Source organism: Komagataeibacter oboediens (assembly GCF_003207815.1).
Lineage (GTDB): Bacteria > Pseudomonadota > Alphaproteobacteria > Acetobacterales > Acetobacteraceae > Komagataeibacter > Komagataeibacter oboediens.
Map to the genome: position 1 here is coordinate 1 of NZ_NKTX01000007.1, position 57292 is coordinate 57292.

Below are 57292 nucleotides of genomic sequence, written 5' to 3' on the forward strand. Positions count from 1 at the left end.
TTCTTCCGCCAGCTGCTTCAGCTGCTCCACCGAAAGGTTGCGCATGTCATGCGGCATGCGAACCCGGTCAAGCTGTGGGTAGCGCCCAAGGGTCGGAATCGCGGGTTTGGTCTGATCCATGATGTTCGCGTCCATTATTCTGTGTTGGTCCTTGCCCCGTTCGTGGGGAGGAACCAACCCGGGTTTCGGTTTGGCCAGCCAGCCCCGGGATCGGGGCTGGTGCGGGCTGCTCCGGCGGCGATGAATGGCGGCTCATGGCACGAAAACCATGGCGACCGTAGCGTAATCGCGATGTGTTACTCCGGTTAAGCGTGTAAATACAGTCTCTAATTCTGTGACTGTTGTTAATTGGCCACACCAAAGCTGATAGCAATTGAATACAGGATGGTTTCTGTCCTATACCCTCGCGAAAGGCTTCATGTGTCGTACAAGTCCGCAACCTCGGCATGCTCTGAATGCACGGCTGGGTGATGTTGGACTTGTTTTCTCGTAGGTGGATGTGTCCATAGTCCGACCTACCAGACTTGAAATATGAGACCGGCGTTGGGCCGGTGCAGGAGCAGAGGTTTCATGGCCGTTCCTATTATGCAGGCAGTCCGCGTCGGTGCCTATGTTGTCAAGCAGCATGTCACGCGACGCAAACGTTATCCGCTCGTGCTTATGCTCGAGCCCTTGTTCCGCTGTAACCTGGCCTGTGCCGGTTGCGGCAAGATCGACTATCCCGCCCAGATCCTGAACCAGCGCATGACCCTGCAGGAATGCCTGGATGCGGATACCGAAGCGGGCGCGCCGGTCATCGCCGTGGCGGGTGGGGAACCGCTGCTGCACAAGGAAATGCCCGATATCATCCGTGCGCTGATCGCACGCAAGAAGTACGTATATCTGTGCACGAACGCCCTTCTTCTGGAAAAGAAGATGGACGATTACGAGCCGAATCCCTTCTTCTCGTGGGACGTACACCTTGATGGTGACCCGGCGATGCACGACGCGTCGGTGTGTCAGGACGGCGTGTACGAACGCGCGGTCGCCGCCATCAAGAAGGCGAAGGCCCGCGGATTCCGCGTGTCGATCAACTGCACCCTGTTCGATGGCGCCGATCCCAAGCGCGTTGCCGCCTTCTTCGACGAAGTGATGGCGATGGGCGTGGACGGCATCATGACCGCGCCGGGTTACGCTTACGAACGTGCGCCGGATCAGGAGCACTTCCTGAACCGTCACAAGACGAAGCAGCTGTTCCGTGACATCTTCCGTCTGGGCAAGGGCAAGAAGTGGCGCTTCACGCAGTCGCCGCTGTTCCTGAACTTCCTGGCCGGGAATGAGCAGTACCACTGCACCCCCTGGGGCAAGCCGCTGCGCAACGTCTTTGGTTGGCAGCGCCCGTGCTACCTGCTGGGTGAAGGTTATGCCAAGAGCTTTGAAGAGCTTATGACCGACACCGACTGGGATGCTTACGGCACCGGCAATTACGAAAAATGCGCCGACTGCATGGTCCATTCCGGCTACGAATCCACCGCCGTGATGGATGCCGTCCGCCGTCCCTGGCACATTGCCAAGGTCGCCCTGTTCGGGCCGGAGACGGAAAAGCCGATGGCGCCGGAAATCTCGCTGGCGAACCAGCGTCCGGCCGAATACGTGTTTACCCAGCACGTTGACGCCAAGATGGAAGAACTTGCCGCCCGCAAGAAGCCCGCGGCCCCGCCGCGCGTGAACAAGGTGGCGGCTGCCCCTGCTGCGGAAACGGCCGACGCGGCTGACTGATCGCGTTCATTCACGCGGTCATGCACGGTTTTGGAAAAGGCGGGACACAGGTCCCGCCTTTTTCTTTTGCATGCGTATTGTCCAGCCATGTCCGCGCGGTGTGCCCGCGCGCGTGATTATGCTGTAGGATCAGGGGATCATGGTTGTCTCATTGATTGTCATACTGGGTCTTGTCCTGCTCAACGGGCTTTTTGCCATGGGCGAACTGGCCCTGATTTCCGCTCGCCGGGCGCGGCTTGCCATTCTGGCGCGTGATGGTGTCAAGGGATCGGACCGCGCCCTGAAACTGGCGGGAGACCCGCAGAGCTTCCTGCCCACCGTCCAGATCGGCATGACCCTTGTCTCCATTCTGGAGGGCACCTTCGGCGGCAACAGTATCGAAGCAGGCGTCAGCCACTGGCTGTCCCATATCCCTGCCCTGCGCTCCATTGCGGATGAACTGGCCATGTTCCTAGTCGTCAGCAGCATTACCGCGGTCATGCTGGTGCTGGGGGAACTGGTGCCCAAGCAGATCGCGCTGCGGCAGCCCGAACTGATCGCAGCGCGCCTGTCGCTGCTGCTGGAATGGATGGCGTGGCTGACGCGGCCCATCGTGTGGCTGCTGGGGCGATCGTCGGAGCTGGTGCTGAAGCTTATGGGTATTGGCGGCGCGATCCGGCAGTCCGTCTCGGTCGAGGAACTGCGGGCCTACATTGCCGAAGGGGCGCAGGCTGGCGTGCTGGAGCAGGAAGAGCGCGACATGATCGAACGCCTGCTACGCCTGGCCGAACGTCCCGTGCGGGCCATCATGACCCCACGGAACGAACTGTGCTGGGTGGAACGGCATGTGCCCCGTGCGCAACTGCTGCAGGTCCTGCGTTCGACCACCTATTCCCGCATCGTGGTGTGTGAGGGAGGGGTGGATAACCCGGTGGGCGTGATACTGGCCAAGGACATGCTGGACCGGTTTCTGGATGGCAAAAGCCCATCAGTGGAAATCGGGCTGCGGCATCCCATTTCGGTGCCCGATACGCTGTCGGCCTTTGACATGCTGGAGCGTATGCGCGCGTCCCCGCTAGGCCTTGCGCTGGTGCTGGATGAATATGGGTCGTTCGAAGGGATTGTGACCTCGTCCGACCTGTTTGGCGCCATTGTGGGGGAACAGCATGAACCGGGGAACACGCCGCCCCAGCGGCTGGCGCATGATAATGTGCTGGTGCTTGACGGGTCCATGCCTGCGGATGAGGTGAAGGACCGGCTTGGCCTGTCCGACCTGCCAGCCGAAGGCAGCTATCACACCCTTGCGGGGCTGATATTGGCCCTGCTGCGGCGCGTGCCGGCCAGGGGGGACAAGGTTGTCTTTTCCGGCTGGCTGTTTGAGGTGCTGGAAATGGAAGGGCGCCGCGTGGTGCGCGTGCAGGCCAGCCGCCAGCTTCTGGCGGAAAACTGACTGCTGCGTCCTTCCGTATAAAAACAGGAGAAGTTTTCGGGTGCTGCCTTTTCAAAAAGGCGGCGTTCCCGGATGATTTCTGGAAAACGCTTTACCGGAAGCGTCCTTCAATGTTCGGGACGTTCCACAGGCAGGGTATTTCAGACGGCGTGCCATAAAAAAAGGGCGTCCCCCGACAATGGGACGCCCTTTTTTTACGGATATGCAGAACCCGTTAATGGATGGTGTGGCCGGTATGTCCCGCCATGGCCATTTCCGCGCCAAAACCGGGCCATTCATTGCGGGCCAGTGTTTCCAGCGAAGGCGCTGCAATTCCCAGCCTGTCGGCATAGATCCACAGATAGGTGAATGCCCGGCGGACATAATCACGTGTCTCGGTATTGGACAGGCTTTCGATATACAGCAGCGGATCCTCGCCTTCGTCCATGGTCGCGCTGCGGCGCGAAATGGCGGACGGACCGGCATTATAGCTGGCCAGCATGCGGATCATGTCGCCACCAGGCGGCACATGCCTGCCACCGGCCTGCGTGGAAAGCTGGGCCAGGTAAAGTACGTAGCGCTGCCCGATATCAAGATTGGTCGCAGGGTCATGCAGGTCCACGGGACGCCGGGTGAACCGGTCCTTGTCATGCATGACGAAACCGGCCGTGACCGGCATGACCTGCATGAGGCCATGCGCACCGGAGCCTGATACCGCATTGCTGTCGAAATTGGATTCCAGCCGCGTCAGCGCATAGACCAGTGCAGGGTCCATGCGGAACCCATGTTCAGGCTGCAGCGGCGGCAGCGGGAAGCGGGATGCGTGGGTACTGTGCTCGCTCTCGTTCGTGTCGATCAGCATGAGCATCTGGGCCGACAGGTCCTTCATGTTCATGGCGTCGGCCACCATCTGGGTGGAATGGCACAGTGCGGCGTCGTTCTGGATATCGGGCCACATGCGGCGCAGGGTGGCTTCTGCCCGGTCACGCTCACCCACCTGCAGCAGGGCGAAGGCCCGGCGTCCCGCCGGTGTGGCGGCCACGGCCTCGATATCGATTTCACCCAGCACGCGGCTGCCCGCATGGATGGTCTGCTGTTCGGCGGCCAGCGTCATGGCGGCGTTCGGGCCGATGGTACCGGATGGATGGACGGATCTGGAGGCCGGTGTACGCAGGCCAAGGATCTGTGAGGCCAGAAGGCCGTAGAACGTATGTGGTGCCGCGGCCGCGCGGTGCAGCCAGGGATGGTAGGCCGCCACGTCACCCGTCGCCTGATGGGCGCGTGCGGCCCAGTAAGCGGCACCGGCGCGGATGCCGCCCGGTGTCAGGCTGGCGCGTGATGCGGCTTCGAACAGGGGTTCAGCCATGTCCGGCCGTCCCTGCCGCCATGCGGCCAGACCAGCCACATAACCCGCAAGACCCAGCCGCTGGCCAGATCTGGCAAAGGCATCGCGCGCGATTGACATGGCCAGCCGGTTTTCACCGCTGCTGAACATGGTCATGGCGATTTCTGCCTGAAGATGGGCTGCATACAGGTCATTCATGCCCGGCGTCACCGCGATCAGGTGCAGGGCGCTGCGTGCCCCCTTTACCCCCTGCGCGGCACGTTCGCGCACCGTGTGGTCAAGCAGGCTGTTGCGGGTAAACACGCGGAGCGAGGGGTCATCCTCCTCCGGCAGGCGGATATGCTGCGGGGGGTGACTGCTGTCCAGCGCGTTATGGGCCGGCGCTGGCGGCAGGGGGCCGCCCCTGTTGGGCATGGAGGACAGCAGGGAATAGATCGCGGGCGAATCCGCAAGCCCCGAAAACGTCCGCAGCCATAACCTCAGCTGTCCGGGGCTGGCATGGTAGGCGGGGTTGAGATACCGCGCGGCCAGGATGTCCCCCAGCAGGGTATCATCATGGATCGCGGCCGTTTCATGGATTGCGGCATCGAACTTGCCATCCGCCTGCAGCCGGAACACCCGGCGGATACGGCTGACGTCATCGGGCGAGAGGGGACGCGGCAGCCCGGCACTGCCCTGCGTGGGCAGACGCGGAAGGGCGAGTGCCGTTTCCTCGTTATGGTCGCCGTGGCTGGCCGGATCCTGATCCGGCCTTCCGGCGTCCACCGTTTGGGCACGCAGCGGCGCGAACGCCGCTCCTGCCAGAAATGCGGCGCCAGCCAGAAAGGCTGCCACCGCGTGATGGGGGGTATTGAGTGTCCCTCGCATAGCGCAGCCGGATGTAAGCCCTGTGCGGGAGGAAAGCAATAGCTAACGCATTAAGGGGTGGTAAATAAGTTTTCAGAACAGATACGGGAACTATATGTAAACAGTAAAAAACATATACTCGAAACAGAACGAATATCTACCATTCCCAAGCTAATCGCCCGGAATGATTATGTTAATACCCTTTATGATTTTAAAGGATGTTTCCGATTGTTTCCCGGATCAGAAGCATGTCTTTCCATGCATCCCGGCGGGCCGTGGCGCTGGCGCGCAACTGTAGCGGATGGCGCATGGGCAACGCCTGGATCGTGGGCACGGTTGCACCGTCATCCGCACAGTCGGGGGGCAGGGGCAGGTCGCGCCACCGGCCCCGCATGCGCGCCGCCGTGGTGCGCTGGCCCAGCAGGACGGAGACCGGCAGGTTGCCCATGAGTACCACGCGCGCGGGCCGCGCCAGCACGATCGCGCGTTGAATGAAGGGCAGGCAGATCCGTGTTTCGGCAACCGAAGGGGGCCTGCCGCCCGGCGGCCGCCATGGAATGACCGGCGCGCGCAGCAGGGTCGCCTGGTTTATGCCGATACTGCTGAACATGGCGGTGACCAGCGCCCCGCTTTCCCCGGCAAAGGGCTGGCCGCCGCGATCCTCGTCCGCATCCGGGGCTTCGCCAACCAGCATGAGTGGTGCCCCCTCCGGTCCCGCGACAAAGACGCTGTGGGTGGCCGTTTCACGCAGGCTGCACCCTTCGAAGGCGCAGATGGCGGCATGCAGGTCCGCCAGCGTGCGCGCGCCACGTGCCGCCTCCCGCGCCGCTGCCACGGCCTGTTCCACCAGCGGGGCGGACCCGCGTGGGACAGGGGGGGGCGGGCGGTGATTTTTATGTGCATTCCCCGCGCCTGCCTGTATGGGGGGGGGCTGTGTCGTCCGGGGGTGGTCGTGTATCGTGGGGGCAGGCGCCAGCCGGTCATGCGGGTGGCTGTCCAGCGCGTCATCGGCGCCCCATTCGACATACAGGCGTAACAGGGACAGGGAATCAGTCATCGGATGGATATATCCCGCACAGGCAATGCAGGCATGCGCCGTTCCGTCCCCATGCGCAGGGTTTGGCAGCGGGCGCCGCACGCGGTAGATTCTGGCGTCATGCTCTTACCTCGTCTGTCACGCATGGTCGTGGCCGCCCTTGTTGTACCGCTCATCGCCGGGATTCCCAACCGGGAAATACACGCCGCAACTCCGGATGACACCATCATTCAGGCAGGACAGCACGATCTGGCCACCAACCTGCTGGTGGGCAGCGTTGCCGCCAGCGAGGGTGATAACGCCAGCGCCGCGCTGGCCTTCCGCAACGCAGCACAGCTTGCGCCGACGTTCCGCCTGTTCAGCGAACGGGCGTTTTATTACAGCATTCTGGCTGGCAGCCCGGAGGCCGCGACACTGGCCCGCTGCCAGACACCCGGCGTCATGTCCGCGCTGGTGCTGGGGAATGCCGCGGCTCTTGCCGGGAAATGGGACGAAGCCCTGACGCAGTACCAGGGCGCGCCCGCAGACCAGATCATGACCCTGCTGCGGCCGTTGCTGCGGGCCTGGGCGCTGCAGGGCGCGGGCCGCACGGATGAAGCGCTGGCCGCACTTGAGCCCGCGCGTCAGGATCGTGCGCTGGGGGGATATTATACCCTGCATGCCGCCCTTGTGGCCCAGCTGTCGGGCCAGCAGATGCGCGCGGATACGCTGTTCCGGCAGGCGGCCAGCATGACGGGCGGCGACCTGTTCACCTCGCTGGTCATGGCGCGGTGGCTGGTGACGCAGGGGCACGTGGCGGACGCGCAGGCCCTGATCAACCAGCGCATCACGGGCATGCCGGTGCTGGAGGCGGCGCGCGCCAACATCATGGCCATGATCCAGCGCCCGGTGGTGACCCGCGCGACGCAGGGACTGGCGCAGGCATACGGGCTGATTGCCCTGCTGATCGACCAGCAGTTCTATGCCCGCGATGGCGTGGATGATGATCACCAGCCCGTTGATGCGGCAATGGAGATCGGCACCCTGCGCGGAACCGAACAGATGATGCTGCGCATGGCGCTGATGCTGGACCCGGCGGATTCGGAAGCGCGGCTGCTGCTGTCCTCCACGCTTCATGCCCGCAAGCAGGACCGACAGGCGCGCGAGGCGCTGGACGGCGCGCCCGTCGATGACCCGCTGCTGCCGGTCTACCGGACCGAACAGGCCGATCTTGACGTGGTGATGGGACATAAGGAACAGGCGGCGCTGGAACTGCGCGACCTGCTGCGGCAGGCCCCCGATGACCGCATGCTGTGGTCCAGCCTTGGCGATGCGCTGCTGGACCAGCAGAAATGGGCGGAAGCACTGGATGCGTACCAGCATGCCATGGCGCTGACCCACCACCCGCTGGAAGGCGATGACTGGCGGCTGCTGTTCGGGCAGGCGATCGCACAGGAACGGCAGGACCACTGGCCGCAGGCGCGTGCGCTGCTGCAGCATGCCCTCCAGCTGTCCCCGAACGAGGCGGACCTGCTGAACTACCTCGGTTATTCCATGGTCGAACATGGCGGCGACCCCGCCCAGGCGGAAACCTACCTGCGGCGCGCGCTGGCGCTGGCACCATCCGACAACCAGATCCGTGACAGCGTGGGCTGGGTGCTCATGCGGCTTGGCCATGTGGCCGAAGGCCTGCCCCTGCTGGAACAGTCCGCCGAGCAGATGCCACAGGACCCGGCCATCAATTACCACCTTGGCGTTGCGTACTGGATGGCGGGGCGCAGGCTGGAAGCGGTGAATGAATGGCAGAACGCAATCCAGTTCCAGCCCGACCCCATGGACCGGCGCAAGATCACGGCGGCACTGACCTACGCCCGGGCATGGCAGGCCAATGCGGGGCATCCCGGCGTGGTGCTGCCTGCTGACCTCAGGCCTGCGGTTACCCCCGCCGCTCCTTCCCATTCACAGGCAAATGGAACCCATCACTGATGTCCCCACTACGTGAACTGGCTCATGCAAAGATCAACCTGTACCTGCATGTCACGGGGCGGCGTGATGATGGCTATCACCTGCTGGACAGCCTTGCGGTGTTCGCCGGGGCGGCGGATGAACTGCGACTGGACTGCGGGAATGGTCGTGGCGGCCATGTCCGCCTGCGGATCGAGGGGACATTCGCCCCCGGTCTGCTGGATGACAGCGCTGACAACCTGATCGTACGCGCGGGCGCGCTGCTGCGTGCGCATGTGGGGACGGATGTTGCCGCCCGCCTGCCGGATGTGGAGATCGTGCTTGGCAAGGAACTGCCCGTAGCGTCGGGAATCGGGGGTGGATCGGCGGATGCCGCGGCGGCGTTGCGCCTGCTGCTGAAGGCATGGGACCTGTCCGTCGATCGTGCCGACCTCATGGTGCTGGCGACCCGTCTGGGCGCGGACGTGCCGGTATGCCTGCACCAGCTGCCTGCCCGCATGGAAGGAATCGGGGAGGAACTGACCCCTGCACCCGACCTGCCCCCGTGTGGCATGATGCTGGTCAACTGCGGGCAGAGCGTATCCACCCCACAGGTGTTCCGTACGCGTGCACCGGGCTTTACGCCACGTGCGGACCTGCCCGCGCGGTGGAATACGCTGGCGGATATGGTGCGTGACCTGTCGGCACAGACCAATGACCTGCAGGATGCAGCCTGCGCCATCTGTCCCGAGATCACGGCCGTACTCGACTCCCTGCGTGCCGCACCCGGCTGCCGCCTTGCGCGGATGAGCGGGTCAGGCGCCACCTGCTTCGCCCTGTTTGACAGCCCGGAGGCGGCACGGGCGGCTGAACCTGCGGTGCGTCAGGGGAAATGGTGGGTCTGGGCGGGTGATCTGTACCGCACGGGTATGCGGCTGGATGCACGGGCCGATTCGCTGTCTGCCTGACCGGACATGGGCTGTCGCAGACGGTAGCCCATGAAATATGCCATGGATCAGGAAGCGCTTCTGGTGAAGGCCGTCTCCGGAAAGCGCCGGGGAATGCCACCTTTTTGAAAAATGGCGGCACCCGAAAACCTTCGTTAATTCCTGGCGGAACCCGTGGCGGAGTGTACGCCTAGTCCCGTCTGCGGCGCAGGGCCAGCATTATGATGCCCATAAGGCCCGTGACGGTGGCCAGCTGCGCATGGCGGCTGGTCAGCAGCAGGGGCATGCTCTTGCGGGTGACCATGTCAAATCGGCCATGGGCGGCATAGGCCCCCGGCACGGTTTCATACAGGTCATCGGGTTCGTTGCCTGCAACCGGCGTCTTTTCCATCTGCTTCGCATAGCCCTTGCCCGACAGCCAGCGGTCCGACAGGCCGGGCAGGAATGTGGCCAGTGCCCAGTTGCGCACGCCAGACAGGCCAACCCAGATGTCACGTTCACGCCCGAAGGCGGCGCGGCATATCGCCTCGGCGGCGATTTCGGGTTCGTAAACCGGCCCCATCGGCTTCAGGCGCTTGCCGGTGTGGTTGCGTGTCCATGAAAAGCGCGGCGTGTTGATGGACGGCAGATGGACCAGCACGATATTGATCCGGTCGCCGTCATGCAGGATTTCCGGGCGGATGCTTTCGGAAAAGGCGCGCACGGCAGCGCGGGCTCCGTTTTCCACGGCTTGCAGCGGCGGCGGACGCAGGCTGGCCAGACGGTCGAGGTTGACAATGGTGCCATGCCCGCGCCTGCGCATGCGCGCCAGCGCCGAGCGGGTGCCGTTGACGGTACCAAGGTAGGTCACTTCGGTCGCGCGCCGGATTTCATCGGCGTCAAGGGCGGCGACCTGCCCGGTCACGCTGGCGCCCGCGCAGTTGATCCACAGGGTGATGGCGCCAAGGGTTTCCTCGATTTCCTCGGCCGCCTGATCGACGGCCCTGGCGTCGGCCACGTCAACGCAGACGATATGGGTGCGCACGTTCAGTTCGCGCAGTTCGGCCGCCGCATCATTCAGCCGGTCGCGGTTACGGCCCAGCAGGGCGACATCGCACCCCGCGCGGCCCAGCGTGCGTGCTGTGGCGCGGCCGATACCTGCGCCCGCTCCGGTAATGACGGCAACCTGCTGCGGCATGAATGTGCTCCCCCACCCGTTGGAATATAGGCCCGCGAGGATGGTGCAGTCCGCGCGGGGATGAAATCATGACTGGTCCGTCATATCACGCCCCGCCAGACCCGAATACTGCCATGCGGACGGCCCCGGGGCGGCGGGTGGCCCGTCATATGTATTTCAGCGCCACGATGCCACCAACCAGCGCCAGCGCGAACAGGCCCGCCACCAGTGGCAGACGGCGTTCGATAAAGGCCTGGATCGGCGCGCCAAACCGGCGCAGCAGGGCGGCCAGCAGGAAGAAGCGCGCCCCACGCGTCACCGCGCAGGCCAGCAGGAAGGGCGCCAGCGGCAGGTGGGCGGCCCCGCTGGCGATGGTGACGAATTTGAACGGGATGGGGGTCAGCCCCTTGATGAGGATGATCCACACGCCCCATTCCCGGAAGCGCTCCTGCAGGATAAGCAATGTGTTCTGTGCATGATAGAACCGCACAATCGGCATCGCAATGTAGTCCAGCAGGAACGAACCGATGGTCCATCCCAGCACGGCCCCGCATACGCTGGCGGCCGTGCAGATGGCCGCAAGGCGGAAGGCGCGCGCCCGGCACGCCAGCACCATGGGCACCAGCATGATGTCGGGGGGCAGCGGAAAGACGCTGGCCTCGGCAAAGGCGATGACAGCCAGCCATATGATGGCATGTCGGCTGGCGGCCAGGGCAATGATGCGGGCATACAGGCGATCAAGCATTATCGGGCAATGCCATTACGTCTGTCCCACGGCAAGGCATTATTGCGCTCCGGTAACCCGCGGCTCACACAATACCGGGAAGCTGACCGAACGCGCGATGCAGCTGCGCATCGTGGCGTCCTGATGCAGGTCGATCACCTGCTGTATGTCATGGGGGGTGGAAATGGCGGCATGGGGCCGGAGGATGACCTGTGTGATGGAAAAGGAACCGTCCTCGTATTCATCAATCAGGGCTTCGGCGCTGTCGGAATAGGACAGGATACCGATTCCCATGGCGGTGCACAGGTGGATGAACCAGAGCTGGTGATCGGCGCACAGGGCGCCGAGCAGCAGTTTTTCGGGATTCCATTTCTGGGAATCGCCGCGGAAGGCAGGTGCGGCCGAGCCGTCGATAACCGGTCGGCCCACGCAGTGCAGTTCGTAATCACGATGATGGGCCTGCCGGGAAGCCCCGTCATTTCCGCCGTTTCCGGTCCATAAAAGCGAGACCTGATAGCGGTGTGTTCTGTCCGGCATTGAACGCTATATCCTGAATTGTCCGTACGGGAATCGGACCTTAGCAGACAAGTGTGACTGTCACACGCAATCCGTGTGGCTGTCGGTTGCCAAGACGGATATCACCGCCCAGCCCCCATATGATGTTACGCGAAATCGACAGCCCCAGCCCCGTGCCGCCGGTTTCGCGGTTGCGGCTCTGTTCGGCGCGGACGAAGGGATCGAACATGCGTTCAAGGTCTTCGGTAGGCAGGCCGGGGCCTTCATCCTCGATCAGGATGGTGACCTTGTATTCATCGGCGTCCTCGCCATTGCCCTTGTGGGGATGCAGCAGGGTGATCCTGGCGCCGCCGCCATATTTCACCGCATTGGTCACAAGGTTGCTCAGCGCGCGCTTGAGCGCCATGGGGCGTGCGCGCACCAGCACGTCAGGCATGTTTTCCGATACGAATACGATCTGATCCGCCGCATCGAGGTAGGTTTCGGCGGCTTCGTCGGTAATGGTCTGCAACATCGCGGTCAGGTTGACCTGTCCCATCGGCTCGCGCTGGGACGCATCCCGGCCGAAAGCCAGGGTGGCGGCGACCATGGCTTCGAGTTCATCAAGATCACTGAGCATCTTGATGCGCATTTCATCATCTTCAATGAATTCGGCCCGCAGCTTCAGCCGTGTAATCGGCGTGCGCAGGTCATGGCCGATCGCGGTCAGCATGAGCGTGCGGTCCGTCAGGTAACGGCGGATCCGGTGCGCCATGGTGTTGAACGCATGGGCGGCGCGGGCCACTTCGCGCGGGCCGTTTTCGGGCATGGGGGGCGCGTTCATGTTACGGCCCAGTTCCTCGGCGGCGGCGGCAAGGGTGCTGACCGGCGCGATCAGCCTGCGCACGCCCCACAGGATCAGCAGCCCCCCCGTGAACGTCATGATGAGGAAGGCAATGGGGAAGGTGGGGGACCGGAACGGGCTGGGTCGGGGCAGCACGTAATGGATGGTGACCCATCGGCGTTCATCGGGCAGCAGGAAGGCCACGGCCCGCCTGCGTCCGGTCGCGGGGGAAACCAGCACCTGTTCCGGGCGCATGGAAGGGGGCAGTGGCCCCATGCCCTGATCGTTTTCTGGACCAAAGCCATGCGGCCCGCCCGGGCTGTCGGGGCTGAAGGGACCGCCGCCATTATGTCGGCCGGGCCCATCGCCCCCACCATCCGGCCCACCCGGGCCAAAGGGGACAGGGGCCATGTCATCGGCTCTGGGGCCGTTCCATTCATGTGGCTGGTGCATGTGCGCAGCGAAGGGAGGGCGACCGGGCAGCGCGCGCGCATTGATCATGTCCGGCTCGGGGCCGGGGGTCAGGGTAATGGTAATGTTTTCGGGCAGATGCAGGGCGGCCAGTTCCCGGTCGCGGTCGGACGGCGCGGTTTCCACTATGGCGCGGTAGTACGTGAACATCTTGCTGCGCGCGCGTTCATAGATCATGCGCTGGTCAAAATCGAACCGGTCCATCGCGTGGATGGTCAGGCCGATGATCTGGATGATTCCCAGCCCGCCAATCAGCAGCAGCGTGGTGCGTGCCGCCAGCGACTGTGGCAGCAGTCGCTGGCGGATGCGCTGCATCCAGCCGGGGGCCGTGCTTTCATCGGTTTCGGGGGAAGACAGGAATGACGACCAGGATGAATTGGACATGGGCGTCGGTCAGTGACGCTCGACTTCTGATGCGAGGACATAGCCACCGCCCCGTACCGTTTTGATCAGCTGCGCGTTGCGTCCGTTATCTTCCAGCTTGCGGCGCAGGCGGCTTATGGCCACGTCGATCGCCCGGTCAAACGGGCCGGCCTGCCGGCCGCGCAGCAGGTCAAACAGCATGTCACGGGTCATGACCCTGTTGGCCCGTTCCAGCAGGGCCAGCAGCAGGTCATATTCCCCGCCGGTCAGCGGGACCTCCACCCCGTCGGGGTTGAGCAGCCGCCGTCGCCCGGTATCAAGCTGCCACCCTGCGAAGCGCAGCGTGTGCAGCACCGGCACACTGCGGGGGTCGGGGGTGTCGCTGGCCCGGCGCAGCACGGCGCGGATGCGGGCCAGCAGTTCACGCGGGTTGAAGGGCTTGGGCACGTAATCATCCGCCCCCAGTTCCAGGCCGATGATCCGGTCCGTATCATCGCCCATGGCGGTCAGCATGACGATGGGCACGTTGGCCTGCGTGCGCAGCCAGCGCGAAATGTCCAGCCCGCTCTCGCCGGGCAGCATGAGATCGAGGATCACAAGCTGGTAATGCCCCTCCGCCCACCGGCGGCGGGCTTCCTGCCCGTCGCGTGCGGTGGTGACGCGCAGTTCATTGCGTTCAAGAAACCGTGCCAGCAGGTCACGGATCTCGCGATCATCATCAATGATCAGGATATGGGGCAGCGGGCTCATGGTACCATCCTACATGACCATCGGGGCAGGAACATCAGATGTTTCAATCCGTTGCAATTGCCGCCCTGTCAGGGTCAGGCGCGCGGCCTCAGGCCAGCCAGCCAGGAACCGGCAGGTTCTTGGCGCGCAGGAATTCGGGGTTGAACAGCTTGGATTGGTACCGCGCGCCACCATCGCACAGGATGGTGGCAATGCGGTGTCCCGGCCCCATGGCGCGCGCGACCCGGATGGCGGCGGCGATGTTGATGCCGGCCGACCCGCCAACCGATAGCCCTTCATGGATCAGCAGGTCATAGATCTGCTCCAGCGCCTCAGGGTCGGGAATGCGTACGGCGTCGTCGAAGTGCAGGCCTTCCAGGTTGCCTGTCACCCGCGACTGGCCAATGCCTTCGGTTACCGATGATCCGCTGATCGACAGGTCGCCCGTCTTGACCCAGCCGTAAAGGCCCGACCCCTCCGGGTCGGCCAGGACGACACGCGGGCGGGCGACGCCAGCCTGTTTCGCGCAGTCCTCAAGCCCCAGCGTGACACCGGCCAGCGTGCCGCCCGTCCCGCACGAGCAGGTGAAGGCGTCGATCCTGCCCCCCATCTGGTCCCAGATTTCGGGGGCGGTGGTGTGGCGGTGGCCTTCGCGGTTGGCGGTGTTGTCGAACTGGTTGGCCCAGACGCCGCCGGTTTCCTCTGCCAGGCGGCGCGAAACATGGACGTAGTTGCCAGGATCACGGAACGGCTTGGCGGGGACCAGGCGCAGGTCGGCGCCGATCATGCTCAGGAACTCGATTTTCTCGCGGCTCTGGGTCTCGGGCATCACGATGACCGAGCGGTAGCCGCGCGCATTGGCCACCAGCGTCAGCCCGATGCCGGTATTGCCCGCCGTCCCTTCGACAATCGTGCCGCCGGGCTTGAGCGTGCCGCGGCGTTCGGCGTCGTTGATGATGGCAAGGGCCGCGCGGTCCTTGACCGAGCCACCGGGGTTCATGAATTCCGCCTTGCCGTAGATATCGCATCCCGTTGCCTCCGATGCCCGTCGCAGGCGGATCAGGGGCGTATGGCCGATGGCGGCCGGCATGTCCGGTGAGAGGGAGGGGGCGGGATTTGCACTTTCGGCCATAAGGCAGCACCTTCACTGGTCTGGATCATATCATGCGGCACGGCGGCCGGACATGGCGGCCATGCCGGGCGTGTTGCATTCCTTACTATCAGGAATGCGTGCGGCTTGGCATATCCCTAAACAGGTTTTCCCGATGAAAGGAAACAGCAATGATCGATGATATTTCCCCCACCGCTGCATGGGAGGCCGTGCGCAGCCGCCCCAACGCCTGGCTGGTTGACGTGCGTACCCCCATGGAATGGGAGCATATCGGCGTGCCCGACCTGTCGGGCGCGGGCAGGACACTGGTGCGTGACAGCTGGCAGCTGCCGCCTGCGGGGCAGGTCAACCCGGATTTCGTCACCACGCTGGAAAAGGCAGGGATCGGCAAAACGGATGAGGTCTATTTTATCTGCCGTTCCGGTGCGCGCAGCATGGCCGCAGCCCACGCGGCGTATGATGCGGGATACCACAACGTGCATAACGTGGCCGACGGGTTCGAGGGGCCGGAAGACGCAACCGGTCGCCGTGGCTGCGTTGCGGGCTGGCAGGCATCCGAACTGCCGTGGTCGCGTGGCTGATCACCCGGCAGGTAATGTCCGGCCCGGCGGAGATGATCCTGCCGGGCGGGGTGATTACTGGTCCGCCTGTGGTTCGCTATCGGCGTCGTAGCGGACCTGCAGCACGACACACCAGGGATAGCGGGGGTCAAGGCTTTGGCCCCGGTGGTCGAACAGCCGCCCGTCCTGTCCCACCGGGACATGGGTCAGGGCAACCGCGTCATCTATGTTGCCGCCGATGATGCTGATTTCATGGCCGAAGGGCGCATCATCGTGGGGACCAGCCACCACGATGCCGCAATGGGCGGGAAAGCCCTGTGGTGTGGGCAGGTCACGGAAGCGCACCGACTTGCTGGCCCCGCGCCCCACGCAGATCAGGTCCCCCGGTTTCGGTGCGTAACGGGCGGGGCTGCGGGCCTTCACGCCCTTTTCCTGTCCCGTTGCCGCGGCGTTGATGTAGGTGGCGTGGTTGGGGGAATAGGCAAAGCGGTCATTCGCCCCCGCCACCCGCATGACATACGAAATGAACGCCGCAGACCAGGCAAAGCGGCCATCATGCACGAAATCTGTTATGTGGCCGTCCGCGTCATGCTTGCCGTCCCATGCGATCTCGGTTTCCTGCGGGTCCTGGCCAATCCACCAGTATTCGCCCACGCGCTGCCACAGGCCGGGCGTGCGTTCGGGCTTGACCACGGGCGTGGTCGGCTCGGGGCGCAGCAGGGGATCGTCATCACTGACCGGTTCCCCGAACAGCCGCCATTCGCGCAGGGCGATGGCCACCACGTCCTGCCGGGCAAAGGGTTCGTAATTGCGGGTGGCGAAATCAGGCACATGGGTGTTGACCGCCAGCGGTCCGGCCCCGGTAGCGTATTGCGCAACCGGCGTGGTCGCCCGCCGGGTATGGTTGTCAGGACCATGGGCACAGGCGGCAAGGCAGGCCAGGGAAACGAAAAGGGCGATCTTGCGCAAAATCGGCACTCCATTGCAGGCGGCGTGCCCAATCCATACGGGGTGCACCGGTCCGGTGGAAGGGGGCAGCCCGTACATGGGGTGAAAATGCGCCATTCATTCCGACGAAAAAACATGGCAGGCGTTTTCAGGCAGACGGCATGTCCCGAAGTGCCTTGCCTGCGCGTGGATACGCCCGGGGCGGGTTAATTGCCGATCCGGTCACCAGTATTGTTGGCGGACTGTGTGCGCCACATGCCTTCGGCCACCATGCATTCCGAGAAAAAGCGGATATGGGTACTGCCCACCGTGGTGGTTGCGCTGCCTGAATTGTTGCTGGATAGCGCGCCCATCGAGGCTTTTGTCTCACATTTCTGTTCAGCGGCGACATAGCGGGGATCGTGTTCATCCATCGCGGGCATGTAGCCCCTGACATGACCATAGGGAGAATCCGCATGGACGCGGTGCTGGGGCACGCTGAAATGATGCGAGCGAGCCAGGGCACACGGCGCAAGGACAGCGGTCAGGCACGCGCCCGCGGACAGGGCGCGTAGGAGGGGCGGCATGGGCAGTTTCTCCAGTTTGCAGCTCTGTTGCGGGTATAGGGGCACCGCCCGGCCGTGTCAGTGGCTGACGGCGCTGGCCATGCGTGCATCGGTGGGCTGGGTTGTGGTTTCGTGGTTGTCCGCAGGCAGGCTGTCGGGACGGGGGAGGGAGCGCGCCTCGATCTGGAGTTCCTGTTCAATGAAGTCCAGTTCCTGGTTTATGGTCCATTCGGTTTCGTCATTGATGTGTTTCTGGACCACGCGCATGTGCAGGCGTTCGCGCATGTGCCGGATGATCCGGAAGCGCAGCGCCAGTTCGGCGCGTTTTTCCCGGATGGCGGTGGCGCGTATGCTGGCCTCCGCCGCGCGGGAATTGTCCAGCCTGTGCACCGTATCCTGATATTCATGCAGCAGGCGGCCAATGGCTTCCTGCTTCAGGTCCACCGATTCTTCATGGCCGGGCAGCCCGTCGATTTCGTGCTGTGCCAGCGCCGCCTGTTCGGCATGCAGGGTTTCGATGGCAGTCTGCGCCAGTTCGATGCGCATCATGTCCAGTTCATGCAGGGTGGGGTCTTCTTCATCGGTGCGCATGCCATGCAGCAGCGGCGGGATGGCCATGCTGGCCAGCAGCAGTGAACAGATGATTACCCCCGCCGCCAGCGTCACCAGCAGGTCACGGCCCGGAAATCCCGGTCCCGCCACCGACGCCACCGGCAGCGAGAGCACGGCCGCCAGCGTAATGGCCCCGCGTGTGCCCGCCACCGTCATCAGCATTACGGTGCGGGCGGAGGGGATGACCGTCTTGCGGTGGCGGAAATGGGCGAACAGCCGACGTGCGGAAATGGAAATCCAGATCCATGCGAAGCGGATCAGGCTCATCATCAGCTGGATGCCCACAATGGCCAGGATCAGGAACCATGGCGATACGCCACCCGCGCGCGCGATGGCGGCCCCCCCGCTGACAAGATCGGGCAACTGAAGGCCCAGCAGCAGGAAAATCACGGCGTTGAACGTGAAGTTCACCATGTCCCACACCGTGGTGGCTTTCAGCCGCGTCTCGGTCCGGGCTTCGTTCATCACGCCGGTGAACTTGACGGTCATGCCCCCGGCCACGGCGGCCAGGATGCCCGAACACTGCAGCGCGTCGGCAATCAGGTAAATGCCGAACGGCAGCATCATGGCCAGCGTGATATGGGTGGGCGGATCGTCATAGCCGCGTATCAGCAGCACGTGTTCCGCCCGGCACGCGGCCCATGCGCAGGCAATCCCGATCAGGATGCCGCCCGTGGACATGAAGATGAAGCTGCCCAGCGCCTGCTGGAAGGAAAACAGTCCCGTCATGGCCGCCGCCACCGCGAATTTGAAGCACACCAGCCCCGATGCGTCGTTCAGCAGCGCCTCCCCATGCAGGATATGCACCACGCGCGCGGGTGCCCGCCCGCCTTCGATCATGCTGCCGACCGAAACAGCATCGGTGGGGGACATGACGGCGGCCAGCGCAAAGGCCGCGGGCAGCATGATGGGCGGGATCAGCCAGTGGATGAAGTATCCGCATGCCAGCGTGGTAAAGACCACCAGCCCCAGCGCCATCATGATGATGATGTTCCGCAGTTCCCCGAATTCGCGCATCGGCATGCGATAGGCATCGGCGTACAGCAGCGGTGGGATGAACAGCAGCAGGAACATGTCGGGATCAAAACCGATATTCAGCCCCGCCAGGGCGGCAATCGCCCCTACCCCGATCTGGATCAGGGGCAGCGGCACGGGAATCCGTCCCACGCGTGAGATCAGGCTGCTGAGTCCGGTAACGGTCAGTAATGCAAGGGTGATGAAAACGGCATGCATCTGCGGGGGTCTTTTTTATATTTCTATTGTCATCGGCAAATACTTCATTTTCCATTTAATTAAAAATACAAAAAATGTTATTTCGAAGTTCCTGTTTTGTTATTTTCTTCTGCCTGCCATGCAGGAAATAAAGATTTCCCTCCGCTTTCATTGACCCTGTGCGCCCCAATTCCCATTATCGAGGTAAGAGTGACCGCAAGGTCGTATTCATGATGTTCGGGACGATAACGGGCGTGGCACAGGCCGGGCTGGCATGTTCCGACGGAGGATGATTTTTAAGTGAGCAAGGATCCATACGAAGTACTCGGCATAGCCCGCACGGCAAGCCAGGATGACATTCGCAAGGCCTATCGCAAGCTGGCCAAGAAGTACCATCCTGACCTCAATCCCGGTGACAAGGTGGCGGAAGAGAACTTCAAGGCCGTGGGCGCAGCCAATGCCCTGTTGTCGGATGAGGAACAGCGCGCCCGCTTCGACCGTGGCGAAATTGACGCCACGGGACAGGAAAAGGGCTTCGGCTTTGGCGGCGGACGCTATCGTGATCATGCCGAGGGGGCGCAGGGCTTCAATTATGGCGGCGGCCAGTTTTCGGAAGATGACCTGGGCGATATTTTCGGCACCATGTTCGGTCAGGGCGGGGGCGCGGGGTTTGGTGGTGGCTTCCGCCGCCGCCCGCAGGGACCGCAGAAAGGGGCCGATCGCCAGTATGCCCTGACCGTCAGCTTCCTTGATTCCGTCAATGGCGGTACGTCGCGCATTACCCTGCCCGGTGGCACGCAGCTGGATGTGAAGATCCCCGCCGGTATTACCGACGGTCAGGTGATGCGCCTGCGCGGCAAGGGCGATCCGGGCGTGCAGGGCGGTCCCGCCGGTGACGCGCTGATTACCATCACCGTCGCCCCCGACAGCACCTACACGCGCGATGGCAATGACATCCGCATGTCGCTGCCGGTGGATCTGAAGACGGCGGTGCTGGGGGGCAGCATCACCATTCCCACGCCTGCGGGATCGGTGAAGATGAATGTGCCCCCCCATTCCGACAGTGGCAGCGTGCTGCGGCTGCGCGGGCGTGGGGTCAAGGTACATGGCAAGCAGGAAGCCGGCAACCTGTATGTCAAGCTGGTCGTAACCATTGGCAAGGTCGATCCCGCGCTTGAGGCTTTCCTGAAGGGCACGACGGATCAGGCCGGGGAGCAGGGGAAGGATAAGGCATGATCACGCTCGAAACCCTGTGCGTGCGCATCGGCAACGTGCCGGCGGACGAGGTGCAGGGCTGGATCGACAGCGACTGGCTGCGCCCCGAAGGGGTGCGCGGGCATTACCTGTTCCGCGAGATTGACGAGGCCCGCGCCCGCCTGATTCTTGAACTGCGCGATGACATGGGCATCAACGATGAAGGGATGCCCGTCGTGCTGTCCCTGCTGGACCAGCTTTATGCCGCCCGACGGCAGATGCTGCGCCTGCGTGAGGCCATAAGCGTCCCGCGCGACGACGAACTGCGCAGCCGGGTGCGCGCCCTGCTGGCCAGTATGCACGACTGACTGCCATGCCCCCCATGCCTGGACCGGCATGGGGGTATTTTTTTACTTAATCCGCGCGGCTGAGTGGCAGGTCCAGCTTCTGCCCCGGCTTCGCGCCCTGCATCTGCAGGTCGGCGGCGTTGGGGGATGTCAGGCGGAAGACCGCGCGCGGGTTGTCATCAACCGACCGTAACGAGGTGTCGTCCTGCACCTTCATCTCGATGGTGCGTCCGGTCAGGCCGGTAATCTTGCCCAGCGAGTCCGGCAGCCGGAGGTACAGCCGCGCCGCCGGGCCAAGTGCCTTGTTGGCGCTGATGGTGACGGGCTTGAGGCCCAGCGCCGTCCAGTCCCCGGTATATGCGCCGGGGCCATAGGGGGGCTTGGGGTCCGTGCCGTCGGCGCGGGCGATGGTGCTGCTGCCGACAACGCCACCAAGGGCCAGCGCGGCAAGCGCCATGTGGAATGGTTTCATCAATCCAGTCTTCCTGATCGTGTTTCGGTCGCCACAATGGCAGGTGCGCGCGCCCCTAAGCAAGCGCGGGGGCTGCACGTCAGGCCCCACGAAGGGGAACGGATACGGCCTGTTCCATATTTTTTATATATGGAAAACGCCTTGAATATATATTGGACGTACGAACCCGGCTGGCTCACCATCCCACTGCAATCACACATGACCGGGAAGCGCGGCGCCCATGCTTGCGCTGCCACCCGATGCAGGAGACTGAGGTCTTGAAGCTGAAATGCTACTCGGCAGGCGATGTCGATACCCGCTCCAGCGCCGCGGATGCGACTGGCGTGCGTCCGCGCATGAACCGCCTGTACCAGACGTCCACCATGGCAGCGCTGCTTGATGCGGTGTACGATGGGGAAACCACGCTTGATGAACTGCTGATGCACGGCAATTTCGGGCTGGGCACGTTCAACGCGCTGGATGGCGAAATGATCGTCAATGACAGCGTGATCCACCAGTTTCGCGCCGATGGTCAGGCGGGCCGCGTGCCCGGTGATCTCAAGACCCCGTTCGCATGTGTCACCTTCTTCAACCCGGAGAAGGAATACATGATCGATACCGCGCGCGACAAGGACGGGTTCGAGGCGATTGTCGACCAGCTGGTCAACAACCCCAACCTGTTCGCCGCCGTGCGCTTTACCGGCATGTTCGAACGTGTCGAGACCCGCACCGTGTTCTGTCAGTGCCGCCCCTATCCGCCCATGCTTGATGTGGTCGCGCGTCAGCCGACCATGCAGCTGGGGGCATCTACCGGCACCATGCTCGGTTTCCGCACGCCGGGTTACATGCAGGGTGTGAACGTGGCGGGCTACCACCTGCACTTCCTGACGGAAGACGGGCGTCGTGGCGGCCATGTGACCGATTACGCGGTGCTGAAGGGCAAGCTGGAAGTGGGCGTGATTTCCGATGTGGAAATCCAGCTGCCCCGCACGGAACAGTTCGCCCGCGCCAACCTGTCCCCCGAAAACATTCACGAAGCCATTCGCGTGGCTGAAGGCGGCTGAGGGGGCTTCTCCCCTCCCGTTTACTTGGATTGACCGCCCGCGCCCTGGCTGCGGCGCCTCCCCGTTCAGGAATCTGGAACAATGACTGACAAAAGCAAACCTGCCGCGCCTGAGTGCGGGGCGGACATGATCGTGCGCAACCTCGTCGCACATGGCACGACCCACGTATTCGGTATTCCGGGTGCGAAGGTGGACCGCCTGTTCGATGCACTGGTGGACAGCCCCATCGAAACGGTTGTGACCCGTCATGAACAGAACGCCGCCTTCATCGCCGGTGGCATCGGCCGCCTGACGGGCAAGGCCGGCGTGGCGATTGCCACCTCCGGTCCCGGTGCGTCCAACTTCGTGACCGGCCTTGCGACCGCCAATTCCGAAGGCGACCCGGTGCTGGCCATTGGTGGCGCGGTCAAGCTGGCTGACCGGCTGAAGCTTACGCACCAGAGCATGGACACCGTTGCCCTGTTCCAGCCGATCACGAAATACAGCGCGGAAATCACCTCTCCCGCCGCCGTGTCGGAATGCATTTCCAATGCGCTGCGCTTTGCCGAAAGCGGGCGTCCGGGCGCGGCCTTCGTCAGCACGCCCATGGATATCCTGTCCATGCCAGCTGAAGGCAAGGTGCTGTCCGGCCGCAAGGTGCCCACCACAGGCGCCGCCCCGGCTGAAGCCGTGAACGAGGCCCTGACCCTGGTGCGCAAGGCGAAGCGTCCCGTCATCCTGCTGGGCCTGCTGGCCAGCCGTCCGGATGTGGCCGACGCGGTGCGCGCGCTGGTCGCGACGACGGGCGTGCCGGTCATTGGCACCTACCAGGCCGCAGGCGCGGTATCGGAAGAGCTGTCCGATCGTTTTGGCGGTCGCGTTGGCCTGTTCCGCAACCAGCCGGGCGACCAGCTGCTGCATGAAGCGGACCTGGTCATTTCGATTGGTTACAACCCGATCGAATATGACCCGTGGCTGTGGAATGTCGATAACGGCCGCAAGATCGTCCATGTCGATGTCGTGGCCGCTGAACTGGACACCCATTACGATCCGGCGGTGGAACTGGTGGGTGACATTGCGGCATCCGTGCGTGCCCTTGCCGCACAGGCGGGCAAGCTGCCGCGTGCGCCGCAGCTGGAAGACATCCTGTCGCAGTATCACGCGACCCGTCTGGCCGCGCTGTCGGGTGCGCGCAGCACCAGCAATGCCGCGGTGCATCCGCTGCAGATCGTGCGTGAACTGGAGCCGTTCGTGACCCCCGATGTCACGATGTGCCTTGATATGGGCACCTTCCACATCTGGCTCGCGCGTTACCTGCTGTCCTTCCGTGCACGCCAGATGCTGATCAGCAACGGCCAGCAGACCATGGGTGTCGGCCTGCCGTGGGGTATTGCCGCAAGCCTGGTCAACCCGGCGCAGAAGGTGATCTCCATTTCCGGTGACGGCGGCTTCATGATGTCGTGCATGGAACTGGAAACGGCGGTGCGGCTGAAGTGCAACCTGATCCACATGGTCTGGGTTGATCAGGCCTACAACATGGTCGAGATGCAGGAAAAGAAGAAGTACGGCCGAGGATCTGGCGTGGAATTCGGACCGATCGACTTTGCCATGTTTGCCCGTTCGTGCGGTGCGCACGGCATTGCGGTACAGTCCGCCGACGGGATTGCCGGTGCAATGCGCGAAGCCATGGACATCGAAGGCCCGGTCGTGATTTCGGTGCCGGTTGACTATTCCCAGAATCACCTGCTGATGAAGCCGCTGGCGACGCTGGGCGAGACGTCGGCCGCTGCGTAAAACCGGCCGCATGCGTGGGTAAAACGGCCCGCCACGCCCTGACCGGCGGGCGGGTCGTTCTGTTTGGACATGTGACATCGGCATTTTATGCGCACGTCGTCCGATGCGGCACATGCCAGACTATGAAACGCCATTTTGGAAATGCGGCATGGGCCGACCACAGGTCGCCAGCAGGCTCCGGAATGGGATTGAGGAACAAATAAAATGCTGAAAGCGGCACAGGACATGTCATCTACTGCGGGCGCACAACTGGTTACGGAACTTCAGCAGATCGTAGGCCACCACCATGTGCTGACCGAGGACGGGGCGACGCTGCCTTACCGTCGCGGGTTCCGTTTTGGTGAGGGACGTGCGCTTGCGGTGGTCATGCCCGGTTCGCTGGTGGAACAGTGGCGCGTGCTGCAGGCCTGCGTGAAAGCGGGCGTGATCGTGATCATGCAGGCGGCCAATACCGGCCTGACCGGCGGGTCCACGCCCGATGGCAATACCTATGACCGCGATGTGGTGATCGTGCACAGCATGCGCATGCGCACGATCCACCTGATCGGGGAAGGCAGGCAGGTCGTCTGCCTGCCTGGCGCCACGCTGGACCAGCTGGAAAACATGCTCAGGCCCATCGGGCGCGAACCCCATTCGGTCATCGGGTCGTCATGCATTGGCGCGTCGGTATTCGGCGGTGTCAGCAACAATTCCGGTGGTGCGCTGGTACGCCGTGGGCCGGCCTATACCGACATGGCGCTGTTTGCGCAGGTATCGGACAAGGGCGAACTGCAACTGGTCAACCACCTGGGCATCGAACTGGGCAGCGACCCGGAGGAGATCCTGAAGCGTGCGGAGGAAGGCAACTTCCCTGAAGCCAGCATCAACTGGAACGCAGGCCGCGGGCATGATGATGACTACGCCCGCCATGTGCGTGACGTGAACGCTGACACGCCCGCACGTTATAATGCCGACCTGCGCCGCCTGCATGAAGGGGCGGGCTGTGCGGGCAAACTGGGCCTGTTCGCCGTCCGCCTTGATACGTTCGAGGCCGAAAAGGATCCTGTCGTCTTCTATATCGGCACCAACCAGACCGATGTGCTGGAAGACGTGCGCCGTCATATCCTGTCGTCCTTTGCCGAACTGCCGATTGCTGGCGAATACCTGCATCGGGATGCGTTCAACATTGCCGAAAAATACGGCAAGGACACGTTTGTCATCATCCGCATGATCGGTACGAAACGCCTGCCGGCCATGTTCGCGATGAAAAACGCGTTCGATCGCCTGGCTGACAGGATTGGCTTCCTGCCCAAGCATTTCAGTGACCGGTTCATGCAGTTCATGAGCCATTTCTTCCCGCAGCACCTGCCTGCGCGCATGCGTGACTACCGTGACCGGTTCGAGCACCACCTGATGCTCAAGGTCAGCGCATCCGGCGCGCAGGAAGCACGGGATTTCCTGAAAAGCCATTTCGCGACGCATGAGGGCGAGTTCTTCGAATGCACCCCCGATGAGGGCGCGAAGGCATTCCTGCACCGCTTCGCCGCCGCCGGGGCCGCCGTGCGGTACCGCAATGTCCATACGGATACGACCGAAAACATCGTGGCGCTGGACGTGGCCCTGCGTCGGAATGATCAGGACTGGTTCGAGGTACTGCCCAAGGACATTGATGACGAGATCATCGTCAAGCTGTACTATGGGCATTTCCTGTGCCACGTGATGCATCAGGATTACGTGGTCCGCAAAGGGTATGACTGCATGGCGCTGGAACACCGCATGCTGCCGCTGCTGGACCGGCGCGGGGCGCGGTACCCGGCGGAACATAATTTCGGGCACCTGTATGCTGCGCCCGATGACGTGCTGGCCCATTACCGCCAGCTTGATCCGTGCAACTGTTTCAATCCGGGCATTGGCCAGGCCACCAAGCGCCGGAACTGGGTTGCCGAAAGTGTAGGTTGAGCGCCCGCCGCGCCCGGCGGCGCCCCTGCTGTCCTTTCGGCATGATGGCCCGGTTGCGGGCCATCCATGTGGCTCCCCCCGCATGGGGCAAGGGCGCGGTATCCCGCGCCCCCACACAAGGGAAGGAAAGTCGAAATAATGACGTATACAGTTGGCCATTACCTTGGCGAACGCCTGGCGCAGATCGGGCTGAAGGATCATTTCGCGGTCGCGGGCGACTACAATCTTGTACTGCTTGACCAGCTTCTTGAAATTGACGGCCTGCGGCAGGTCTACTGCTGTAATGAACTGAACTGTGGTTTCAGTGCCGAAGGCTATGCCCGCGCTAATGGCGCCGGGGCTGCCGTCGTCACCTTCAGCGTGGGTGCACTGTCCGCGCTGAACGCCATTGGCGGCGCATATGCCGAAAACCTGCCGGTCATCCTGATTTCAGGTGCGCCCAACTCCAACGATCATGGCAGCGGACATATCCTGCACCATACCATTGGTACGCCGGATTATTCCTATCAGCTTGAGATCGCCAAACGCCTGACCTGTGCGGCGGTGTCGATCACCTCGGCCGAGGATGCGCCGGTACTGATCGACCATGCCATCCGCACCGCGCTGCGTGAAAAGAAGCCGGCCTATATCGAAATCGCGTGTAACGTGGCCCCGATGCCATGCCCGCGTCCCGGCCCGGTTGGCGCGATTCTGGCCGATGCACCGTCCGACCCGGAAACGCTGAAGCTGGCGGTTGACGAACTGGCCAGCTTCATTGCCGCGCGCAAGAAGCCGATCATGCTGGTGGGCAGCCGCCTGCGTGCCGCAGGATGCGAGGATGCCGCCATTCGGCTGGCTGATGCGCTGGGCTGCGCCGTGACCACCATGGCTGCCGCCAAGAGCTTCTTCCCCGAGGATCATCCCGCCTATGCCGGGACCTACTGGGGCGATGTCAGCAGCCCCGGCGCACAGCAGATCTTTGACTGGGCGGATGGCGTGCTGTGCCTGACCCCGGTATTCAACGATTATTCCACCGTTGGCTGGACCGCGTGGCCCAAGGGCGACAATGTGGCGCTGATGGATGCGCGGCATATCGCAGCCGGTGGCAAGGCATTTGATGGCGTGCACCTGCGTGACGTGATCGAGGGCCTGATCGACAGGCTGAAGGGCCAGCCGAAGAAGGATGCGACGCTGGTTGAATACCGTCGCATCAAAACTCCCGAGGCCCCGGTCGCCGCGGCAGAACCCAATGCCCCGCTGGTGCGTGCCGAAATGGCCCGTCAGATTCAGGGCCTGCTGACATCCGATACATCAGTCATCGCCGAGACCGGGGATTCCTGGTTCAACGCCATACAGATGAAGCTGCCGCACGGCGCGCGCGTGGAACTGGAAATGCAGTGGGGCCATATCGGCTGGTCCGTTCCCGCCACCTTCGGTTATGCTGTGGCGGCACCGGAACGCCGGATCATCGCCATGATCGGCGATGGCTCCTTCCAGCTGACTGCACCAGCGACCTGATTTCGTGGGGGCGCCGCGTTGCGACCGCCAACGCCCGGCCGCCGGCTGCGCGCTGATCTCAAATATCAGGACAATTCACAGGATTGGGGGTGCCTTCGGGCGCCCCCTTGTCGTATGGGACGTATTTTCCACGGGCTGTTTCCATGGTCCGCAGATCATCGGGACGTTTTTGGCGAAGCTTTTTTCAGGAAGCTTCGGAAAACCTCGTCTTTTTGAACAAAGGCGACACCCGGAAAATTTTATTATTTTTTATCAACGGATTGTTTCCAGACAGGGTCTTAAACGGGAAGAGGTCGGATAATGACGGCAATAACCAGCCCACGCGTGGGATGTGGCGCGGCGATCATGGACAGGGACGGTCGTATCCTGCTGCTGCGGCGCCTGAAGCAGCCAGATGCTGGATGCTGGGGGCTGCCGGGTGGCAAAGTAGACCCATACGAGACCACCGCCCATGCAGCCGAGCGTGAAATAAAGGAGGAACTGGGCATCACCATACAGGCCCGTGACCTGCTGTGCCTTGTGGAGCAGATGGATGCCAGAGCCGGGTATCACTGGCTTTCGCCCGTGTACCTGATCACGTCATGGCAGGGTGTACCGACCTTGATGGAACCGGACAAGCATGAGGGACCATGCTGGTATGCCCTCGACGCCCTGCCTGCGGAACTGACCGAACCGACCCGTCATGCATTGGCTGCCCTGCGGACGCGCCCTGAACGGTCGCAGGAAAATAATGTCAAAGTTTGATTTTTATCGTGGCCCGGATGATGGACCTGCGGTCAACTGACCCCACGGTGCAGGTGATCAGGCGTTTTCGGTCGGGGTATTGAGTGTGCGGGCATAATCACGCAGCGCACGACGGTGTCGGGAATAGATCATCCGTGTGGTCTGGGACCGGGTCGGGATTTCCTCGGGCGTTACGGACAGGCCAACGGCGACGACGGGGGAAGCTGCCGGGGACGAGGCGATCGTGTCAACTGCAGGGGTCATTGCTGTTTTTCCGTTATGTGCCAAGGACGGGACGGGCTCCGGTGAGTCGGGTTGTTAACCGAACGACACATTACCTAACGTTCATACATGTCAGGAATGAGGCATAAAAGACATACTGCGCTGAAAATTCGATTCCTCAGGTCACATTTATTTGATCTCATGCAACCCTCGCGTGGTGCGGTTTTCGCCTCGAAAACTTTCTGAAAAGTAATGTGGGCGGTTTCATCACGAAGATGAATTAAAAAAATATCTAATTATGCCGTTCCGAAACGGTAGCGATCAGCCGATATGGCGCAATAACCGGCCCTGCATCCATGCCTGACATAAGCCCAGCGTGCGATCGGACCAGTCGGGACCAAGGCTGTGCACCTGCTGCGTGTCATGGTGCGTACCGGTCCATGCCAGAAGCTGGATGCGGCGCTGGATAACAAGGGCGGGCAGGATGTCGAGGTCGGCCTGCGTGAGGGTTCCGGACGTGGCATAGCCCCGCAGCCAGTGGTCAACCCAGCGGGGCACATGCGGGTGGTCTTCATGGAAGCTCAGGGCTGCTGCAAGATCCTGCATGAACCAGCTCAGGCCGCAGTCATCAAAATCGATCACGCGCGTATGCGTGCCGCTGACCAGCAGGTTGGCCAGCCGCAGGTCGGCATGGATCAGCCCGAATCGATGGGGGGGCGTGCCGTAGTCCGCCAGTTGCGCATCAACCTGCCGCAGGCAGTGCGCGATCAGGTCGCGTCCGGCCCCGGTCATGCCGGGCACACTGTCCCATTGCCCCCACAGGGCATGGGGGCCGGTCATGGTGGCGGGCACCCACGCCTTGCGGACAAACCCGTCCGGGCGCGTCCAGTGGCGGCTGTGGTCATGCAGACGGGCGGTAATGCGGCCCAGCCGGGCAAAGGCCGCGGGATCGATGTCCGGGGTGGGTTCGTTGCCGTCCATCCATGCAAACATGACGGCATGGCGGGTCATGCCATTATCGCCCGGCAGCGTGCGCAGGCACTGGCCGTCATGACCGGGAACGGGCAGGGGTACCGCCACCCCCGACGCATGCAGGGCATCAAGCCATGCCAGTTCGCTACGGATCTCGGGCGCTGTATGATAGCCGGGCCGGTGCAGGCGCAGTGCGTAGCGCTCGCCCCCCGCCGTATCGACGCGGAAAATAACGTTTTCTGAAATGGACACCAGCGTTGGCCGGGCGTCCCGCAGGGGATAGCCAGACAACGCAGCATGGGCCTGTTGGTAAAGGAAAGCGGGATCGGTCATGATCCGCTTCCCATACCGTGTGGACGCCCGTTGATGAAGGGGATGTTACAGGATGCAGTTGAACTGCAGGCCCATCACCGCCGCATCGTGGTAAGTGGTGGTGCCGCCGGGGCGGTTGATATACTGGAAATCGGGCTGGAAGCTCATGCCGCGCGCTGTGTGGATGTTGTAGAAGACTTCATATACATCTTCATGCGTCTGGATGCCCCACGCCTTTCCCCACTGGTTGGACAGGAACGGCGTGCCCGCCAGGACCGAGGATTCCTGCTGCAGGACGGATGCGCGGCTCATTTCGAAATAATGGAACATCGCCCCCACGGTATCGAGCGGACGCCCCCATGCCGCACCCGTTTCTACCATGCCGGCCCACGCATGGTATTTCATCGCCGACACCTTGCCCGATGTGTACATGAAACCCGCCAGCGCGATCAGGCCGTTGGTCGGGCCCGCGCCATTGCGGATGAACATCTGGTCGGCCTGGAACCACGCGGTGCTGACACCGGACTGCTTGCGGAACGGCTGTCCCGTCAGAACGGCGGAGTTGCCGTTGATGTCCTGGTACAGGTCGCTGTACTGCGAATTGTCATAGCCATAACCCGCCTTGTAGTGACCGGCGAGGTGATGGCGGCCGAATTCCGGCAGCCAGCCGAATTCCACCGGGGTCGAGAACTTGCCCAGGCCGCTCTGTGCCCATGACCATCCCGAAATGCCGCCGTTGTAGGAATGCGGCGATACGGCAAACATACTGGCCATGATATAGGTATTGACCGTGGGCATGACGCGCATGACCACGCCAAGGTTGCCCGACGGCCAGTCACGGCCACCCGGCACGTATTTGCCCGGCGCGGGGTTACCGCAGATCGACACGTTCATGAAGTCACAGAACAGCGGGGATGCGGCAAAGAAGCTGCCAACGGGAATCCAGCCCGCGCTGATATCCAGCCGGTTATGGAATAGTGACTGTTCGGCATACATGTAGACCAGATGGGCGACCACGTTACCACGCGCGCCATAGATCTGCTGCACGCCGGCAAGGGAATCGTGGATGTAATCCGTACTGTCGTTACGGCCATGGCCGTTCACGATCATGGTATGTGTCCAGAAATTCTTCGGTGCGCCCGCCAGCTTGTGCCAGTCGATATCGACTTCCACACCGACCTGCCCGGCATCGGTCACGCCCTGCTTGGCGCCCCCGCGGAAATTGCCCGCCAGTTCCTCATGCACGTCGGCTTCAATATGGACGCCATGCTTCAGCAGGAAGGGCTGAAGCCCGGCCCAGTCCCCGAAAAAATGCTGGTTTCCGTAGGGTGCGCTGAAAAATGACCCGGGATCGTTCACGGGAACATTACGTCGTGAATTGACGTTCAGACTGGGCTGCGCACCAATGACGCCCTGACCTTCTCCGGGAATGGCCTGTGCCGATGCGGTTTCACTCAGGGTGAAAAGCGCAAGAAGAAGCAGGGATAGCGGTATAAAAAATCGGGAGAATGTTCTGATCATTCGCGCATCGATAACATATTTCATGCCGAATATAAACCTTGGGAAGGGAATTACGTAAAAACTAATATTTTGTAAAATAACGGTAAAGGGATTTTTTTTGTTATATCAATAGATTCATATAGAGTGTTGTTATTCCTTGGTGTGTTTTTTTGTGCAATGCACAAATACATCAGAATTTTGTGTTTATTCTCACATATTACTCATTTTGCCTGCCGTGGGGACACCTGCATGTGCCGCCGCAATGCCCGTTGACGCCGCGACGCGGGAGTGGTGAACATGGCCACATGTCGCGTCTTGATATGAAAAGAACCTTCCTGCCTGTCCGCATCGCCGTGCTGACGGTGTCCGATACCCGCACGCCGGAAACGGACAGATCCGGCGACATACTGGCCGCCCGCATTGCCGGGGCGGGCCATGTGGTGGCGGCCCGTGCCATCGTGCCCGATGACGTGGACCGTCTGGCAGCGACACTGGCGGGCTGGATTGCGGATGCGCAGGTGGATGTCATTATTTCAACAGGCGGCACCGGGGTAACGGGCCGCGATGTCACGCCGGAAGCTTTCGATAAAGTGATCGAAAAACGGATCGAAGGCTTTGGCGAACTGTTCCGTATGCTGTCGTACCAGAAAATCGGAACATCCACGATCCAGTCCCGTGCACTGGCCGGGGTGGCGAACGGTACCTACCTGTTCGCGTTGCCCGGATCATCCGGCGCGGTGAAGGACGGGTGGGACGACATACTGGTCTGGCAGCTCGACAGCCGCCATGTGCCCTGCAATTTTGTCGAACTCATGCCCCGGCTGCGTGAACACCTGTCCCCGGATGACCATCACGACTGACCGGATAACGGGAAGGATGCGGATAATGAGTGCACCAAGGCTTCTGCTGCTGGCTGGTGACTATGTCGAGGATTACGAGGTCATGGTGCCATATCAGGCGCTGACCATGCTGGGCTATCGCGTCGATGCGGTCTGTCCGGGCCGTAAGAAAGGCGAGCATGTCCTGACGGCCATCCATGATTTTGAAGGTGCGCAGACCTACAGTGAAAAGCCGGGTCACCGATTTGCGCTGAACGCGACATTTGACGACATCGGTCACGCGGATTACGCGGGCCTTGTCCTGCCCGGTGGGCGCGCGCCGGAATACCTGCGTCTGGATGCACGGGTCATCGAACTGGTCCGTGCCTTTGCTGACCGGCCCATCGCCGCGATCTGTCATGCGGGCCAGCTTCTGGCGGCCGCACGCATCATTTCGGGGCGGAGGGTTTCAGCCTATCCCGCCTGCCGCCCGGAGGTCGAACTGGCCGGTGGCATATATGCCGATATTGCGCTGGATGCAGCGGTGACGGATGGCAGGCTGGTCACGGCACCGGCATGGCCCGCCCACCCCGCATGGCTGGCGCAGTTCATCGCCGTGCTGGGGGCAAAAGTCAGCCTGTAGCGCTGCGCGATCAGTAAAGAAGTTTTTGGTGAAGCTTTTTGCAAAAAGCTTCCGGGTACCGCCTTTTTTAAAAAAGGTGGCACACGGAAACGTCTGTTCGCTTATTAAATATACCCTCAGATACCGCTGCTGTTCATGGCCGGGCGGTTGAGGATCGACAGGAATTCGCGTCGCGTGTCCGAATTGGTGCGGAAGGTGCCCAGCATGCGGCTGGTTACCATTGATACGCCGGGACGGTGCACGCCGCGCGTGGTCATGCACTGGTGTGATGCCTCGATCACCACGGCCACGCCATAGGGCTGCAGTTCCTCATTGATGGTATTGGCAATCTGGGCCGTCAGGCGTTCCTGGATCTGGAAACGCCGGGCATAGGCATCCACCACGCGGGCCAGCTTGGAAATGCCCACCACCCGCTTGCGCGGCAGGTAGGCCACGTGGGCCACGCCAATGATGGGCACCATGTGGTGTTCGCAATGGCTTTCCACGCGGATATCGCGCAGCAGCACCATCTCGTCATAATCATCGACTTCGGAAAAGGTGCGGCGCAGCAGGTCGACCGGGTCTTCGGCATAACCGCAGAAGAATTCGTCATATGACTTGATGACGCGCTGGGGCGTGTCACGCAGCCCCTCACGGTCGGGATCTTCGCCCGCCCAGCGCAGCAGGGTACGGACGGCCTCCTCTGCTTCCTGACGAGTGGGATGGGAATCGATGGGGGTCATTTCTGTTGGTTCTTGTTGTATGGGCCCGTCCGGCACGGACAGGCCACAGGGGGACAGTTAATGAAGGATGGCCGGATGGTGCGGGCTGTCCAGGCTGAATACGGGAATGCTGACATCAAAGTGCTGCCGGCTGGCGGGGCGGATCATATGGTACATCCCCCCCATGAAGCCGGTTGGCGTTTCAAGGGCGGCGCCGGACATGTATTCGAAACTGGCGGCGGCGTCGATCAGGGGCTGTTCCCCCACCACGCCGTCGCCTTCCACGCGGTCGATCCGTCCCTGCCCATCCACGATGCGCCAGCTCCGGCGCAGCAGCTGTATCTGCTCTGTCCCGTGGTTTTCGATACGGATCCGGTATGCCCACACGTAACGGTGTTCGTCCGGCTCTGACTGGTCATCCAGCCAGAAGGTCTGGACCACCACGCGTACATTGTCGGTCGTCTCCTCGAAACAGGGGGTATTGTCCATTGTCTCGCCCAGCGGGGACTCCGCTCCTTCCCCACCGGGGGGAGGGAAAGGCCTGTTCTTGCTCATGGAGGGGATGCTCCTTGTTTACCGGTTGCCCAGCGCCGCAATGCCGCGCTTGAGGTCGTCAATCAGGTCGTCGGCATCTTCCAGCCCGACGGAAAAGCGGATCGCCCCGTCGGTAATGCCAAGGCGGGCACGTTCTTCGGGCGCCAGCTTCATATGGGTGGTGGTGGCCGGATGCGTGACAAGCGAGCGTGCATCGCCAAGGTTGTTGGAAATCGAGATCAGGCGCAGCGCGTTCATGAAGGCGAATGCCCCGTCCTTGCCGCCCTCGACTTCAAACGCCACCAGCGTGGACCCGGCGGACATCTGCTTTTTCGCCAGTTCATACTGCGGGTGGTCCTTGCGGCCGGGATAGAACACACGCACGATGCCGGGCGCATCCGCAAGGAAATCCGCCACCTTCGCGGCATTGCGCGTCATGGCGTCCACGCGCAGGCCCAGCGTCTCGATGCTTTTCAGCATGACCCACGCATTGAAGGGCGACAGGCTGTTGCCGGTGTTACGGGTAAACGGGCGCAGGACTTCGCCAATCCATTTGGCGTTGCCCAGCACTGCCCCACCCAGCACGCGGCCCTGTCCGTCGATATGCTTGGTGCACGAATACACCACCACGTCGGCCCCCAGTTCCAGCGGCTTCTGGTACAGCGGGGTGGCGAAGACATTATCCACCACAACCGTCGCCCCGGCCTTGTGCGCGAGATCGCAGATCATGCGGATGTCCAGCACATCCAGCATCGGGTTGGACGGGCTTTCCAGCAGCACGGCGCGGGTCGGCTTCGACAGGGCCTCTTTCCACGCCGCCATGTCGCCGCCATCAACAAAGATGGTTTCCACACCATAACGCGGCAGCAGTTCGGCCACGATCCAGTGGCACGACCCGAACAGTGCGCGTGACGCCACGACCCGGTCACCCGCGCGCACCTGCGCCAGCAGCGCGGAGGATACGGCCCCCATGCCCGTTGCCGTCAGGACGCAGGCTTCCGCCCCCTCCAGGTCACACAGGCGGCGTTCGAGGTTTGACGTGGTCGGGTTGCCAAAGCGCGAATACTGGTAGTGCGAGATATCGCCCGTAAAGGTGCCCTCGGCCTGTTCCGCGCTGTCATAGACAAAGCCGGAGGTCAGGAACATCGCCTCACTGGTCTCACCATATGGCGTGCGCTCAAGGCCCGCATTGATCAGGCGCGTGGCAGGGCGGAAGGACTTGGGATCAGGCTGGTCAGTCATGGCTGGTGGCTATTCCTGTGAACGGGGATGGGCGTGAATACGGGCAGAGATGCCGGCGCCGGGGCAGTTCCGGCAGCCCATTCCCCCAAAAAGGCGGTTCACGACCGTGGAAACCATGATGCCCGCGCCCTGTCGGGCGGGATCAGGCCTCTTTAGCGCGTATGTTTTACCTCGCCGCAAGCCGGCCGTATCAAATCACGAGGGCCCGGTGGAAACCGTCCCCGGACATCACTGCTTATTGCGGATCAGGGCAGGGTGCGTCAACTATCGCCCGTCATGTGGGGGTGATTGCATCCGCACGGCTTGTGCAGTATAGAGGGCCACAACGCGGGTGTAGTTCAATGGTAGAACGGCAGCTTCCCAAGCTGCATACGAGGGTTCGATTCCCTTCACCCGCTCCATCTTTCCCATGAAATCATATATCCGGCGGGCCTGACCTGCGGTCGTTACATCATGCAATGGCGCCTGCCTGCCGGCCTGTTGTCACGGGGCGGGTTCTGGGGCTGCCTGGGTGTCGGTATAGGTCGTGCCGTTCCAGATCCAGCGATCCGTATCATCAACCAGCAGGTCGTGCATGTTGCCATGTACCTGCGGGGTAATGGTGATCGGTCCGCTGACGGAATCCAGCACCAGGGTCCATTTGTGCCCGTCGGGCAGGTACACGGACGTGGAACATCCTGCCGAGCCACACAGGCTGGCGGACTGGAGCTGAACAAACAGCGCCATGCGACGCGGGTTGTCCGACAGCAGGCCCGATCCGGTCAGCAGGACAGGCTGTTCACGCTGGTTTGCGGCATCATGCAGATCCTGCGCCACCAGCCTGCGCGCCTGCCGGTCCAGTTCCGTGCCGGGATGCTGCGCCAGGATGACCGGCCCGCCTTCCGCCCGTGCCATGCCGACACCGGACAGCAGCAGGGCGGCAGGCAGGCAGATCAGACATGCGGCTCGGCGAAGGGAAGGAAAAAGAGGGGGCATGACGACACTCCGGCAGGTTGGACAGGATTGCGCACCCAATGCCCCTTCTGCCGAAAGGTTCCCCCATTCATGGCGGCAGGTTGGCGCAGGCGGCCCGTTTCCCCCAGCCTAACCGGGGCGGGACAGGACTGGCCACCCCTGTCGTGTCGGATGTTCAGCCCTTGGTGTGACGGTGGAAGGTCATGGCGGTCTGCGGTGTCGCGCCGGTCGTGCTGGGCCAGCTTGCCTCGATCCGGTCGCTCAGTTCGTTCAGCAGGCTTTCCGTTACCTTGGCGATGTTGGCGTTGCTGGCCGTATTGCCATCCATGACGATGGTGGTGCGGTTACGCAGGATGGATACGCGCGTGTCCTGCGGGATGATGGCCCAGTCCGCGTTCAGCGCGGATTTGCCGTCACGGCTGACATCAAGACGGCTGATATTCAGCTGTAGCCGCCATGTCGGGCGGTCAGGCTGGCTCTGGTCGGTTACGAACAGGTTCGGCCATTTCTGCGCCAGCCGCGCCGTGATCAGGTCGGTAGCCCCTACCGACAGGCGGCTGGCCCAGCGGCCCAGCCCGCTGCGTTCGATTTCATGGCCGTTGCGGACCATGATGTCCTGGCTGTCCAGATAGTCGGGCATGCGCGCGCGCTCGACCTCGATCACAGGCGTGCTGTCCGTGATGGGAATGGTGGAACTGCTTTCCGCGCCCACGGCCACGGCGGGCGCGCCAAGGGTATAGAAGCGGACCGGGGCCGAGGAACAGGCCGACAGCACAACCGCCGACAGCAGCAATCCGCCACCTGCCCGCAGGGCCGGATACAAACGGGAAAGAGAGACAGCGGGCTGGCGCGTTTTCATTTATTGCGTCCCATCAGCAGAAGTTGCGGATTACTTTCGACTTCATTGGCGAATCCGCGCAGCCCGTAGCCTGCTTCCATGATATCACGCATCGTATCGTCCAGATTGAGCCTGTCACGTGATTGCGGATCGGTCAGCGTACGCAGGCTGGCAAGTGTCTCATGCGCCTGTGTCATGGTCTGATGCGTATTGGCGATCAGCGTCAGCAGTTCCGCCCGCCGCGCGGCAAACTGCTGGCTGTTGGTGGAGATCAGCCGGTCCAGCTTGTTGATGGTGATGCTGGCGCGGTTCTCCACATCCGTAATGGTGGCGCGGATGTGGGTGACCGCCGCGTCGCTATGCGCCGATGTCTCGCGAATACTGGTGATCATGCCTGGCAGGTCGCGGTTCATGTCGGCCGCCAGCTTGCGGATGCTGGCCATTGCGGTCTGCAGGTCATGATGAAGCTGCTGGACGGAAGTGGACACCAGCGTGGTTTCCAGCTGCTGCAGCGCCGTCTGCCCCATCGGGATTTCCGTCAGCGTCGTGTCCACCAGTCCCGGGTGCAGCCGCGCCGGGGTTTTGGGGTCGAGGTCGAGGTCAAGCTCGGTCTGCCCGGTGACAAGGCTGTGCAGCGTCATTTCCGCCCGCAGGCCATTGGCAATCAGTTCGGGCAGCGGCGGCAGGTCGCTGCGTCCTGGCGCATGGTTGGGATCGAACAGGATATAGACCGGCATGTAGGTGTGATGGTCTGCCGGATCGACCTTGACCGTAATACGTTCGACAGCCCCCACCGGCACGCCCCGGAAATTGACGGGGGAGCCGATGTCCAGCCCGTTGGTCGGGCTTTCAAAAATGACCATTGCCTCACTGGTGCGGCCGGGCAGGGGGAGCGACCCCTTCACGCCCAGTATGATGAGCGCAACGGCCGCAACCCCCAGCACGGCTGATCCGATCAGCGTTTGCCTGCCGGGCATCGGCATTACCCGTTTCCAGCGGAGCCGGAACTGTCCAGCTGTTCACGGTGCATGAAGGCATGGACCATCGGGTCTGTGCAGTGATCGCGCAGCCATGTGGGGGAGCCGTGGGCAATGGCCGTTTTCTGCTCGGCATCAAGGAAGATGCCGTCATCGGCGATGTGGAACAGGCTGGACAGTTCATGGCTGACGATGATGATCGTCGCCCCCAGCCCGTCGCGCAGGTTCAGGATCAGTTCATCCAGCCGGGCGGACGTGATCGGGTCCAGCCCGGCGGAGGGTTCATCGAAAAACAGGATATCGGGGTCCAGTGACATGGCGCGGGCCAGGCCCGCGCGCTTGCGCATGCCGCCACTCAGTTCGGACGGATACTGGTCTATGGCATGCAGCATGCCCACCAGCCCAAGCTTGAGTTCCACAAGCTGGCGGATCACGTCTGGTTCCAGCTTGGTGAACATCTGCATGGGCAGGGCGACGTTCTCGCCCACGGTCATGGAACTCCACAGCGCGCCGCTCTGGAACAGGACGCCGAAACGCCGGCCGATCCGCACGCGGCTGGCATCATCGCCAGCCCAGTAATTGTCCTTTTCCACCAGATAGGTACCGTGCGTGGGACGCAGGAGGCCGATCATGCTTTTCAGCAGGGTGCTCTTGCCACAGCCCGACCCACCCATGACGGCAAAGATGCTGCCCCGCTTCACGCGGAAGGACACGTCGTGCTGGATCACCTTGCTGCCGAACGCCAGCGTCACGTCATCGACCGAAATCATCACCGGACGGTCATCGGTGGAGGGCATCTGGGTATTGGTATCATTCATGGCGGTCAGATCCCGATGACATTGGCGATAACCGCGAAGATCGCATCCAGTGCGATCACGCCCACAATGCCCACGACCACGGCCTTGGTCGCGGCAATGCCAACGTCAGCGGCGCTGCGTCCGGCCTTCAGTCCGATACGGCAGCTGGTCAGGCCGACAAATGTGCCGAATACGAAGCTCTTGATGAAACCGAACGTGAACTGGTCCAGCGGCAGCGCCTGGATCGTTTCGTGGAAATAGCCCAGTGGCGATACGTCCAGCATGATATAGGACACAAAGAACCCGCCCAGCATGCCGATCAGGCAGCCGTACAGGTAGAGCAGCGGCATGGTGAAGGCGAGGGCGAGCACCGACGGCAGGATCAGGTAACTGGAAACCGGAATGCCGAAAACCTGCAGCGCGTCGATTTCCTCATTGGCCTGCATGGTGGAAATGCGCGCGGCATAGGCGCCGCCGGTACGTCCGGCCATGATGATGGCGGTCATGACAGCCGACATCTCGCGCACCATGGCAATGGCCACAAGGCTTGCGACATAGATGTCAGCCGCGAATTTATGCAGTTCCACCGACCCGACGAAGGCCAGGATCGCGCCGACCAGGAAGTTCACCACGCCCACGATCAGCAGTGCCGCCGGACCCGCGGCATTCAGGTCGGACATGAGGTCGACGGTGCGCATCATCCCGCGCCCGACCAGCGAGGCCAGCCCCCCCTTGGCCGCCGCCGTGCCCATTTCGCTGACACAGCCCACTTCGTTCAGGGTGTCGAGTGTAAACTGCCCCACGGCCGCCACCGGGGCGAAATGATGGGGTGGCGGGGGCGTTGGTTCGGGCGGGATTTCGGGCAGCAGGTCCAGCAGCTTGTGCGCGGATTCCGGCAGGGTGTTGGTATCGACGTTCACATGGGCTTCACGCGCGCTGCGCTTGAGTTCCCACAGGAAGCTGATCAGCGAGGTATCCCATTTGCCAAGCTGGTCGGTGCTGAATTCGACCGGCTCACCATGCGGCACGTCTTTCAGCGCATCGGCGGGAAAGGCGGGCGTACGTCCTTCCTGTGCAATCCAGTCCCCAGACAGGGTGACAAGGGTCCGGTTCGCCTCGGGCTGAAGATGCCATTGCGGCGCACCATTGACGGACGTATTCACCAGCCTCTCCAACCTCAGTGCCGCAACCTTGCCCGTCCGGTTACGGGGGCGGCATGCACAAAACAATCCCCGTCCATCTTACATGACTGCGTCGCGCATGCGCATGGCGGGCATCTCACGGTATCCTGTTTTCCATACCAGATGACCCGCCCGGCACAAGCCCCGCCGGCGTGGAGGCTCCGCGATGGCAGCGCATGGCTTTGCCCCGTTACCGGTCCATGCGGGGCAGGCCCGGCGGGTCATGCAGGATGTCCAGCGCCGGGTCTGCAGGCGGTTTCCCATGTATGACAGCACCCATGTCCGTCATCACGCGCTGGGCGGTGGGCATGCGGTAATGCAGGGGATCCCAGAAATTATCGCGGTTTTCCGTCAATGCGCTGTCATGGTTGAAATCAAGGGCAACCACGTTGGGCTGGTGGGCGGCAATCCGTTCCACCCCCAGCCTGCATGCCTGCAGCCGGGCCGCCGCAATGCCCCCCGTCGTTCCGTGCAGGAATGCCGATGCGGGTGGAAACCACAGGATGCGGATGGTGGAGGCAGGCATGCGCCCGACCATTGAATCCAGCAGCGCCATGGTGGCCGGTGGCGTGTCGGCCATGCCAGGCGGGGCGGGGCTGTTATCCGGTGGCGACCAGTGGTCGAATGCGGCCTGTACCCGTCCCCGCAACTGGTCGTACCGGTCATCGGGCGGCACGAAACTGGTGTAGCCATCGGTGCCGAAACGCTGTTTCTTCTGTCCGGTCAGCCACAGGAACTGATTGGCGGCTTCCTGCAGGGCATACAGGCTGGCCATGTGCAGGTAGCCGGTCCATGCGGGGTGGCCGTACATCCATTCCGGCCACGGACGGTTGGGGGATGTCAGGCTGCCAGGGCGTTCATGGCACCAGGCGGCGTCCACGCCGATCATGACAATGCGCGGGGCGGGATGGGCGCGCAGGAAGGTATCGAGTTCACGCGCCTGTTCCCACGGGCTTGCGCTGTTCATGGCCATGTTCAGGAAATGCGTGCCCAGGGCACGGTCCATCACGGCGGGCTGGATCAGCCGGCTGGTGGATGTGCCCAGCATGACGGAATCAAACCGGGGGTCACGCGCCAGCGCGGGCATGGTGTAACGGGCGTTGGACGTAACGGGTATGCGGGGCAGGCGGGGGGAAAAGGGCAGCACGTCCCATGGGTCAACCGTTACGATGAACAGGTAGAGCCCGCCCCCCACCGCCAGCATGACCGCCAGTGCAAGCCGGCAGAAGTGTCGCCACGCCCCTGCCTGCACCGGCGTCATTGATGGCGGAATGTCACGACCAGTACGTCACGATAGGCCGGTCGTGTGGGATCAAGGGGACGCACCGCGGTGACCCCGTGATAGACGCGGTTGTCATTGACCACCGCCGTATCCAGCGGCTGGTCCAGCATGAAACTGCCCACCAGGGTGCGCTGGAGATCATGGATGGCGGTTTCGCCCGACATGACGTTCTCGCGCCGGATCATCACGACCACGACCCAGTCCACGCCATCACGGTGCAGCCCTTCGGGTGTCGGCTGACCGGGGCTGTCTCCCTGCGCTTCGATGCGGAACTGGTGGATTTCGGTATGCCATGTATCGGGCATGACGGCCGGATCGGTCAGGTCGGTTACGATCCGGTGCATGAGCCGCAGTATGGCGACCAGCGCCGGATGCGTCCCCATTTCCGGTTCCACCGCGCGGAACCAGCGTTCGATGCCGCCATTCAGTTCGTTATAATCGCGGCTCTGGTAATGGGGCTGGTGTTTCTTGCGCTGGATGCCATCGGCGCTGATGGCGAAGGTGGCATGACGGCGGCGGCGGTACCGGCCGCCATCCGCCATGTAGCGGTCCAGTCCCAGCCGGTTCCAACTGCTGGCGAAGCTGGCCCAGTCACGCAGGCCATACTGTTCCAGCAGGGGGCGCATGTCCCCCGCCGGCACGAAGGCGTAGCCATCCCTGCGCAGGGGGGATTCCAGTTCCGCCAGCAGCATGGGCGTTCCATCAGCCATGGGAAGGGTTATTTCCCTTGGGGCTGGTGGCGTCCTTGCCGTCCCCGTCATCCGCCTTTGGGGCGGCGGCCTTGGGTGCATCAGGCTGCGCGTTGTGCGCGGCGAGGATGGCGGCGGGATTTTCCTCCATGTTCATGCGCAGGGCGCCACTGGGCGCATTGGCCAGCATGTTGACCGAGGTCGGGATCGGGAAGGCGACCTTTTCCTTCACCATGCGCGCGCCCAGGCGGGCATAGTATTCACGATAGACCTTCCACTTGGCCCCCGCCGCCGTACGGATGGAACCAAGGAACTTGGCCCCGTTTCCGTCCGCCTGCTCAACACCCAGGAACGAGAAGTCGGACTTGATCAGCGGGCCATAGACGGGGTCCTTGCGCAGCAGGCCCAGTTCGTCCTTCAGGATCGCAGCAACGCGATGCGGATCTTCCGACAGGTCCAGCATGAAGCTGACCACCACAAGGTTGTAATCGCGCGAGGTATTGGCGATCGACGTCACGGAGGAGAACGGGATGATATGCAGGTCCCCGTTGACCGCGCGCAGCCGCAGGGTGCGGATCGACAGGTGTTCCACCGTACCCGCGACGCTGCCCGCCGTGACCCAGTCGCCCACCTGCATCGCATTTTCCACCAGCATGAAGAAGCCGGTAATGAAGTCCTTGACCAGGCTCTGTGAACCGAAGGCGATGGCGGCACCCATGATGCCCGCACCGGTCAGCAGCGGGGCGACGTTGATGCCGATCTGCGACAGCGTGGTCACGGTCACGATGATGATGATGAAGGTCAGCAGCACCGTGCGGATGATCGGCAGCACCGTGCGCAGCCGGGTGGCGCGGGATGCCTGGTCCGATGTCTCGAACCGGGTGATCTGGTTCTGCAACGTGGCGTTGGCCACTTCCCACACCACGATGGCGATGGTGTAGGCGACCATGATCGTCAGCATGGCGCCCACGATCTTCGGACCCAGCGAGCCATGCAGGAAGAAGCGGATGGCGGGCAGGCCCCACGACTGCAGCAGCAGCACGACGGTCACGAATGTCAGCAGCACCGACAGCGTACGCCGGGCCATGGGATAGTAGTAGTCCACGCGGGCCTGCAGGCCGGGGTACCGCTTTTCAGTGGCTTCAGGCACATGGAAAATCTTGTTCTGCAGGCTGAATGCCAGGACCGACAGCAGCCGCGCGCCAAGAATGACCACAATGGTCAGCGACAGCGTGCGCAGGATCCATGCATAGCCGCCACGGATCTGGGTCGCCCATACCAGCCACAGCGCGAAGTCGAAGAACATGGCCGGGATCCACCAGAACCGGACCATCCTGCCCACGAACATCCAGAACGGCTTTTCGCGCAGGCGGCCCGATGGCTGCAGGGCCGCGCCCACATGGTGGCGGATGCGCCAGATGAAGATCGCGATCAGGATATGTTCGATCAGCACCACGGCGCGGATGATGGCTTCCGTGCCGCGTGCGGGCATGTCGAACACGCCGCCCAGCGTGGACAGGCAGACCACGATGGACGGCGCCGCGACAAGGAAGTTCCACCACCGCGTGACCATGCGCGCCGTCGCGTCCGATGCGCTGCACAGGCGGATGGTGGGCGAGTGGGGAACGAATACCGTTTCCAGCAGCAGATAGATCACGCGCGCGATGACATAGGCGTTCGTCAGCGTGATGGTGACCATCGCGGCCTGATGGGTGGAGGTGAACAGGGCGGACGCGCCATAGCCCAGCCCGCAGAACAGGGCGACCGGCATCAGCTTGATCAGCAGGTGCAGCAGCGAATAGGGGATGCGCGTGATGATGCGCAGCGTTTCGTGCTGCTGGCGGTCATCCTGCTGCCGGGTCTGTTCGGTCTGCTGTTCGGCCTTGGCATCGGCGGAGGATGCGGGCGGCGGGGCGGGCTGGTCGTTATCCGCCTGGTCTTCATGCGTCAGGCGCTGGTTCAGGCGCTGTTCGGTCGCGACCGCGCGCGCGGTGACACCCGCCAGCGGCTTGCGCATGGCGATGGACAGCGCACGTTCGGCAACAAGGGCCAGGATGAAGATGATGCTGGCACGTCCCATCGCATCCAGCAGGATCCGGCGCGAATCCGCATTGGACAGGATGGAATGGACCCACCGGCCCACAAAGGCCAGATCCTTGAACAGCGCCATAAAGTTCTGGCCCTGCTGCAACGCGACATCGCGTATGTGGGTCAGTTCGTTCATGGTTTCGCTGCTGATGCTGTCGGGTTCAAGCGACACATCGGCGGGGGCAGCGGCTTTTTTCGCAGGGGCGGGTGCGGCAGCGGCCGGCTTGGGCGCGGGCAGCCCCTTGGCTATGGCATCAAGGGTGCGGGTGAACTCCTCGCGCTTCTGCGGGTCGTTCATGACCGACAGGACCTGCTGTGCCTGCTGGCTGGTTATGCCCTGCGCGGGGGCGGTGGTGTCCGCCGCGCGGGCCTGCATGGCCATGGGCAGCAGAGCCAGCATGAAGGCCGCCAGCAATGTCAGGATGCGGCCCCGTCTGGACCGGGTGGGGGCAGGATGGACCGTTGTCGCGTAATGGGCCGACATGCCGATTGTTCACCTCCTTGGAAATCCGGGAACCCTGCGCAGCGTTGCCCGGGGCCCCTCACCGTAACACCAAAACGCCCGCGCGCATTCCTGCGCGGGGCGGGCCGTCATGCTGCGGGAAAAACATTCAATATCAGAATAGAAGGCCGGCAGACGGGACAAGGTTGCATTTTTGTCATGTTTTTTTGTGTCAGCCGCCCCATTGTGGCGGCAGCGGCGCAGGCGCGCGCGCTTCGCGCCGGATCACGCAGGTGCCCGCCAGGATGTCATGCAGCCCCTGCTTGCGCTGCGTCCACATGACCATGAGGAAACCCACCCCACAGATCAGGGCCGACAGGTATTTGCCAAAATACCGCCCTGCCGCCCGCAGCGCCGTGATGCGGTTGCCATACAGGTCGGTCACACGCATGCGGCACAGGATCTTGCCCGGCGTGGCCTGCAGGGATGATGCCTCGAACACGATGTAGTACGCGGCGGGCAGCAGCAGGGTGATCAGTTCGAACAGCCCGTTGCCGTTCCAGTGCAGGTGGGGCGTGCTGGAAACGATGGTGTAGTCTGCTGGCTGGATATAGGAAATCCGGTAATCGCCCCCGCTGCCCCCGGTCGATTGCGGGTCGAATATGGAGATCGAGAGGCTGGGCGGCACCAGCAGCATGCCCAGTAGCCCCAGAAGCGCCCACAGCACGATGGAATCGATCACATAGGCCACGACCCGGATCCAGAACCCTCCATAGGTCCAGACATCCTGTTGGGTGGAGGCAGGGCGGAAAAACGGGTTTGTCATGCAGGCTGTTCCTGTCTGGCAGACGTGATGGGTATACCACCACAGCAATGCCATTGCTGCGTGCACAACGGAACAGGAAAAAAACGCACGCCCGCAATCAGGCGCCCGGCAGGCGCCTTAGCTGCGATAGGACCCGTTGATGTTGATATAGCCGTGCGTCAGGTCACAGCCCCATGCCTGTGCAGTGCCGTTGCCCAGACCCAGGTCGATCGTAATCTCGATTTCCTGTCCGCGCATGTGCGCGACCACGGGCGTTTCATCGTAATCATGCACGACGGTGCCGTTCCGGGCGATCCATGTTCCGCCAATACCGACCGACAGCGTATCGCGGTTGGCGGGTTCGCCACATTTGCCGACCGCCATGACGACGCGGCCCCAGTTGGCGTCTTCCCCCGCAACGGCGGTCTTGACCAGCGGGGAATTGGCGACCGCCATGGCGACGCGGTGGGCCGAGTCATCGGACACCGCGCCCGTGACGACGATGTGCATCATCTTCGTGACGCCCTCGCCATCGCGGATCACCAGCAGGGCAAGTTCCAGCAGCAGGGAATCAAGTGCCGTGCGGAAGTCCGCCAGATGCGGGGACTGCGCATCCTCGATCTCCACATTGCCCGCCTGTCCCGTGGCGAACAGCAGGATCATGTCGGAGGTGGAGGTGTCCGAATCCACCGTAATGCAGTTGAAGCTGCGGTTGACGCCATCAGACAGCAGGGACTGGATCACGCCCGCGGGCAGCTTCGCATCGGTTGCGATGAAGGATAGCAGGGTGGCCATGTCGGGTGCCACCATGCCGCTGCCCTTGACGATGCCCTGGATCCGCACCGTGGTCTCCCCGATGCGTGCCGTGCGGGTCGCGGCCTTGGGGAAGGTGTCGGTGGTCATGATGCCGCGCGCGGCGTCCGCCCAGCCGTTATCCGACAGGGTGGCGTACAGGCCGGGCAGTGCCGCCGAAATCTTCTGGTAGGGCAGGATTTCACCGATCACACCGGTGGAGGCGAGGAAAACCTCGCTTGCGGCACAGTTGACCAGACGCGCTGCATCGGCAGCGTTGGCCTGTGTCGCCTCGAACCCTGCGCGGCCGGTAAACACGTTGGCGTTCCCGGCATTGACCACCAGCGCGCGCGCACGGCCATCGGCCATGGCGGCGCGGCACCAGTCCACCGGCGCACCAGGGCACTTGCTGCGGGTATAGACGCCTGCGACGGTCGTGCCCGGCGCGAATTCCGCCATCACCAGGTCGGTGCGCCCCGTGTAGCGGATGCCCGCCGCTGTTGCGCCAAAACGCACCCCCGCCACGGGCGGAAGTTCAGGCAGTGGCCGGGCAAGGGGGGAGACGGGCAGGGCGTTGGCCATGGTCGGTCAGGATCCTGGGATGACAGCGGGAAATGGGGAATGGATAAACAGCTGGCGCGGGCGGGAACACGGTTGTGCGCCCGCCCGCGCCACGTCCGGGTCAGTGGGCCGCGGGCTGTTCAGGCAGCGGCTTGCCATCGGGGCCGTAGCGCACGACCTTGACCTGCGCCAGGGCGTTGCTGACGGCTTTCTGCACGCCTTCCTGGATCAGCTTCTGGCGGATCTGGTCGCGGGTTGCGTCCAGCGTGGGCGTGGGCGCGGTGCGCTTGCCCAGCACCTGGATCACATGCCAGCCGTACTGGGTATGGACCGGGGTCTGGCTGAAGGTGTTGGGCTGCATGGCCGATGCCGCATCCCAGAAGGTCGGCAGCATGTCGCCCTTCTTGAACCAGCCCAGGTCGCCGCCATTCTGCTTGGCCGATCCGGGGTCCTTGGACAGCTTGGTGGCCAGCTGGCCAAAGTCGGCGCCGGCCTTCAGCTGCTTGATGACGTCATTGGCCTCGGCCTCGGTCTGCACCAGGATGTGGCGGGCGTGGATTTCCTCGGCGCCCGGCTTGTTGGCGTAGTTCTTGTCGTAATACGCCTTGACCGCGTCATCGGTCAGTGTGGGGGCGACCTGCGCGGACAGATAGGCATTCTGCAGCGCATTCTGCGCGGCCTGCTGCATCTGCTGCTGGACGTCGGGCTGCTTGTCCAGCCCGGCCTTGGCGGCCGCGACCTGGATGGCGCGCTGGTCCACAAGCTGGTTGAGCAGGATCGGCACGATGATGTTGTCGGGCAGCTTGCGCAGCTGCTCGGGCATCGTGGCCATGGCCTGCCGCACGTCATTGAGGCGGATGTCCTGCCCGTTCACGCTGGCGAGGAGCGGATTCTGGTCCGCCGTGGCCGGCGCAGCGGGCTTGGCCGCCGCCGGCGCGGGCGACGCCGCGAGTGCAGGAGGGACAATGAAAGAAGAAGCAAGCAGGGCCATCGTTGCGACAGCCTTTGCCGGACTGATAGTCCGCATGTGCAAAAAACCCTAGTTATGAACGCGTTCGGCAGGCATCATGGCGAAGGGCGGCCCGACCTGCAAGGGCCGGATGCGATATGGCCGTTTTCCCCCGTTTCCGCCATGGCGCTGCGGTCCATCGGTTGACCAGTGGCGGCGTGGGTCCTATCTCATGTCTCCGCGCGAGAATTTTATCCGCCAAGCCTGCCCCCGCCCAGCCGGTCCGCTGCGGGCGTGCGGGACTGTCATTCCGGGAAGGTCTTCATGTTCGCCAGTATTGCCCGCGCCCTGTTCGGAACCGCCAATGACCGGGCGCTGAAATCGTACCAGCGGCGTGTGCCCGCGATCAACGCGCTGGAACCCCAGGTCCAGGCGCTGGACGATGCAGCCCTTGCCGCCAAGACGACCGAGTTCCGTGAACGCCTTGCCAGGGGCGAAACACTGGATGCCCTGCTGCCCGAAGCCTTTGCCGTCTGCCGCGAGGCTTCGAAGCGCGTGCTGGGCATGCGGCATTTCGATGTGCAGCTGATTGGTGGCATGGTCCTTCATGATGGCAAGATTGCGGAAATGCGCACGGGTGAGGGCAAGACCCTTGTCGCGACGCTTGCCGTCTATCTCAGCGCGCTGGCGGGCAAGGGCGTGCATGTCGTGACCGTCAACGACTACCTCGCCAGCCGCGATGCCGACCAGATGGGCGCGCTGTACAACTTCCTCGGCCTGAGCGTGGGCGTGGTCGTGCCCAACATGCCTGAGGATGAGCGGCGCGCCGCCTATCGTGCCGACATAACCTACGGCACCAACAATGAATTCGGTTTTGACTACCTGCGCGACAACATGAAGTACCGCGTGGAGGACATGGTCCAGCGGCCGTTCCACCATGCCATCGTCGATGAGGTCGACTCGATCCTGATCGATGAGGCGCGCACCCCGCTCATCATCTCCGGCCCTGCCGAGGACAGTTCCGACCTGTACCGTGCCGTGGACGAGGTGATGGTCGCCCTGGTGGCCGACCCGGAAACGTACGAGAAGGATGAGAAATTCCGCTCCGTCATCCTGACGGAAAAGGGTGCGGAACAGGTGGAGGACCTGCTGCGCACGGCGGGCGTGCTGCATGAAGGCGGCCTGTATGACAGCCACAACGTGGCGGTGATCCACCATGTCCAGCAGTCGCTGCGCGCGCATACGCTGTTCACCCGCGATGTTGATTACATCGTGCGCGGTGGCAAGGTGATCATCATTGACGAGTTCACCGGCCGCATGATGGAAGGCCGCCGGTATTCGGACGGCCTGCACCAGGCGCTGGAAGCCAAGGAACATGTCGAGGTCCAGCAGGAAAACCAGACCCTGGCCTCGATCACGTTCCAGAACTACTTCCGCATGTATCCCCGCCTGTCGGGCATGACCGGCACGGCCATGACGGAAGCGGACGAATTCGCGGACATCTACAAGCTCGACGTGATCGAGATCCCGACCAACCTGCCCGTCGCGCGCAAGGATGATGATGACGAGGTCTATCTGACCGCGCGGGAGAAATACGAGGCGGTCGCCAGCCTGATACAGGAGATCAGCAGGACATCCGGCCAGCCGGTGCTGGTGGGCACGACGTCGATCGAGAAGAGCGAATACCTCTCCTCCCTGCTGCGTCAGCACGGCATCAGGCACAATGTCCTCAACGCCCGCTTCCATGAACTCGAGGCCGAGATCGTGGCGCAGGCCGGTGCACCCGGGGCGATCACGATCGCGACCAACATGGCCGGGCGCGGCACCGACATCAAGCTGGGCGGTAATGTGGACATGCTGATCCACCAGCGCCTTGCCGGCATCGAGGATCCCGAGGAACGCGCCCGGCGCGAGCAGGAACTGCGCGAGACGGTGGCGCGTGATCACGACATCGTGCGCAAGGCTGGTGGCCTGTACGTCATCGGCACCGAACGGCATGAAAGCCGCCGTATCGACAACCAGCTGCGTGGCCGTGCGGGCCGTCAGGGTGATCCGGGCAATTCGCGCTTCTTCATCTCGCTTGAAGATGACCTCATGCGCATCTTCGGCACCGACCGCATGGGCAACATGCTGCAGAAGCTGGGCCTGAAGGAAGGGGAGGCCATCGTCCATCCCTGGATCAACAAGGCCCTTGAGCGCGCGCAGAAAAAGGTCGAGGCCCGCAACTTCGACATGCGCAAGAACACGCTCAAATATGATGACGTGATGAATGACCAGCGCAAGGAAGTCTATGCCCAGCGCCGGGAATACATGGGGGCGGAAGATGTCTCCCCCATCATCACCGAAATGCGTGAAGACGTGATCCACGACATGGTGGCCCGCTGCATCCCTGAAAAATCCTTCCCCGAACAGTGGCTGAAGGACGAACTGGCGCAGGATGTGCAGGCCACGCTGAACCTGACCCTGCCGATCGCGGAATGGGCGAAGGAGGACGGCGTGGACGCTGGCGTCGTGACCGAACGGATCGAGCAGGCTGCTGCCCAGTCGCAGGCCAGCCGGGCCGCCAATTTCGGCCCCTCGGTCATGCGGTATGTTGAAAAGCAGGTCCTGCTGACCACGTTCGACGCTGTATGGAAGGAACACCTGCTGGCCCTGGACCAGCTGCGCCAGGGCATCGGCCTGCGCGCGTATGGCCAGAAGGACCCGCTGAATGAGTTCAAGCATGAAGCGTTCGAACTGTTCCACGCCATGCTGGACCTGCTGCGGGTGCGCGTAACCTCCACCATGGCGCGGGTGGAAATGGCGCCGCCGCCGATTGACAATCCGTTTGCCGGTGTTGCCGAAATCCACTCTGACCCCGAAGTGCCGGGGCTGGAGAACGAGCCGGGACCCGGCCTGATGCCCGACGCGACGGGCCGCCAGCCGGACCCGTCCATGGCTACGCCCATTGGCGCGGCGGCGGTCATGCCCGATGACCCGTCCAGCTGGGGCGAGGTCTCGCGCAATGCGCCGTGCCCCTGCGGGTCGGGCAAGAAATACAAGCACTGCCACGGGCGGCTGGTCTGACCAGCTGCCCCGGGGTGGACAGACAAGAACGATAGACGAAACAGGATCAGGGACGAACGATGGCGGGTCATTCCCAATTCAAGAACATCATGCACCGCAAGGGAGCGCAGGACGCCAAGCGGGCCAAGCAGTTTGCCAAGGTCATCCGTGAAATCACCGTGGCCACGCGTGAGGGCATGCCCGACCCGGCCATGAACCCGCGCCTGCGTGCCGCCATTTCCGCCGCGCGTGAAGTCAACATGCCCAAGGACACGGTCGAACGCGCGATCAAGAAGGCATCTGGTGCCGGTGGTGGCGATGACTATACGGAAGTCCGGTACGAAGGCTACGGCCCCGCCGGTGTCGCCGTGATCGTGGAAGGGCTGACCGATAACCGCAACCGTACGGCGTCCGATGTCCGTGCCGCGTTTTCCAAGCATGGCGGTTCGCTGGGGGAAACGAACTCGGTCTCCTTCATGTTCACCCGTCTGGGCGTGATCACCTATCCGGCTGATGCGGCCAGCGAGGACGACCTGATCGAGGCGGGCCTTGAAGCCGGCGCCGAGAATGTCGAGACCGTGGACGGCATGCATGAAGTGACCTGCCCGGTCGAATCCTTCTTCGCCGTGCGTGACGCGCTGGAAACCCGCTTTGGCGAACCGGCTTCGGCCAAGCTGGACTGGCGTCCGTCCAATACGGTCGAACTGGATGAAGACAAGGCACGCAGCGTGTTCAAACTGATCGACACGCTGGAAGACCATGATGACGTGCAGGCGGTGTACGCCAATTTCGACGTGCCGGACGACGTGGCCGAAAAGCTGTCGGCCTGATCCGGCCGGTGGTCCGCATCCTTGGTATCGATCCCGGCCTGCGGTTTACCGGCTGGGGGGTCGTGACGGCGCAGGGTAACCGGCTGAGCCATGTGGCCGATGGGGTGATCGCCACCGATTCGGCACTGTCCGTGCCCGAACGCCTGCGCCATCTGCATGATGCGCTGCTGGAACTGGCGCGGAACTTTGCCCCGGATGAAGCTGCGGTTGAGGAAACCTATGTCAACCGCAACGGGGCCGCGACGCTGAAGCTGGGTTATGCCCGCGGGGTGGGGCTGCTGGTGCCGATGCTGCTGGATATTCCCGTGGCCGAATACGGGGCGAAAACGGTCAAGCGTGCCGTGGTCGGCACCGGGGCCGCGACAAAGGAACAGGTCTGCATGATGGTCCGCCGTATCCTGCCCACGGCATTGCTGAAGCGCGCGGACGCGGCGGATGCGCTGGCGGTAGCGATCTGCCACGCCCACCATCGCGCCAGCGCCGCCCACATCGCCAACGCGACGAGGATGGCATGATCGCGCAGCTGCGCGGCCTGCTGGCGCAGGTGGAGGCGGATCGCTGCGTCATTGACGTCAATGGCGTCGGCTATCTGGTGCAGGCATCCAGCCGCACGCTGGCCGCACTTCCCCAACCGCCGGAACTGGCCTGCGTGCTGGTGGAAACCGTGGTGCGGGAAGACGCCATCCTGCTGTACGGTTTTGCCGAGGCATCGGAACGGTCATGGTTCCGCCTGCTGACCACCGTGCAGGGCGTGGGGGCGAAGGTTGCGCTGGCCATCCTGTCGGTCCTGCCGCCGCCGGACCTCATGGCCGCGATCGCGGCGGGAGACAAGACCATGCTGACCCGTGCGGGTGGCGTGGGCGCACGGCTGGCACAACGAATCGTGACCGAACTGCGCGACAAGTGCGACGGGATGCCCACCGGCCTGCCCGCAGGGGTGGCGGTATCGGCGGCGACTGTTGCGGTTCCCACGCCACGCAGCATCGCGGCGGATGCGGTGCTGGCACTGTCCGGTCTTGGCTTCCGCCGTGCCGAGGCGCAGCCCGTGGTGGAACGGGTGATTGGCCGCTTCGAGGACAATGTCGATCTGGATGTCGTGATTCGTGACGCGCTGAAGGAACTGGCCCGATGAGCGAACAGCCCGAGCGTGAGATCGACGCCCGCAGGGGTGAGGAAGACGGCAACGAGGGGTCGCTGCGGCCCCAGACGCTTGATGATTTTACCGGCCAGAAGGCCAGCCGCGAAAACCTTGCCATTTTCATCGCCGCGGCCCGGCAGCGTGGCGATGCGCTGGACCATGTGCTGCTGCACGGGCCGCCGGGACTGGGCAAGACCACGCTGGCGCAGATCGTGGCGCGCGAACTGGGCGTGGGCTTTCGCGCCACATCGGGGCCGGTGATCCAGCGCGCGGGCGACCTGGCGGCGATCCTGACGAACCTGCAGCCGCGCGACGTGCTGTTCATTGATGAAATCCATCGCCTGCATCCATCCATCGAGGAAGTGCTGTACCCGGCGATGGAGGATTTCCAGCTTGACCTGATTATCGGCGAAGGGCCTGCCGCGCGTTCGGTGCGGATCGACCTGGCGCCCTTCACGCTGGTGGCGGCCACCACGCGCGCGGGGCTGCTGGCCACCCCGCTGCGCGATCGGTTCGGCATTCCGCTGCGGCTGGTGTTCTATACTCCGGAAGAACTGTGCCAGATCGTGACCCGGGGCGCGCGCAAGCTGGAATTCGATCTGACGCCGGAAGGGGCGGAGGAAATCGCCCGCCGGTCCCGTGGCACGCCGCGTATCGCGGGCAGGCTCCTGCGCCGGGTGCGTGACTTTGCCGCCGTGGCGCGCGCGGGCAGCGGCCCGGTGGACCGGGCGCTGGCCGATGCCGCGTTGTCGCGGCTGGAAGTCGACTCGATGGGGCTGGATGGCATGGACCGCCGTTACCTGCGCCGGATTGCCGAATACCACCATGGTGGCCCTGTGGGCGTGGAAACGCTGGCGGCCGCCCTCGCGGAAGCGCGTGACACACTCGAGGACGTGATCGAGCCGTACCTGATTCAGGAAGGGCTTGTGCTACGGACAAGCCGTGGGCGCATGCTGGGCGAACGGGGCTGGCGACACCTGGGGTTGCAACCCCCCGCCCGCGCGCCCGGACAGGGTGACCTGCTGGGGGATGGGATTGATGGTACAACATAATATCGACTTCCGTATCTATTACGAGGACACGGATGCGGGGGGCGTGGTCTACCATGCCCGCTACCTTGCGCTGGCGGAACGTGCCCGCACGGAAGCCATCCGCGCGCAGGGACAGGCGGCGTCCGACCTGCTGGCCGATTACGGGCTGGCCTTTGTGGTGCGGCATGCGGCCATCGATTACCGCGCGCCGCTGCGGCTGGATGATATCGTGCGCATCACGACTCGCCTGACGGAACTGGGGGCGGCAAGCTGCCGGCTGCTTCAGGATTTTCATCGTGTGGATGGGGAAGGCGGCACGGCATGCGGATCGCTGGATGTCCGTCTGGCCTGCATCCGCGCAGAAGATGGACGTGCTGCCCGATTTCCGCCGCTATGGCGTGATCTGTTACGCGAACTTGTGGCCTGAACCAGACGAAGGCATGCAGTGTGCATGTGCTTTTCGTGCCATGGGTTGACCGGGATGCAAGGCTGTGCGGAAAGCGGGTTGGCCGCGACTTGCTAAAGGGGCAAGTTTCGTGTTTGTGCGAACGGTCAAGGTGGGCAGGAGGTATATTTGGACCAAGCGGTTAACGCGGCGAATCTGGGCGCTGCAGCGGGTGATCTGTCGATGTGGGCGCTGTTCATGCACGCATCGATTGTGGTCAAGCTGGTAATGATTGGCCTGGTAACCTGCAGTGTGATTGTGTGGGCAATCATCTTCGACAAATTCACGACCATCCGCCGGATCAACCGGCAGGCGGATGATTTTGAGGAACGCTTCTGGGCCGGTGGCAGCCTGGAAGACCTGTACGAATCCGATGGGGCAAAGCCCGTCCATCCCATGGCCGCAGTCTTTGGCGCGGCAATGGGCGAATGGCGGCGGTCGTCGCGCATTACCGGCATCGATCTGGTGCATGGCGGGGTGCAGGACCGCGTCAACCGCGCCATGGCCATTACCATTACACGGGAAATGGACCGCCTGAACCGGTGGATCATCTTCCTTGCCACCATCGGGCCGGTCGCGCCGTTCATCGGCCTGTTCGGCACGGTGTGGGGGATCATGCATGCCTTCGGGTCGATCGCGGCGATGCACAACACCAATCTGTCTGTCGTGGCGCCGGGTATTTCCGAGGCCCTGTTCGCGACAGCCATCGGTCTTGTCACGGCCATTCCGGCGGTGATCGCCTATAACGTGATCAGCAACAGCATGAGCGTGTTCGAGGACCGGCTGGACGCCTTCGGTACCGAATTCGCCGCCATCCTGTCGCGGCAGTCCGAAGAAAGGGGCGCCTGATCATGGGGGCAAGCCTGAGCGACCTGCGCGGACGCCGGCGCAAGCGGCGCCCCATGGCGGAAATCAACGTCACCCCGCTGGTTGATGTGATGCTGGTGCTGCTCATCATTTTCATGGTGACGGCCCCCATGATGACAAGCGGCGTGAACGTGGACCTGCCCAAGACGGACGCGGCCCCGGTCAATACCGATACCAAGCCGATCACCGTCTCGATCCGGTCCAATGGCGACCTGTACCTGGGCGATGATCCCGTCTCGCCGGACCAGTTGGTGGACCAGTTGAAGGCGGCTGCGCAGAATGACCGCGAACACCGTATTTTCGTACGTGGGGATTCCCATATCGATTATGGCCGGGTGATGCAGATCATGGGCCAGATCACGGCAGGCGGCTTTACGCACGTGGCGCTGCTGGCGCAGCAGCCGCCCGGCGGCCACTGAGCTGAACCAGGTATCGGGAGCCGTCTGATCGTGGTGCCACCGCGTCGTTCCGAACGTATCCTCATGCGGCGCTCCGTCCTGGTGTCAGGCGGGCTGCATGTCGCGCTGCTGCTTGCGGTACTGCTCAGGATGCCGGTGCCGGTTCCCAAGGAACCGCCACCGCCGCCCACGATCGAGATGGAATTCGCAGCCGATACCGGCACGTCGACCCCGCACAAGGGCGACAGGCCTGCGCCCAAGCCTGCCCCGGCGCCCGCGCCGGTTAGGCAGGAGGCGCCACCCGCGCCCACCCCGCCGGAGAAGGCACCGAACGAGGAAGCGGCCCCGCCACCACCGCCACCACCACCCATGCCGCCGCCGCAGCAGGCGCCAAAGCCCGTGCCGGATGCGCCGACGCCGCCGCGTGAACAGCAGCCTTCACCCGATGCGGTGAAGCTGCCGCCCACGCCGCCCAAGGCCGCACCGGCGCAGGCCCATGCCCCGGTTCCCCCGTCGGACCAGCCGGACCCGACGGCAGCGCCCAAGGTGCAGGAGCGGTCAAGCACGACGCAGCCCAACGAGGCGAAGAAGCACGTGCCCGATACGCATTCCCTTCTGGCGACGCTGGATGCCTTCCGTGCGGACCAGAAGCAGACGCATCCGCCCAAGGCGCGCCCCAACCCGCAGCAGGGCGGCGCGCCCGATGGCGGCGGGACGCCGGATGGCGATATCACCAGTGCGCTGAACGCAACGCAGCAGAAGGCGATCGGCAATTCCGTGCGGCGCTGTTATTCGGAAGATACGGCCGCGCGGAATTATGCCCAGTTCGTGGCGCATCTGGTGGTGACGGTCGATGGGACCGGTACGGCGCGACTGGTGGAATTCGCCCCCCAGACACAGGCACAGATGGCGTCGGACCCGTCCTACCGTGCGCTGGCGGAACGCGCGCGTGATGCGGTGCTCAGCCCCACCTGTGCCAAACTGCCCATTCCGCAGAACCTGCTGGGACAGACCAGACAACTGAAATTCGTATTCCGTCCCTGAGATACGGGGAACGAAGGCGAGGAGAGGAAAATGACGTCAAGCGTAAAGCCACTGATCCCCGATGATGATGCCGACCGGCTGGCCGCGGCCTTTGGCCGTCGTGGCTTCATGGGGGCGGGTGTGGCCGGCGGCCTTATGGCCACGCCGCTGTTTGCCGCGGGTGCCGCCCATGCACAGGCGGCGGGCGATGCCGAAATCACGGTGGACCAGGCGCGCACCGCGCCCATTCCCATTGTCCTGCCTTCGCTGGGCAGCGGCGTCGCGCAGCAGATCACGGATGTGATTTCCGCCGATCTTGGGAATTGTGGGCTGTTCCGTCCCATCAGCGCCAGCATGCCGCAGGGCACGCCGGATTTCGGCAGTTACAAGTCCATGGGCGCACGTGCGGCCGTGACCGGAAAGGTCGTGGACCAGGGCGGTAGCCTGCGGGTGGAATTCCGCCTGTGGGATGTCGTGACCGGCAAGCAGGTCCAGGGTACGGCCTATACCGCCGCGTCGCAGGACTGGCGCCGCATTGCGCATGTGATTGCCGATGTGATCTACGGCCGCCTGCTGGGTGAACAGGGCTACTTCAATTCCCGCATTGCGTATATCGCGCGTTCCGGCCCGCGTGCGCGGCAGGTCACGCGGCTTGCCATCATGGATCAGGATGGGGCGGACAGCCGTTACCTGACCAATGGGCAGTGGCTGACGCTGACGCCGCGCTTCAATCCGGCCAATAGTGAACTGGCATTCATGTCGTACGCCAACTACAGGCCGCGTGTTTACCTGTTCAACCTCAATACTGGGCAGCAACGACTTCTGGGTGACTTCTCGGGTATTTCATTCGCCCCGCGTTTCGCGCCCGATGGCCGGTCCGTGGTCCTGTCGGTTACGCGTGGCAGCGGGTCGGACATCTATACGGTGGACCTGGCCACGATGGCGCGGCGGCAGATTACGTCGTCCGGCGCGATTGACACCAGCCCGTCCTACAGCCCCGACGGGTCGCAGATCGTATTCAACTCCGACCGTGGCGGGTCGCCGCAGCTCTATATCATGAGTGCCGCGGGCGGGGATGCGAAACGGATTTCCTATGGTCACGGCCATTACGGGTCGCCAGTGTGGTCACCGCGTGGCGATCTGATCGCGTTTTCGCGTATTGCCAATGGCAGTTTCTCGCTTGGTGTCATGGCGCC

The 57292-nt window shown here is 63.2% G+C and carries 52 protein-coding genes, 1 tRNA gene, 1 pseudogene and 1 riboswitch (1 of these 55 cut by a window edge); of the genes and pseudogenes, 25 read left to right on the forward strand and 29 right to left on the reverse strand.

What is annotated here, in order from left to right; translation table 11 throughout:
* Nucleotides 1-570 precede the first annotated feature (570 nt).
* On the forward strand, nucleotides 571-1758 hold the full coding sequence (gene hpnH, locus CFR80_RS05625; protein ID WP_010515706.1) for an adenosyl-hopene transferase HpnH: 1188 nt from the start codon (nucleotides 571-573) through the stop codon (nucleotides 1756-1758).
* A gap of 139 nt (nucleotides 1759-1897) precedes the next feature.
* Nucleotides 1898-3187: a hemolysin family protein gene (locus CFR80_RS05630; protein WP_010515707.1), complete on the forward strand. Its 1290-nt coding sequence runs from the start codon at nucleotides 1898-1900 to the stop codon at nucleotides 3185-3187.
* A gap of 214 nt (nucleotides 3188-3401) precedes the next feature.
* Here the strand turns inward: CFR80_RS05630 and CFR80_RS05635 are convergent, their stop codons facing one another.
* Nucleotides 3402-5378 (reverse strand): transglycosylase SLT domain-containing protein, encoded by a 1977-nt coding sequence (locus CFR80_RS05635; protein ID WP_029329651.1) that lies wholly within the window; start codon nucleotides 5376-5378, stop codon nucleotides 3402-3404.
* A gap of 190 nt (nucleotides 5379-5568) precedes the next feature.
* The gene (locus CFR80_RS05640) at nucleotides 5569-6495 is read right to left on the reverse strand and encodes a uracil-DNA glycosylase (RefSeq protein ID WP_110507156.1); all 927 of its coding nucleotides are present in this window, start codon (nucleotides 6493-6495) and stop codon (nucleotides 5569-5571) included.
* 18 nt (nucleotides 6496-6513) lie between these two features.
* Here CFR80_RS05640 and CFR80_RS05645 point away from each other — a divergent pair, with 18 nt between their 5' ends.
* Nucleotides 6514-8358: a tetratricopeptide repeat protein gene (locus tag CFR80_RS05645; RefSeq protein ID WP_232275870.1), complete on the forward strand. Its 1845-nt coding sequence runs from the start codon at nucleotides 6514-6516 to the stop codon at nucleotides 8356-8358.
* The gene (locus tag CFR80_RS05650) at nucleotides 8358-9284 is read left to right on the forward strand and encodes a 4-(cytidine 5'-diphospho)-2-C-methyl-D-erythritol kinase (protein ID WP_110507157.1); all 927 of its coding nucleotides are present in this window, start codon (nucleotides 8358-8360) and stop codon (nucleotides 9282-9284) included. The genes CFR80_RS05645 and CFR80_RS05650 overlap by 1 nt, the downstream gene beginning before the upstream one ends.
* Nucleotides 9285-9453: 169 nt before the next feature.
* Here CFR80_RS05650 and CFR80_RS05655 read toward each other — a convergent pair whose 3' ends face one another.
* The 6 genes from CFR80_RS05655 to CFR80_RS05680 form a co-directional block, all read right to left on the reverse strand.
* Complete coding sequence (locus CFR80_RS05655; RefSeq protein WP_010515713.1) at nucleotides 9454-10440, reverse strand: SDR family oxidoreductase; 987 nt, start codon at nucleotides 10438-10440, stop codon at nucleotides 9454-9456.
* Nucleotides 10441-10585: 145 nt separating this feature from the next.
* Nucleotides 10586-11164 carry a YqaA family protein gene (locus tag CFR80_RS05660; RefSeq protein ID WP_010515715.1) on the reverse strand — a complete coding sequence of 193 codons (579 nt, stop codon included), beginning with the start codon at nucleotides 11162-11164 and terminating at the stop codon, nucleotides 10586-10588.
* Between the two features lie 39 nt (nucleotides 11165-11203).
* Entirely contained in the window at nucleotides 11204-11680 is a 477-nt protein-coding gene (locus CFR80_RS05665; protein WP_010515716.1) for an OsmC family protein, read from the reverse strand.
* A 40-nt stretch (nucleotides 11681-11720) separates the two neighbouring features.
* Nucleotides 11721-13337, reverse strand: a complete 1617-nt coding sequence (locus tag CFR80_RS05670; protein ID WP_010515718.1) for an ATP-binding protein — start codon at nucleotides 13335-13337, stop codon at nucleotides 11721-11723.
* A gap of 9 nt (nucleotides 13338-13346) precedes the next feature.
* Complete coding sequence (locus CFR80_RS05675) at nucleotides 13347-14066, reverse strand: response regulator (protein ID WP_010515719.1); 720 nt, start codon at nucleotides 14064-14066, stop codon at nucleotides 13347-13349.
* An 88-nt stretch (nucleotides 14067-14154) separates the two neighbouring features.
* On the reverse strand, nucleotides 14155-15177 hold the full coding sequence (locus CFR80_RS05680) for a cysteine synthase A (RefSeq protein WP_010515721.1): 1023 nt from the start codon (nucleotides 15175-15177) through the stop codon (nucleotides 14155-14157).
* Nucleotides 15178-15326: 149 nt separating this feature from the next.
* On the opposite strand from CFR80_RS05680, the gene CFR80_RS05685 reads away from it, so the two are divergent.
* Complete coding sequence (locus CFR80_RS05685; RefSeq protein ID WP_010515722.1) at nucleotides 15327-15737, forward strand: rhodanese-like domain-containing protein; 411 nt, start codon at nucleotides 15327-15329, stop codon at nucleotides 15735-15737.
* 54 nt (nucleotides 15738-15791) lie between these two features.
* On the opposite strand, the gene CFR80_RS05690 is transcribed toward CFR80_RS05685, so the two are convergent.
* The 3 genes from CFR80_RS05690 to CFR80_RS05700 form a co-directional block, all read right to left on the reverse strand.
* Entirely contained in the window at nucleotides 15792-16685 is an 894-nt protein-coding gene (locus CFR80_RS05690; protein ID WP_029329653.1) for a DUF2272 domain-containing protein, read from the reverse strand.
* Between the two features lie 185 nt (nucleotides 16686-16870).
* Nucleotides 16871-17230, reverse strand: coding sequence for a hypothetical protein (locus CFR80_RS05695; RefSeq protein ID WP_010515724.1), 360 nt, complete (start codon nucleotides 17228-17230; stop codon nucleotides 16871-16873).
* A gap of 57 nt (nucleotides 17231-17287) precedes the next feature.
* Nucleotides 17288-19054: a Na+/H+ antiporter gene (locus CFR80_RS05700; RefSeq protein ID WP_110507158.1), complete on the reverse strand. Its 1767-nt coding sequence runs from the start codon at nucleotides 19052-19054 to the stop codon at nucleotides 17288-17290.
* Between the two features lie 279 nt (nucleotides 19055-19333).
* Between CFR80_RS05700 and CFR80_RS05705 the strand changes: the two genes are divergently transcribed.
* Nucleotides 19334-20269: a DnaJ C-terminal domain-containing protein gene (locus CFR80_RS05705; RefSeq protein ID WP_010515727.1), complete on the forward strand. Its 936-nt coding sequence runs from the start codon at nucleotides 19334-19336 to the stop codon at nucleotides 20267-20269.
* Entirely contained in the window at nucleotides 20266-20595 is a 330-nt protein-coding gene (locus CFR80_RS05710) for a chaperone modulator CbpM (RefSeq protein WP_010515728.1), read from the forward strand. Before CFR80_RS05705 ends, CFR80_RS05710 begins: the two co-directional genes overlap by 4 nt.
* 46 nt (nucleotides 20596-20641) lie before the next feature.
* Here the strand turns inward: CFR80_RS05710 and CFR80_RS05715 are convergent, their stop codons facing one another.
* A complete protein-coding gene (locus CFR80_RS05715; RefSeq protein WP_010515729.1) occupies nucleotides 20642-21046 on the reverse strand; it encodes a hypothetical protein in 405 nt (134 codons plus the stop codon).
* 239 nt (nucleotides 21047-21285) lie between these two features.
* Between CFR80_RS05715 and budA the strand changes: the two genes are divergently transcribed.
* From budA to CFR80_RS05745, 5 genes and pseudogenes are all read left to right on the forward strand, one after another.
* Nucleotides 21286-22089 carry an acetolactate decarboxylase gene (gene budA / locus CFR80_RS05720; protein ID WP_181418169.1) on the forward strand — a complete coding sequence of 268 codons (804 nt, stop codon included), beginning with the start codon at nucleotides 21286-21288 and terminating at the stop codon, nucleotides 22087-22089.
* Nucleotides 22090-22170: 81 nt separating this feature from the next.
* Complete coding sequence (alsS, locus tag CFR80_RS05725) at nucleotides 22171-23862, forward strand: acetolactate synthase AlsS (RefSeq protein ID WP_010515734.1); 1692 nt, start codon at nucleotides 22171-22173, stop codon at nucleotides 23860-23862.
* Between the two features lie 204 nt (nucleotides 23863-24066).
* Nucleotides 24067-25800, forward strand: coding sequence for a D-lactate dehydrogenase (gene dld / locus CFR80_RS05730; protein WP_010515735.1), 1734 nt, complete (start codon nucleotides 24067-24069; stop codon nucleotides 25798-25800).
* A gap of 138 nt (nucleotides 25801-25938) precedes the next feature.
* A pseudogene (locus CFR80_RS05735) lies at nucleotides 25939-27285 on the forward strand (alpha-keto acid decarboxylase family protein); the annotation flags it as partial.
* 312 nt (nucleotides 27286-27597) lie between these two features.
* Nucleotides 27598-28041 carry an NUDIX hydrolase gene (locus CFR80_RS05745; protein ID WP_010515738.1) on the forward strand — a complete coding sequence of 148 codons (444 nt, stop codon included), beginning with the start codon at nucleotides 27598-27600 and terminating at the stop codon, nucleotides 28039-28041.
* 57 nt (nucleotides 28042-28098) lie between these two features.
* Here the strand turns inward: CFR80_RS05745 and CFR80_RS05750 are convergent, their stop codons facing one another.
* From CFR80_RS05750 to CFR80_RS05760, 3 genes are all read right to left on the reverse strand, one after another.
* Entirely contained in the window at nucleotides 28099-28284 is a 186-nt protein-coding gene (locus CFR80_RS05750) for a hypothetical protein (protein WP_010515739.1), read from the reverse strand.
* Between the two features lie 279 nt (nucleotides 28285-28563).
* A complete protein-coding gene (locus CFR80_RS05755; protein ID WP_010515740.1) occupies nucleotides 28564-29547 on the reverse strand; it encodes a phosphotransferase enzyme family protein in 984 nt (327 codons plus the stop codon).
* A 45-nt stretch (nucleotides 29548-29592) separates the two neighbouring features.
* Nucleotides 29593-31071, reverse strand: coding sequence for a carbohydrate porin (locus tag CFR80_RS05760; RefSeq protein ID WP_110507162.1), 1479 nt, complete (start codon nucleotides 31069-31071; stop codon nucleotides 29593-29595).
* Nucleotides 31072-31331: 260 nt separating this feature from the next.
* Here CFR80_RS05760 and moaB point away from each other — a divergent pair, with 260 nt between their 5' ends.
* Together moaB and CFR80_RS05770 are read left to right on the forward strand one after the other, a co-directional pair.
* Nucleotides 31332-31886: a molybdenum cofactor biosynthesis protein B gene (gene moaB / locus CFR80_RS05765; RefSeq protein WP_010515174.1), complete on the forward strand. Its 555-nt coding sequence runs from the start codon at nucleotides 31332-31334 to the stop codon at nucleotides 31884-31886.
* Between the two features lie 25 nt (nucleotides 31887-31911).
* Entirely contained in the window at nucleotides 31912-32487 is a 576-nt protein-coding gene (locus CFR80_RS05770; protein WP_010515172.1) for a DJ-1/PfpI family protein, read from the forward strand.
* 116 nt (nucleotides 32488-32603) lie between these two features.
* Here CFR80_RS05770 and folE read toward each other — a convergent pair whose 3' ends face one another.
* From folE to metZ, 3 genes are all read right to left on the reverse strand, one after another.
* Nucleotides 32604-33209, reverse strand: a complete 606-nt coding sequence (gene folE, locus CFR80_RS05775) for a GTP cyclohydrolase I FolE (protein ID WP_010515171.1) — start codon at nucleotides 33207-33209, stop codon at nucleotides 32604-32606.
* Between the two features lie 57 nt (nucleotides 33210-33266).
* Nucleotides 33267-33677 (reverse strand): Co2+/Mg2+ efflux protein ApaG, encoded by a 411-nt coding sequence (gene apaG, locus CFR80_RS05780; RefSeq protein WP_010515170.1) that lies wholly within the window; start codon nucleotides 33675-33677, stop codon nucleotides 33267-33269.
* An 84-nt stretch (nucleotides 33678-33761) separates the two neighbouring features.
* Nucleotides 33762-34964, reverse strand: coding sequence for an O-succinylhomoserine sulfhydrylase (metZ, locus tag CFR80_RS05785; RefSeq protein WP_010515169.1), 1203 nt, complete (start codon nucleotides 34962-34964; stop codon nucleotides 33762-33764).
* A gap of 131 nt (nucleotides 34965-35095) precedes the next feature.
* Nucleotides 35096-35176: riboswitch (SAM riboswitch) on the reverse strand.
* Between the two features lie 115 nt (nucleotides 35177-35291).
* Between metZ and CFR80_RS05790 the strand changes: the two genes are divergently transcribed.
* Nucleotides 35292-35365: transfer RNA gene (locus tag CFR80_RS05790), tRNA-Gly, on the forward strand.
* A gap of 82 nt (nucleotides 35366-35447) precedes the next feature.
* Here CFR80_RS05790 and CFR80_RS05795 read toward each other — a convergent pair.
* The 11 genes from CFR80_RS05795 to CFR80_RS05845 form a co-directional block, all read right to left on the reverse strand.
* Nucleotides 35448-35939, reverse strand: coding sequence for a hypothetical protein (locus CFR80_RS05795; RefSeq protein WP_010515167.1), 492 nt, complete (start codon nucleotides 35937-35939; stop codon nucleotides 35448-35450).
* 154 nt (nucleotides 35940-36093) lie between these two features.
* Nucleotides 36094-36777 (reverse strand): PqiC family protein, encoded by a 684-nt coding sequence (locus tag CFR80_RS05800; protein WP_010515166.1) that lies wholly within the window; start codon nucleotides 36775-36777, stop codon nucleotides 36094-36096.
* The gene (locus CFR80_RS05805; RefSeq protein WP_010515165.1) at nucleotides 36774-37739 is read right to left on the reverse strand and encodes an MlaD family protein; all 966 of its coding nucleotides are present in this window, start codon (nucleotides 37737-37739) and stop codon (nucleotides 36774-36776) included. The genes CFR80_RS05800 and CFR80_RS05805 overlap by 4 nt, the downstream gene beginning before the upstream one ends.
* A complete protein-coding gene (locus tag CFR80_RS05810; RefSeq protein ID WP_010515164.1) occupies nucleotides 37739-38551 on the reverse strand; it encodes an ABC transporter ATP-binding protein in 813 nt (270 codons plus the stop codon). The genes CFR80_RS05805 and CFR80_RS05810 overlap by 1 nt, the downstream gene beginning before the upstream one ends.
* A gap of 5 nt (nucleotides 38552-38556) precedes the next feature.
* Nucleotides 38557-39693: an MlaE family ABC transporter permease gene (locus tag CFR80_RS05815; RefSeq protein WP_010515163.1), complete on the reverse strand. Its 1137-nt coding sequence runs from the start codon at nucleotides 39691-39693 to the stop codon at nucleotides 38557-38559.
* A 208-nt stretch (nucleotides 39694-39901) separates the two neighbouring features.
* Complete coding sequence (locus CFR80_RS05820; protein WP_010515161.1) at nucleotides 39902-40972, reverse strand: hypothetical protein; 1071 nt, start codon at nucleotides 40970-40972, stop codon at nucleotides 39902-39904.
* Entirely contained in the window at nucleotides 40969-41703 is a 735-nt protein-coding gene (locus CFR80_RS05825; protein ID WP_010515160.1) for a 2OG-Fe dioxygenase family protein, read from the reverse strand. Before CFR80_RS05825 ends, CFR80_RS05820 begins: the two co-directional genes overlap by 4 nt.
* Nucleotides 41696-44254, reverse strand: a complete 2559-nt coding sequence (locus CFR80_RS05830; RefSeq protein ID WP_258367737.1) for a mechanosensitive ion channel family protein — start codon at nucleotides 44252-44254, stop codon at nucleotides 41696-41698. The genes CFR80_RS05825 and CFR80_RS05830 overlap by 8 nt, the downstream gene beginning before the upstream one ends.
* Nucleotides 44255-44444: 190 nt before the next feature.
* The gene (locus CFR80_RS05835) at nucleotides 44445-45038 is read right to left on the reverse strand and encodes an RDD family protein (protein ID WP_010515157.1); all 594 of its coding nucleotides are present in this window, start codon (nucleotides 45036-45038) and stop codon (nucleotides 44445-44447) included.
* 117 nt (nucleotides 45039-45155) lie between these two features.
* On the reverse strand, nucleotides 45156-46391 hold the full coding sequence (gene argJ, locus CFR80_RS05840) for a bifunctional glutamate N-acetyltransferase/amino-acid acetyltransferase ArgJ (protein WP_010515156.1): 1236 nt from the start codon (nucleotides 46389-46391) through the stop codon (nucleotides 45156-45158).
* Nucleotides 46392-46491: 100 nt separating this feature from the next.
* A complete protein-coding gene (locus tag CFR80_RS05845; protein WP_029329577.1) occupies nucleotides 46492-47397 on the reverse strand; it encodes a peptidylprolyl isomerase in 906 nt (301 codons plus the stop codon).
* A 246-nt stretch (nucleotides 47398-47643) separates the two neighbouring features.
* Between CFR80_RS05845 and secA the strand changes: the two genes are divergently transcribed.
* The 10 genes from secA to tolB all read left to right on the forward strand — a co-directional run.
* Nucleotides 47644-50385, forward strand: coding sequence for a preprotein translocase subunit SecA (gene secA, locus CFR80_RS05850; protein WP_110507163.1), 2742 nt, complete (start codon nucleotides 47644-47646; stop codon nucleotides 50383-50385).
* A 59-nt stretch (nucleotides 50386-50444) separates the two neighbouring features.
* Nucleotides 50445-51194, forward strand: a complete 750-nt coding sequence (locus CFR80_RS05855; protein WP_010515152.1) for a YebC/PmpR family DNA-binding transcriptional regulator — start codon at nucleotides 50445-50447, stop codon at nucleotides 51192-51194.
* Between the two features lie 8 nt (nucleotides 51195-51202).
* Nucleotides 51203-51709 (forward strand): crossover junction endodeoxyribonuclease RuvC, encoded by a 507-nt coding sequence (ruvC, locus tag CFR80_RS05860; RefSeq protein WP_010515151.1) that lies wholly within the window; start codon nucleotides 51203-51205, stop codon nucleotides 51707-51709.
* A complete protein-coding gene (gene ruvA, locus CFR80_RS05865; protein WP_010515149.1) occupies nucleotides 51706-52326 on the forward strand; it encodes a Holliday junction branch migration protein RuvA in 621 nt (206 codons plus the stop codon). The genes ruvC and ruvA overlap by 4 nt, the downstream gene beginning before the upstream one ends.
* Nucleotides 52323-53384 carry a Holliday junction branch migration DNA helicase RuvB gene (ruvB, locus tag CFR80_RS05870; RefSeq protein WP_010515148.1) on the forward strand — a complete coding sequence of 354 codons (1062 nt, stop codon included), beginning with the start codon at nucleotides 52323-52325 and terminating at the stop codon, nucleotides 53382-53384. The genes ruvA and ruvB overlap by 4 nt, the downstream gene beginning before the upstream one ends.
* Nucleotides 53371-53790, forward strand: coding sequence for a YbgC/FadM family acyl-CoA thioesterase (locus tag CFR80_RS05875; protein WP_010515147.1), 420 nt, complete (start codon nucleotides 53371-53373; stop codon nucleotides 53788-53790). Before ruvB ends, CFR80_RS05875 begins: the two co-directional genes overlap by 14 nt.
* 201 nt (nucleotides 53791-53991) lie before the next feature.
* Nucleotides 53992-54657 carry a protein TolQ gene (gene tolQ, locus CFR80_RS05880; protein WP_010515145.1) on the forward strand — a complete coding sequence of 222 codons (666 nt, stop codon included), beginning with the start codon at nucleotides 53992-53994 and terminating at the stop codon, nucleotides 54655-54657.
* A gap of 2 nt (nucleotides 54658-54659) precedes the next feature.
* Complete coding sequence (gene tolR, locus CFR80_RS05885) at nucleotides 54660-55094, forward strand: protein TolR (protein WP_010515144.1); 435 nt, start codon at nucleotides 54660-54662, stop codon at nucleotides 55092-55094.
* Nucleotides 55095-55124: 30 nt separating this feature from the next.
* Nucleotides 55125-56117: a hypothetical protein gene (locus CFR80_RS05890; protein WP_029329575.1), complete on the forward strand. Its 993-nt coding sequence runs from the start codon at nucleotides 55125-55127 to the stop codon at nucleotides 56115-56117.
* A gap of 30 nt (nucleotides 56118-56147) precedes the next feature.
* Nucleotides 56148-57292: the 5' portion of a Tol-Pal system beta propeller repeat protein TolB gene (tolB, locus tag CFR80_RS05895; RefSeq protein WP_010515142.1), read on the forward strand. 223 nt of this gene lie beyond the right edge of the window; only the first 1145 of its 1368 coding nucleotides appear in the window; it begins with the start codon at nucleotides 56148-56150; its stop codon lies off the right edge, out of view.

Bases quoted from the DNA above. Each gene is read 5' to 3' on its own strand.
- hpnH (WP_010515706.1), top strand. From the start codon at position 571: ATGGCCGTTCCTATTATGCAGGCAGTCCGCGTCGGTGCCTATGTTGTC.
- CFR80_RS05630 (WP_010515707.1), top strand. From the start codon at position 1,898: ATGGTTGTCTCATTGATTGTCATACTGGGTCTTGTCCTGCTCAACGGG.
- CFR80_RS05635 (WP_029329651.1), bottom strand. From the start codon at position 5,378: ATGCGAGGGACACTCAATACCCCCCATCACGCGGTGGCAGCCTTTCTG.
- CFR80_RS05645 (WP_232275870.1), top strand. From the start codon at position 6,514: ATGCTCTTACCTCGTCTGTCACGCATGGTCGTGGCCGCCCTTGTTGTA.
- CFR80_RS05650 (WP_110507157.1), top strand. From the start codon at position 8,358: ATGTCCCCACTACGTGAACTGGCTCATGCAAAGATCAACCTGTACCTG.
- CFR80_RS05655 (WP_010515713.1), bottom strand. From the start codon at position 10,440: ATGCCGCAGCAGGTTGCCGTCATTACCGGAGCGGGCGCAGGTATCGGC.
- CFR80_RS05660 (WP_010515715.1), bottom strand. From the start codon at position 11,164: ATGCTTGATCGCCTGTATGCCCGCATCATTGCCCTGGCCGCCAGCCGA.
- CFR80_RS05665 (WP_010515716.1), bottom strand. From the start codon at position 11,680: ATGCCGGACAGAACACACCGCTATCAGGTCTCGCTTTTATGGACCGGA.
- CFR80_RS05670 (WP_010515718.1), bottom strand. From the start codon at position 13,337: ATGTCCAATTCATCCTGGTCGTCATTCCTGTCTTCCCCCGAAACCGAT.
- CFR80_RS05675 (WP_010515719.1), bottom strand. From the start codon at position 14,066: ATGAGCCCGCTGCCCCATATCCTGATCATTGATGATGATCGCGAGATC.
- CFR80_RS05680 (WP_010515721.1), bottom strand. From the start codon at position 15,177: ATGGCCGAAAGTGCAAATCCCGCCCCCTCCCTCTCACCGGACATGCCG.
- CFR80_RS05685 (WP_010515722.1), top strand. From the start codon at position 15,327: ATGATCGATGATATTTCCCCCACCGCTGCATGGGAGGCCGTGCGCAGC.
- CFR80_RS05695 (WP_010515724.1), bottom strand. From the start codon at position 17,230: ATGCCGCCCCTCCTACGCGCCCTGTCCGCGGGCGCGTGCCTGACCGCT.
- CFR80_RS05700 (WP_110507158.1), bottom strand. From the start codon at position 19,054: ATGCATGCCGTTTTCATCACCCTTGCATTACTGACCGTTACCGGACTC.
- CFR80_RS05710 (WP_010515728.1), top strand. From the start codon at position 20,266: ATGATCACGCTCGAAACCCTGTGCGTGCGCATCGGCAACGTGCCGGCG.
- CFR80_RS05715 (WP_010515729.1), bottom strand. From the start codon at position 21,046: ATGAAACCATTCCACATGGCGCTTGCCGCGCTGGCCCTTGGTGGCGTT.
- budA (WP_181418169.1), top strand. From the start codon at position 21,286: ATGCAGGAGACTGAGGTCTTGAAGCTGAAATGCTACTCGGCAGGCGAT.
- alsS (WP_010515734.1), top strand. From the start codon at position 22,171: ATGACTGACAAAAGCAAACCTGCCGCGCCTGAGTGCGGGGCGGACATG.
- dld (WP_010515735.1), top strand. From the start codon at position 24,067: ATGCTGAAAGCGGCACAGGACATGTCATCTACTGCGGGCGCACAACTG.
- CFR80_RS05745 (WP_010515738.1), top strand. From the start codon at position 27,598: ATGACGGCAATAACCAGCCCACGCGTGGGATGTGGCGCGGCGATCATG.
- CFR80_RS05750 (WP_010515739.1), bottom strand. From the start codon at position 28,284: ATGACCCCTGCAGTTGACACGATCGCCTCGTCCCCGGCAGCTTCCCCC.
- CFR80_RS05755 (WP_010515740.1), bottom strand. From the start codon at position 29,547: ATGACCGATCCCGCTTTCCTTTACCAACAGGCCCATGCTGCGTTGTCT.
- CFR80_RS05760 (WP_110507162.1), bottom strand. From the start codon at position 31,071: ATGAAATATGTTATCGATGCGCGAATGATCAGAACATTCTCCCGATTT.
- moaB (WP_010515174.1), top strand. From the start codon at position 31,332: ATGTCGCGTCTTGATATGAAAAGAACCTTCCTGCCTGTCCGCATCGCC.
- CFR80_RS05770 (WP_010515172.1), top strand. From the start codon at position 31,912: ATGAGTGCACCAAGGCTTCTGCTGCTGGCTGGTGACTATGTCGAGGAT.
- folE (WP_010515171.1), bottom strand. From the start codon at position 33,209: ATGACCCCCATCGATTCCCATCCCACTCGTCAGGAAGCAGAGGAGGCC.
- apaG (WP_010515170.1), bottom strand. From the start codon at position 33,677: ATGGACAATACCCCCTGTTTCGAGGAGACGACCGACAATGTACGCGTG.
- metZ (WP_010515169.1), bottom strand. From the start codon at position 34,964: ATGACTGACCAGCCTGATCCCAAGTCCTTCCGCCCTGCCACGCGCCTG.
- CFR80_RS05795 (WP_010515167.1), bottom strand. From the start codon at position 35,939: ATGCCCCCTCTTTTTCCTTCCCTTCGCCGAGCCGCATGTCTGATCTGC.
- CFR80_RS05800 (WP_010515166.1), bottom strand. From the start codon at position 36,777: ATGAAAACGCGCCAGCCCGCTGTCTCTCTTTCCCGTTTGTATCCGGCC.
- CFR80_RS05805 (WP_010515165.1), bottom strand. From the start codon at position 37,739: ATGCCGATGCCCGGCAGGCAAACGCTGATCGGATCAGCCGTGCTGGGG.
- CFR80_RS05810 (WP_010515164.1), bottom strand. From the start codon at position 38,551: ATGAATGATACCAATACCCAGATGCCCTCCACCGATGACCGTCCGGTG.
- CFR80_RS05820 (WP_010515161.1), bottom strand. From the start codon at position 40,972: ATGACGCCGGTGCAGGCAGGGGCGTGGCGACACTTCTGCCGGCTTGCA.
- CFR80_RS05825 (WP_010515160.1), bottom strand. From the start codon at position 41,703: ATGGCTGATGGAACGCCCATGCTGCTGGCGGAACTGGAATCCCCCCTG.
- CFR80_RS05830 (WP_258367737.1), bottom strand. From the start codon at position 44,254: ATGTCGGCCCATTACGCGACAACGGTCCATCCTGCCCCCACCCGGTCC.
- CFR80_RS05835 (WP_010515157.1), bottom strand. From the start codon at position 45,038: ATGACAAACCCGTTTTTCCGCCCTGCCTCCACCCAACAGGATGTCTGG.
- argJ (WP_010515156.1), bottom strand. From the start codon at position 46,391: ATGGCCAACGCCCTGCCCGTCTCCCCCCTTGCCCGGCCACTGCCTGAA.
- CFR80_RS05845 (WP_029329577.1), bottom strand. From the start codon at position 47,397: ATGCGGACTATCAGTCCGGCAAAGGCTGTCGCAACGATGGCCCTGCTT.
- secA (WP_110507163.1), top strand. From the start codon at position 47,644: ATGTTCGCCAGTATTGCCCGCGCCCTGTTCGGAACCGCCAATGACCGG.
- CFR80_RS05855 (WP_010515152.1), top strand. From the start codon at position 50,445: ATGGCGGGTCATTCCCAATTCAAGAACATCATGCACCGCAAGGGAGCG.
- ruvA (WP_010515149.1), top strand. From the start codon at position 51,706: ATGATCGCGCAGCTGCGCGGCCTGCTGGCGCAGGTGGAGGCGGATCGC.
- ruvB (WP_010515148.1), top strand. From the start codon at position 52,323: ATGAGCGAACAGCCCGAGCGTGAGATCGACGCCCGCAGGGGTGAGGAA.
- CFR80_RS05875 (WP_010515147.1), top strand. From the start codon at position 53,371: ATGGTACAACATAATATCGACTTCCGTATCTATTACGAGGACACGGAT.
- tolQ (WP_010515145.1), top strand. From the start codon at position 53,992: ATGTGGGCGCTGTTCATGCACGCATCGATTGTGGTCAAGCTGGTAATG.
- tolR (WP_010515144.1), top strand. From the start codon at position 54,660: ATGGGGGCAAGCCTGAGCGACCTGCGCGGACGCCGGCGCAAGCGGCGC.